Annotated in this window: 62 protein-coding genes (1 of these 62 running past the window's edge); 11 read left to right on the top strand and 51 right to left on the bottom strand. The window is 34.6% G+C overall.

Annotated features, from left to right (window positions below; all coding sequences use genetic code 11):
• Positions 1 to 57 precede the first annotated feature (57 nt).
• The 7 genes from AC3WSO_RS10575 to AC3WSO_RS10545 form a co-directional block, all read right to left on the bottom strand.
• On the bottom strand, positions 58 to 924 hold the full coding sequence (locus AC3WSO_RS10575; RefSeq protein ID WP_492530593.1) for a phosphotransferase: 867 nt from the start codon (positions 922 to 924) through the stop codon (positions 58 to 60).
• A gap of 176 nt (positions 925 to 1100) precedes the next feature.
• Positions 1101 to 1499: a hypothetical protein gene (locus AC3WSO_RS10570; RefSeq protein ID WP_492530591.1), complete on the bottom strand. Its 399-nt coding sequence runs from the start codon at positions 1497 to 1499 to the stop codon at positions 1101 to 1103.
• Positions 1500 to 1787: 288 nt separating this feature from the next.
• A complete protein-coding gene (gene yiaA, locus AC3WSO_RS10565) occupies positions 1788 to 2204 on the bottom strand; it encodes an inner membrane protein YiaA (RefSeq protein ID WP_492534316.1) in 417 nt (138 codons plus the stop codon).
• A 478-nt stretch (positions 2205 to 2682) separates the two neighbouring features.
• Positions 2683 to 3075 carry a DUF5071 domain-containing protein gene (locus tag AC3WSO_RS10560; RefSeq protein ID WP_492530590.1) on the bottom strand — a complete coding sequence of 131 codons (393 nt, stop codon included), beginning with the start codon at positions 3073 to 3075 and terminating at the stop codon, positions 2683 to 2685.
• Positions 3076 to 3369: 294 nt separating this feature from the next.
• Entirely contained in the window at positions 3370 to 5181 is a 1812-nt protein-coding gene (locus AC3WSO_RS10555; RefSeq protein WP_492530588.1) for an ABC transporter ATP-binding protein, read from the bottom strand.
• Positions 5174 to 6937 (bottom strand): ABC transporter ATP-binding protein, encoded by a 1764-nt coding sequence (locus AC3WSO_RS10550; protein WP_492530587.1) that lies wholly within the window; start codon positions 6935 to 6937, stop codon positions 5174 to 5176. The genes AC3WSO_RS10555 and AC3WSO_RS10550 overlap by 8 nt, the downstream gene beginning before the upstream one ends.
• Before the next feature lie 74 nt (positions 6938 to 7011).
• Positions 7012 to 7455, bottom strand: a complete 444-nt coding sequence (locus tag AC3WSO_RS10545) for a MarR family winged helix-turn-helix transcriptional regulator (RefSeq protein ID WP_492530585.1) — start codon at positions 7453 to 7455, stop codon at positions 7012 to 7014.
• A 379-nt stretch (positions 7456 to 7834) separates the two neighbouring features.
• Between AC3WSO_RS10545 and AC3WSO_RS10540 the strand changes: the two genes are divergently transcribed.
• Complete coding sequence (locus tag AC3WSO_RS10540; protein WP_492530583.1) at positions 7835 to 8347, top strand: peroxiredoxin family protein; 513 nt, start codon at positions 7835 to 7837, stop codon at positions 8345 to 8347.
• Positions 8348 to 8539: 192 nt separating this feature from the next.
• On the opposite strand, the gene AC3WSO_RS10535 is transcribed toward AC3WSO_RS10540, so the two are convergent.
• The 3 genes from AC3WSO_RS10535 to AC3WSO_RS10525 all read right to left on the bottom strand — a co-directional run bounded on the left by AC3WSO_RS10535 (position 8540) and on the right by AC3WSO_RS10525 (position 13994).
• A complete protein-coding gene (locus AC3WSO_RS10535) occupies positions 8540 to 9382 on the bottom strand; it encodes a nucleotidyltransferase (RefSeq protein ID WP_492530582.1) in 843 nt (280 codons plus the stop codon).
• 96 nt (positions 9383 to 9478) lie between these two features.
• Positions 9479 to 10714 carry an MFS transporter gene (locus AC3WSO_RS10530; protein WP_492530580.1) on the bottom strand — a complete coding sequence of 412 codons (1236 nt, stop codon included), beginning with the start codon at positions 10712 to 10714 and terminating at the stop codon, positions 9479 to 9481.
• 1150 nt (positions 10715 to 11864) lie between these two features.
• Entirely contained in the window at positions 11865 to 13994 is a 2130-nt protein-coding gene (locus tag AC3WSO_RS10525; protein WP_492530578.1) for a type IA DNA topoisomerase, read from the bottom strand.
• Positions 13995 to 14821: 827 nt separating this feature from the next.
• On the opposite strand from AC3WSO_RS10525, the gene AC3WSO_RS10520 reads away from it, so the two are divergent.
• Positions 14822 to 16033, top strand: a complete 1212-nt coding sequence (locus AC3WSO_RS10520) for an IS110 family RNA-guided transposase (protein ID WP_492529187.1) — start codon at positions 14822 to 14824, stop codon at positions 16031 to 16033.
• A gap of 334 nt (positions 16034 to 16367) precedes the next feature.
• On the opposite strand, the gene AC3WSO_RS10515 is transcribed toward AC3WSO_RS10520, so the two are convergent.
• The 4 genes from AC3WSO_RS10515 to AC3WSO_RS10500 all read right to left on the bottom strand — a co-directional run bounded on the left by AC3WSO_RS10515 (position 16368) and on the right by AC3WSO_RS10500 (position 19483).
• Positions 16368 to 16556, bottom strand: coding sequence for a hypothetical protein (locus AC3WSO_RS10515; RefSeq protein WP_492530576.1), 189 nt, complete (start codon positions 16554 to 16556; stop codon positions 16368 to 16370).
• Positions 16557 to 16703: 147 nt separating this feature from the next.
• On the bottom strand, positions 16704 to 17861 hold the full coding sequence (locus AC3WSO_RS10510) for a class I SAM-dependent methyltransferase (RefSeq protein ID WP_492534314.1): 1158 nt from the start codon (positions 17859 to 17861) through the stop codon (positions 16704 to 16706).
• Between the two features lie 180 nt (positions 17862 to 18041).
• Positions 18042 to 18452: an SRPBCC family protein gene (locus tag AC3WSO_RS10505; RefSeq protein ID WP_492530574.1), complete on the bottom strand. Its 411-nt coding sequence runs from the start codon at positions 18450 to 18452 to the stop codon at positions 18042 to 18044.
• Positions 18453 to 18469: 17 nt separating this feature from the next.
• Positions 18470 to 19483, bottom strand: a complete 1014-nt coding sequence (locus AC3WSO_RS10500; RefSeq protein WP_492530573.1) for an aldo/keto reductase — start codon at positions 19481 to 19483, stop codon at positions 18470 to 18472.
• 418 nt (positions 19484 to 19901) lie between these two features.
• Here AC3WSO_RS10500 and AC3WSO_RS10495 point away from each other — a divergent pair, with 418 nt between their 5' ends.
• Complete coding sequence (locus AC3WSO_RS10495; RefSeq protein WP_492530571.1) at positions 19902 to 20942, top strand: flavin-containing monooxygenase; 1041 nt, start codon at positions 19902 to 19904, stop codon at positions 20940 to 20942.
• A 260-nt stretch (positions 20943 to 21202) separates the two neighbouring features.
• Here the strand turns inward: AC3WSO_RS10495 and AC3WSO_RS10490 are convergent, their stop codons facing one another.
• The 11 genes from AC3WSO_RS10490 to AC3WSO_RS10440 all read right to left on the bottom strand — a co-directional run bounded on the left by AC3WSO_RS10490 (position 21203) and on the right by AC3WSO_RS10440 (position 33741).
• On the bottom strand, positions 21203 to 22021 hold the full coding sequence (locus AC3WSO_RS10490; RefSeq protein WP_492530570.1) for a sugar phosphate isomerase/epimerase family protein: 819 nt from the start codon (positions 22019 to 22021) through the stop codon (positions 21203 to 21205).
• Positions 22018 to 22986 carry a DUF6005 family protein gene (locus AC3WSO_RS10485; RefSeq protein WP_492530568.1) on the bottom strand — a complete coding sequence of 323 codons (969 nt, stop codon included), beginning with the start codon at positions 22984 to 22986 and terminating at the stop codon, positions 22018 to 22020. The genes AC3WSO_RS10490 and AC3WSO_RS10485 overlap by 4 nt, the downstream gene beginning before the upstream one ends.
• 13 nt (positions 22987 to 22999) lie before the next feature.
• Positions 23000 to 23257, bottom strand: coding sequence for a petrobactin biosynthesis protein AsbD (gene asbD / locus AC3WSO_RS10480; protein WP_492530566.1), 258 nt, complete (start codon positions 23255 to 23257; stop codon positions 23000 to 23002).
• Positions 23254 to 24486: an AMP-binding protein gene (locus AC3WSO_RS10475; protein WP_492530565.1), complete on the bottom strand. Its 1233-nt coding sequence runs from the start codon at positions 24484 to 24486 to the stop codon at positions 23254 to 23256. The genes asbD and AC3WSO_RS10475 overlap by 4 nt, the downstream gene beginning before the upstream one ends.
• A 2-nt stretch (positions 24487 to 24488) precedes the next feature.
• Positions 24489 to 26243, bottom strand: a complete 1755-nt coding sequence (locus AC3WSO_RS10470; RefSeq protein ID WP_492530563.1) for an IucA/IucC family protein — start codon at positions 26241 to 26243, stop codon at positions 24489 to 24491.
• Positions 26215 to 28038, bottom strand: coding sequence for an IucA/IucC family protein (locus tag AC3WSO_RS10465; protein WP_492530561.1), 1824 nt, complete (start codon positions 28036 to 28038; stop codon positions 26215 to 26217). The genes AC3WSO_RS10470 and AC3WSO_RS10465 overlap by 29 nt, the downstream gene beginning before the upstream one ends.
• 597 nt (positions 28039 to 28635) lie before the next feature.
• Positions 28636 to 30114, bottom strand: coding sequence for an Lsa family ABC-F type ribosomal protection protein (locus tag AC3WSO_RS10460; protein WP_492530559.1), 1479 nt, complete (start codon positions 30112 to 30114; stop codon positions 28636 to 28638).
• 538 nt (positions 30115 to 30652) lie between these two features.
• The gene (locus tag AC3WSO_RS10455) at positions 30653 to 31708 is read right to left on the bottom strand and encodes a Cfr family 23S rRNA (adenine(2503)-C(8))-methyltransferase (RefSeq protein WP_492530558.1); all 1056 of its coding nucleotides are present in this window, start codon (positions 31706 to 31708) and stop codon (positions 30653 to 30655) included.
• 147 nt (positions 31709 to 31855) lie between these two features.
• The gene (locus AC3WSO_RS10450) at positions 31856 to 32017 is read right to left on the bottom strand and encodes a hypothetical protein (protein ID WP_492530556.1); all 162 of its coding nucleotides are present in this window, start codon (positions 32015 to 32017) and stop codon (positions 31856 to 31858) included.
• Positions 32018 to 32281: 264 nt separating this feature from the next.
• Positions 32282 to 32917, bottom strand: a complete 636-nt coding sequence (locus tag AC3WSO_RS10445) for a hypothetical protein (RefSeq protein ID WP_492530555.1) — start codon at positions 32915 to 32917, stop codon at positions 32282 to 32284.
• 233 nt (positions 32918 to 33150) lie between these two features.
• Positions 33151 to 33741, bottom strand: a complete 591-nt coding sequence (locus AC3WSO_RS10440) for an undecaprenyl-diphosphatase (RefSeq protein WP_492530553.1) — start codon at positions 33739 to 33741, stop codon at positions 33151 to 33153.
• A gap of 306 nt (positions 33742 to 34047) precedes the next feature.
• Between AC3WSO_RS10440 and AC3WSO_RS10435 the strand changes: the two genes are divergently transcribed.
• Positions 34048 to 34446, top strand: coding sequence for a glucosamine 6-phosphate synthetase (locus AC3WSO_RS10435; RefSeq protein WP_492530552.1), 399 nt, complete (start codon positions 34048 to 34050; stop codon positions 34444 to 34446).
• 117 nt (positions 34447 to 34563) lie between these two features.
• Here AC3WSO_RS10435 and AC3WSO_RS10430 read toward each other — a convergent pair whose 3' ends face one another.
• The 4 genes from AC3WSO_RS10430 to AC3WSO_RS10415 all read right to left on the bottom strand — a co-directional run bounded on the left by AC3WSO_RS10430 (position 34564) and on the right by AC3WSO_RS10415 (position 37582).
• Positions 34564 to 35340: a class I SAM-dependent methyltransferase gene (locus AC3WSO_RS10430; protein WP_492530551.1), complete on the bottom strand. Its 777-nt coding sequence runs from the start codon at positions 35338 to 35340 to the stop codon at positions 34564 to 34566.
• A 225-nt stretch (positions 35341 to 35565) separates the two neighbouring features.
• Positions 35566 to 35772 (bottom strand): hypothetical protein, encoded by a 207-nt coding sequence (locus tag AC3WSO_RS10425; protein WP_492530549.1) that lies wholly within the window; start codon positions 35770 to 35772, stop codon positions 35566 to 35568.
• A 309-nt stretch (positions 35773 to 36081) separates the two neighbouring features.
• Positions 36082 to 36612 carry a GNAT family N-acetyltransferase gene (locus AC3WSO_RS10420; RefSeq protein WP_492530547.1) on the bottom strand — a complete coding sequence of 177 codons (531 nt, stop codon included), beginning with the start codon at positions 36610 to 36612 and terminating at the stop codon, positions 36082 to 36084.
• Between the two features lie 106 nt (positions 36613 to 36718).
• Positions 36719 to 37582: a GNAT family N-acetyltransferase gene (locus AC3WSO_RS10415; RefSeq protein ID WP_492530545.1), complete on the bottom strand. Its 864-nt coding sequence runs from the start codon at positions 37580 to 37582 to the stop codon at positions 36719 to 36721.
• 696 nt (positions 37583 to 38278) lie between these two features.
• Between AC3WSO_RS10415 and AC3WSO_RS10410 the strand changes: the two genes are divergently transcribed.
• On the top strand, positions 38279 to 39451 hold the full coding sequence (locus AC3WSO_RS10410) for a multidrug effflux MFS transporter (protein WP_492530543.1): 1173 nt from the start codon (positions 38279 to 38281) through the stop codon (positions 39449 to 39451).
• A 79-nt stretch (positions 39452 to 39530) separates the two neighbouring features.
• Here AC3WSO_RS10410 and AC3WSO_RS10405 read toward each other — a convergent pair whose 3' ends face one another.
• The 6 genes from AC3WSO_RS10405 to AC3WSO_RS10380 form a co-directional block, all read right to left on the bottom strand.
• The gene (locus AC3WSO_RS10405) at positions 39531 to 40037 is read right to left on the bottom strand and encodes a hypothetical protein (RefSeq protein ID WP_492530541.1); all 507 of its coding nucleotides are present in this window, start codon (positions 40035 to 40037) and stop codon (positions 39531 to 39533) included.
• A 227-nt stretch (positions 40038 to 40264) separates the two neighbouring features.
• A complete protein-coding gene (locus tag AC3WSO_RS10400) occupies positions 40265 to 40657 on the bottom strand; it encodes a hypothetical protein (RefSeq protein WP_492530539.1) in 393 nt (130 codons plus the stop codon).
• 140 nt (positions 40658 to 40797) lie between these two features.
• A complete protein-coding gene (locus AC3WSO_RS10395) occupies positions 40798 to 41280 on the bottom strand; it encodes a hypothetical protein (RefSeq protein ID WP_492530538.1) in 483 nt (160 codons plus the stop codon).
• Between the two features lie 245 nt (positions 41281 to 41525).
• Positions 41526 to 42044 (bottom strand): hypothetical protein, encoded by a 519-nt coding sequence (locus tag AC3WSO_RS10390; RefSeq protein WP_492530536.1) that lies wholly within the window; start codon positions 42042 to 42044, stop codon positions 41526 to 41528.
• Between the two features lie 188 nt (positions 42045 to 42232).
• Positions 42233 to 42676 carry a GNAT family N-acetyltransferase gene (locus AC3WSO_RS10385; protein WP_492530535.1) on the bottom strand — a complete coding sequence of 148 codons (444 nt, stop codon included), beginning with the start codon at positions 42674 to 42676 and terminating at the stop codon, positions 42233 to 42235.
• A 25-nt stretch (positions 42677 to 42701) separates the two neighbouring features.
• Complete coding sequence (locus tag AC3WSO_RS10380) at positions 42702 to 43019, bottom strand: MazG nucleotide pyrophosphohydrolase domain-containing protein (RefSeq protein ID WP_492534312.1); 318 nt, start codon at positions 43017 to 43019, stop codon at positions 42702 to 42704.
• Between the two features lie 127 nt (positions 43020 to 43146).
• Here AC3WSO_RS10380 and AC3WSO_RS10375 point away from each other — a divergent pair, with 127 nt between their 5' ends.
• Entirely contained in the window at positions 43147 to 43722 is a 576-nt protein-coding gene (locus tag AC3WSO_RS10375) for an LOG family protein (protein ID WP_492530533.1), read from the top strand.
• A 248-nt stretch (positions 43723 to 43970) separates the two neighbouring features.
• Here the strand turns inward: AC3WSO_RS10375 and AC3WSO_RS10370 are convergent, their stop codons facing one another.
• Positions 43971 to 44165 (bottom strand): transmembrane Fragile-X-F protein, encoded by a 195-nt coding sequence (locus AC3WSO_RS10370; RefSeq protein WP_492530532.1) that lies wholly within the window; start codon positions 44163 to 44165, stop codon positions 43971 to 43973.
• Between the two features lie 207 nt (positions 44166 to 44372).
• Here AC3WSO_RS10370 and AC3WSO_RS10365 point away from each other — a divergent pair, with 207 nt between their 5' ends.
• A complete protein-coding gene (locus AC3WSO_RS10365) occupies positions 44373 to 45521 on the top strand; it encodes a hypothetical protein (RefSeq protein WP_492530531.1) in 1149 nt (382 codons plus the stop codon).
• A gap of 280 nt (positions 45522 to 45801) precedes the next feature.
• Here AC3WSO_RS10365 and AC3WSO_RS10360 read toward each other — a convergent pair whose 3' ends face one another.
• On the bottom strand, positions 45802 to 46245 hold the full coding sequence (locus AC3WSO_RS10360; RefSeq protein ID WP_492530530.1) for a hypothetical protein: 444 nt from the start codon (positions 46243 to 46245) through the stop codon (positions 45802 to 45804).
• Between the two features lie 149 nt (positions 46246 to 46394).
• On the opposite strand from AC3WSO_RS10360, the gene AC3WSO_RS10355 reads away from it, so the two are divergent.
• A complete protein-coding gene (locus AC3WSO_RS10355; protein ID WP_079560313.1) occupies positions 46395 to 46640 on the top strand; it encodes a YkuS family protein in 246 nt (81 codons plus the stop codon).
• A 104-nt stretch (positions 46641 to 46744) separates the two neighbouring features.
• Here AC3WSO_RS10355 and AC3WSO_RS10350 read toward each other — a convergent pair whose 3' ends face one another.
• Both AC3WSO_RS10350 and AC3WSO_RS10345 read right to left on the bottom strand, forming a co-directional pair.
• Entirely contained in the window at positions 46745 to 46912 is a 168-nt protein-coding gene (locus AC3WSO_RS10350) for a CPCC family cysteine-rich protein (protein ID WP_492530528.1), read from the bottom strand.
• On the bottom strand, positions 46872 to 47144 hold the full coding sequence (locus AC3WSO_RS10345; RefSeq protein WP_492530526.1) for a YfzA family protein: 273 nt from the start codon (positions 47142 to 47144) through the stop codon (positions 46872 to 46874). The genes AC3WSO_RS10350 and AC3WSO_RS10345 overlap by 41 nt, the downstream gene beginning before the upstream one ends.
• A gap of 493 nt (positions 47145 to 47637) precedes the next feature.
• Here AC3WSO_RS10345 and AC3WSO_RS10340 point away from each other — a divergent pair, with 493 nt between their 5' ends.
• Positions 47638 to 48561 (top strand): VanZ family protein, encoded by a 924-nt coding sequence (locus AC3WSO_RS10340; protein ID WP_492530524.1) that lies wholly within the window; start codon positions 47638 to 47640, stop codon positions 48559 to 48561.
• 291 nt (positions 48562 to 48852) lie between these two features.
• Here AC3WSO_RS10340 and AC3WSO_RS10335 read toward each other — a convergent pair whose 3' ends face one another.
• Positions 48853 to 49080, bottom strand: a complete 228-nt coding sequence (locus AC3WSO_RS10335) for a hypothetical protein (RefSeq protein ID WP_492530522.1) — start codon at positions 49078 to 49080, stop codon at positions 48853 to 48855.
• A 1397-nt stretch (positions 49081 to 50477) separates the two neighbouring features.
• Between AC3WSO_RS10335 and AC3WSO_RS10330 the strand changes: the two genes are divergently transcribed.
• Positions 50478 to 50603, top strand: coding sequence for a hypothetical protein (locus tag AC3WSO_RS10330; protein WP_492530520.1), 126 nt, complete (start codon positions 50478 to 50480; stop codon positions 50601 to 50603).
• A 251-nt stretch (positions 50604 to 50854) separates the two neighbouring features.
• On the opposite strand, the gene AC3WSO_RS10325 is transcribed toward AC3WSO_RS10330, so the two are convergent.
• Together AC3WSO_RS10325 and AC3WSO_RS10320 are read right to left on the bottom strand one after the other, a co-directional pair.
• Positions 50855 to 51790 (bottom strand): PD-(D/E)XK nuclease family protein, encoded by a 936-nt coding sequence (locus AC3WSO_RS10325; RefSeq protein WP_492530519.1) that lies wholly within the window; start codon positions 51788 to 51790, stop codon positions 50855 to 50857.
• Between the two features lie 116 nt (positions 51791 to 51906).
• Positions 51907 to 52647, bottom strand: coding sequence for a sulfite exporter TauE/SafE family protein (locus AC3WSO_RS10320; protein WP_492530518.1), 741 nt, complete (start codon positions 52645 to 52647; stop codon positions 51907 to 51909).
• Positions 52648 to 52737: 90 nt separating this feature from the next.
• On the opposite strand from AC3WSO_RS10320, the gene AC3WSO_RS10315 reads away from it, so the two are divergent.
• Complete coding sequence (locus AC3WSO_RS10315) at positions 52738 to 53235, top strand: DUF1648 domain-containing protein (protein ID WP_492530517.1); 498 nt, start codon at positions 52738 to 52740, stop codon at positions 53233 to 53235.
• Positions 53236 to 53337: 102 nt separating this feature from the next.
• Here the strand turns inward: AC3WSO_RS10315 and AC3WSO_RS10310 are convergent, their stop codons facing one another.
• The 9 genes from AC3WSO_RS10310 to AC3WSO_RS10270 all read right to left on the bottom strand — a co-directional run.
• Positions 53338 to 54198 carry a hypothetical protein gene (locus tag AC3WSO_RS10310; RefSeq protein ID WP_492530516.1) on the bottom strand — a complete coding sequence of 287 codons (861 nt, stop codon included), beginning with the start codon at positions 54196 to 54198 and terminating at the stop codon, positions 53338 to 53340.
• Entirely contained in the window at positions 54164 to 54682 is a 519-nt protein-coding gene (locus AC3WSO_RS10305; RefSeq protein WP_492530515.1) for an RNA polymerase sigma factor, read from the bottom strand. The genes AC3WSO_RS10310 and AC3WSO_RS10305 overlap by 35 nt, the downstream gene beginning before the upstream one ends.
• Positions 54683 to 54800: 118 nt before the next feature.
• Complete coding sequence (locus tag AC3WSO_RS10300) at positions 54801 to 55424, bottom strand: hypothetical protein (RefSeq protein WP_492530514.1); 624 nt, start codon at positions 55422 to 55424, stop codon at positions 54801 to 54803.
• A gap of 168 nt (positions 55425 to 55592) precedes the next feature.
• Positions 55593 to 55778, bottom strand: a complete 186-nt coding sequence (locus tag AC3WSO_RS10295) for a helix-hairpin-helix domain-containing protein (RefSeq protein ID WP_492530513.1) — start codon at positions 55776 to 55778, stop codon at positions 55593 to 55595.
• Positions 55779 to 55988 carry a hypothetical protein gene (locus tag AC3WSO_RS10290; RefSeq protein ID WP_492530512.1) on the bottom strand — a complete coding sequence of 70 codons (210 nt, stop codon included), beginning with the start codon at positions 55986 to 55988 and terminating at the stop codon, positions 55779 to 55781.
• Between the two features lie 62 nt (positions 55989 to 56050).
• Positions 56051 to 56659 (bottom strand): CPBP family intramembrane glutamic endopeptidase, encoded by a 609-nt coding sequence (locus AC3WSO_RS10285; RefSeq protein ID WP_492530511.1) that lies wholly within the window; start codon positions 56657 to 56659, stop codon positions 56051 to 56053.
• A 249-nt stretch (positions 56660 to 56908) separates the two neighbouring features.
• On the bottom strand, positions 56909 to 57130 hold the full coding sequence (locus AC3WSO_RS10280; RefSeq protein WP_492530510.1) for a hypothetical protein: 222 nt from the start codon (positions 57128 to 57130) through the stop codon (positions 56909 to 56911).
• 47 nt (positions 57131 to 57177) lie between these two features.
• Positions 57178 to 57306, bottom strand: a complete 129-nt coding sequence (locus tag AC3WSO_RS10275; RefSeq protein ID WP_492530509.1) for a hypothetical protein — start codon at positions 57304 to 57306, stop codon at positions 57178 to 57180.
• A gap of 60 nt (positions 57307 to 57366) precedes the next feature.
• Positions 57367 to 57671 carry the 3' portion of a GNAT family N-acetyltransferase gene (locus AC3WSO_RS10270; RefSeq protein WP_492530508.1) on the bottom strand. Its footprint extends 124 nt past the window's final position, so the window shows 305 of its 429 coding nt (coding positions 125-429); its start codon lies off the right edge, out of view — the gene reads right to left on this strand; the stop codon is at positions 57367 to 57369.

The following is a 57671-nucleotide window of genomic DNA, read 5'->3' as shown; positions in this document are numbered from 1 at the left end:
TTTTCTTTCATTTATTAATTTTCCCCACATATTCACAAGCTTTTGTCACGGTACGTGCTATGAAAGATACTTCCTCCATTCCTCCCATGCTTCCATATAACCATTAAGATCATGCGGATGAACTTTAATACACACGCCAATACGTGTATATAATTGAAAAACAACTTCATTCAAAAGTTGTTCCTTTGTCAAGGATGCATTTCCGTTCCACAACGAAAATGAAGAAAAAATCGTATGTACATCTAGACTATCAGGTGAAGAACAAAACGCATAGGTAAAATCGTAAAATTTAGGACCGACTAAAGGTGATGGGTCAATAACGCCTTTTAACTGATTACAAGAATAGACAAAATTATGAACACCTGTATCACCGTGAAGGTAATACTTCTCCTCTTGATAGTGATAAGTATTTAATATATTTACCAATAACTCTTCTCTTTTATGATCCTCGCTTGGTAATAGCTTACCAATATTCATTTTGGAAGACTCAAAACTACTTCGATTAAAGTCTGACCAGGACCTTCTTTGAATCCCGTTTACTCTTCCCCAAGGAATGTCTTTGTCCACCTTTTCATAATGATTAAATAACTCTTTCGTTAAAATGTTCATCCATTCTACTTTCGATCCTCGATTATAGTGAGTTTCTCCGGGTATATAAGAGTACACAATAAATTCTTTTTTATGATCCGTGTAAAGAACATCCGGCAACAATTTCACTTTTTTATAGGCAAGCAGGAATTCCTCAGTGGCAGATATTATCATAGGATGATCAATCTTTATCACATAGATTGGCTTTTTTTTGCACAAGATCGTATATAAAATGCCCTCAGTTGTACCACTTTTTAACCTCTTCACTTCTAAATAATCATTTATGACTAAGCCTTTATTAATGAGTAAATCCATGATTTCATTTATTTTATCCATTTTTCAATCCTCTTCTGACGGTTTAGTTAACTAACTAAATAAGTTCGCTACTTTTTCAACAATCCTGCTTATCAATAAGAAAAGCTGCCTTTGGCTTGGGCAGCTTTTACTCTTGCATCGTTAAGTTGAAATAGAAAAATTCTTTGTTGACCTATACCCACCCGAGATTAACAGTATCAAATTCCGTAATATTTTTTATAAAAATTCAGGACTTCTTCTACATTAAAATCCTCAAAATCTTCTTTACATTTCCGTAAATAGCTAAGTTCTTTCTTTGCCTCTAAAGAATCAATTTCATTGAGATAACCCAGTGTCTTTTCCAATCCTGCACCACATAATAGTTGAGCATCAATATAACAATGTGTATCAAAGTCCTTTTCCTTTGCTCTCCAAATTAACAGAGTATCGTCAACACATCCAAATGCAAATAATTGAATACATAGTGTTTTTAAGTATTCTTTATCTTCCGATGATTCATTCTCTAGCTCTTCTTTTAATAAATCTCTGATTCTATCCACAAAATCTATCTTAGGTACTAAACCAAATGTTTTTAAAAGTTCTTCAGTTTTATCCATAAATCACAGTTCCCCCATGTCCCCATTTAAATAAAGATATTCTCCTAAAATCATTGTACTCCTTCTTGAACTAAACTGCGCTGTTAGATCAAGAAAATAGAGCTGCCTAGGCAACCCAACAACCTTTAATTAAAACCATTCGATAGTTGAAGAAAGAAATGGAAGCCTTTCCGCAAGTGATCCGTTTCTCAAATTTAAATTTAGTTGTCTATGCAAAAACATAAACACTTAGCGAGCAATGAAAACCCCAAGCAGCATAAAGGATTCTGCTCCAATTTAGTACATAACTCAAGCTTTTTCTCTTGCCCTCTGCGTATCTCTTATATTCTTTTGAACTGTTATTGCTGCAAATAAACTAAGAACAAATGCCATCCCAAAAAATCCTTTTTCGCTTAAAACAACACTTCCTGCATTGTATAAACCGATGGCCATTAATGAGATAGATACAATAAGGGCGAACCAACTAAGACCATAATAAATTGTAGTAACTGGTATTCCCTCATCTTTATCTCTTACTGCTTTTTGTAAAGATATCGCAGAATAAAGTCCGAATACTAAAACTGCAAAGTAAAATCCTTTTTCGTTCAATTGCATAGTTGCGTTAAACAAACCTATTAGATATGACGCAACGCCTACTAATAGCGCTGCCCACGAAGCCCCTTTGAAGGCCTGAGTCGGTTCTCCCTCTTTCCGTTCTTCTTTCATTTTTAAATCATTTCGTTTTTCTTTATCTACTAAAACTTCATTATCATCATTCAATTTTCCGCCTCCATATTTTAGTCTAATAAAAATGGAGCACTAGAGACACTTCAGTGCACCTTCTTTGCTAAACTAACTGGCCATAAAGTTGAACAAGCAAAAACGATCTTCGTTATCAAAGTATATGCTCATTAGCATTATAACTTCACAACCTTATGGTCCAGTAAATGAATGTACGAGCCTCTACAGCTTAAACCCCTACTGCGCCCCCAAACAACACTAAACGCTCTTTTACCTATACGGTTAGTAATTTTTTCTTTGCAAAGGTCTTACAAAAATAATTGGCAACTCTTCGCACTAGAGCCTTTAAGTTGTAAAAGATTTAATATTTGTTTTCGCAAATTTTTGAAATGCCAATCCACCATATATATAACGTTCAACCAGAATGTTCTGGCTGAACTATATAATACGAACACCCCGTCAGTTAAATTGTTTCCAAAATCTCTTTTGCGATTTCATCAAGTTCTTCTGCGAGTTCATTAGGTGTAGGTGTTTCAACCACTCTTGTTAAATACTCTCTAAACTGAACTCTTGACTCTACTGGCAATTCAATAACCAAAAAGTTTAAAATAAACCACTTCCAGTTTTCGTCATCTGAAGATAAAACAACTTGCACATGTGGGACAATTTCTTCTGGAAAAGTTAAAAGTAATTCTAATACGTTTGGTGCTACTGGCCAATTCATATCTTGAATCCATTCTAGGAGGTTAGGCAATAAAGGCAATATTTGATCTCTCTCCATTTTTTTAATTATTTCTACTCTATCATTATCATGCTTATGTCTTGGCAAAAGATCTCCTAAGTTTTCCACATGCATCGCTCCCTTAGATTTTTATACATAGCAATCTATTTATTATATCAGTCTATATTAAATTAATTTGAAGAAGCAATTGTTGCACTGTTCATTCGTCTCGGAATGGGTAACGAATCTTTTGTATTAACTCAATGCAGATAGGATAGCCGTCAATTCTCCTGTTATTTTCCACTCCATATAGAAAAAAATCACCTCTAGAAATGAGGTGATTTTTTTCTATCTTCATGATAAACATTTATCTTTTTTACGAAGCTACACACTGTCTAGCAGCCAAAAACGAATAGATACCATTCAATTTTAAGAAGCATCTTCAAACTGACTATTATATAGATCCGCATAGAATCCTTTTTCCGCAATCAGCTCTTCATGATTGCCACTTTCAATAATATCTCCATCTTTCATCACTAAAATCAAATCAGCGTTTTTAATAGTTGAAAGTCGATGTGCAATGACAAATGATGTTCTTCCCACCATCAATTTATCCATCGCTTGTTGGATAAGTGCTTCAGTACGTGTGTCAACGGAACTAGTAGCTTCATCTAATATAAGCAACGGTGCTTTTTTAACCATGGCCCTAGCAATGGTAATAAGCTGTTTTTGCCCAACAGATAAACTAGTTTTATCATTTAAAATCGTGTCATAACCTTTTGGCAGAGTTCTAATAAAGTGATGCAGGCCTACTGCTTTACATGCCGAAATCACTTCTTCATCGGTTACATGCTCTTTGTTATACACGATATTTTCCTTAACGGTACCTTCAAATAGCCAAGTATCTTGTAGCACCATACAAAATAAATCGTGAACATTTTTACGAGAAATCGACTTAGTCGGTACATCTCCAACCATGATTTCACCACTATCAACTTCATAGAAACGCATAAGAAGATTAACAAGCGTTGTTTTCCCTGCCCCAGTAGGTCCGACAATGGCAACTTTTTGACCTGCTTTTATTTGCGCAGAGAAATCTTTAATAATTAGTTTTTCTTTCGTATAGCCAAACTTAACGTTTTTAAATTCTACATTCCCTGTAACATCTTTGGCTTCTAAAGTGGCTTTCTTATCACTTTCGTCTTCAAGTTCCTCTTCTTGTAAGAACTCAAATACACGTTCACTTGCTGCGGCAGTTGACTGCAAGCTTGTAGCTGCCTGTGCTAACTGTGACAATGGCTGCGTAAATAAGCGGATATACACCATAAATGAAACGATCACACCAAAAGTAATGGAACCTTTCACTGTAAGTGCAGCCCCTACGACACAAACAACAACATAACCTAAATTTCCAATAAAGATCATGAGAGGCATCATCATGCCGGACATAAACTGCGCGCGCCAAGCGCTATTAAAAAGACTTTCATTAATTTCATTAAATTCTTTCTTCGCTGCTTTTTCACCGTTATACACCTTCATGACATCATGCCCTGAATAGATTTCTTCAATATGGCCGTTTATTCTACCAAGGTCTTGCTGCTGGCGTATGAAGTATTTTCGCGATTTGGAAATAATAAAGGTCATACATACAAATCCAACGAAAGTTGCAGCAATTGCAGAAAGTGTCATCGTCACATTAATAGAGAACATCATTATCAACGATCCAAAAAACATAACGACCGCTGTCACTAACGAACCAATACTTTGATTTAGAGACTGTCCGATCATATCCACATCATTCGTGACACGACTTAATACATCACCATAGGTTGTAGAATCAAAATATTTCAATGGTAATCTATCAATTTTGTTCGATATATCTGTCCGTAACTTTTTAGAAACTCGCTGCGTAATCGTAGCCATAATAAACGCCTGCAAATAATTTAAAATAAAACTCAATCCATACAATATAGCAAGGAACAGACCTATTTTTCCAATAGCCGTAATATCAATCTCGCCTGTAATGCCTTCCGTTATCAAATCGGTAATATCACTAAGCATATTAGGTCCTATGATCGTGAAAATTGTTCCTACAGTTGCTAATACAAGTGCAAAGATCATCGCTGGTAAATAAGGTTTACAATAGGCAATCAACTTCACCCAAGGCTTTTTAAAATTTTTTGGCTTTTCCCCAGGAGCACCAGGACCTTTTCGGGGCTTATTTGTTTGTTTATTACTCATTGTCCAACTCCTCCTTCGATAGCTGAGAATAAGCGATTTCCTGATAAGTTTTACAAGTTTTCAATAATTCACTATGTTTCCCCATACCAACGATTTTACCTTCATCAAGAACAATGATTTTATCAGCATCTTTAATCGTTCCAATTCGCTGTGCCACAATCAAAGTCGTTACACCTTCTGTTTCTTTTTTCAACGTAGAACGAAGTTGACGGTCTGTTTTATAATCTAGAGCGGAAAATGAATCATCAAAAATAAAGATTTCTGGATTTCGATTCACGGCTCTTGCAATAGAAAGACGTTGTTTCTGTCCTCCTGAAAGATTTGTACCACCTTGAGCGATAGCTGCATCATATTGGTCCTCCATGTTCTCCACAAATTCTTTCCCTTGAGCAATTTCCACAGCTTTTTTGATTTCCTCATCTGTTGATGGGGTCTGGCCATTACCACCGTAGACAACATTAGATTTTACTGTACCTGAAAATAGTACGACTTTTTGAGAAACGTACCCAATCTTATTATGAAGAGCTTCTTGTGAATATTCTTTCACATTAATACCGTCGACTAATACTTCACCCTCAGTCGCATCGTAAAATCTTGGGAGTAAATTAATTAGCGTACTTTTACCGCTACCAGTAGAACCGATAAAAGCGACAGTTTCGCCTTTATGTGCTGTAAAGCTAATATTTTCTAAAACATAGTCCTCTGCATTCGGATATTTAAAGCTTACATTACGCAGTTCAATTTCACCTTCGATTCCCTTTGGTGACGATTGCTTTTCTCCATCGATTATTGTTTGAGGTGTATTTAGCACTTCATTAATACGCGCTGCAGATACCGCTGCTCTCGGCAGCAAAATGAACGTCATGGATAACATCATAAATGCCATAACTACTTGCATTGCATAGGAAGAAAATACGACCATATCACTGAACAAACCGATTCGATCCATACCCCCAGCATTATTTATTAAATGTGCACCAATCCAGTAGATTGAAAGAGTTAAACCTGACATTATCAGACCCATCCCCGGCTGCATAAGGGCCATAAGTCGGTTCACGAAAAGATTTGTATCCGTTAAATCCTTATTTACTTTTTCAAATTTCTCTTCCTGATATTGTTGTGCGTTATAAGCATGAACAACACGAATACCAGTTAAACCTTCTCTTGTTACGCGGTTCAGATGATCTGTCATTTTTTGAACGACTTTAAATTTCGGTAGCACAAAGATGATCAGGTTGCCTATCAAAATAAGTAAAACAATGACAGCTACTCCTGTTGCCACTGACCACTCCCAGCTTTTCCCGGTAATCTTTAAAATAGCCCATACTGCAAGGATTGGCGCTTTAATCATAACTTGAAGACCCATCGCAACCGTTTGCTGTATTTGCGTTATATCATTAGTAGAACGAGTGATTAGACTTGCGATTGAAAAACCATTAATCTCTTCCATAGAGAAAGATAACGTTTTATCAAATACACCTTTTCGTAATTCCTTTGACAAAGATGTTGCTACCTTTGCCGCAAAATAGCCAACAATGACTGCCAATATCATACTGCCAAGAGCACATAAAAGCATTTTCCCTCCAGCTGTCCATATCTCGCTCGTTTTACTGCCATCTGTTTGTACAAGAGTCGTAATTTTAGCCATATAATCCGGCAACTTCAAATCCAAATAAACTTGCCCTACAATGAACACAACACTAGCAACAATAAGGGCCCATTCTTTCGGTTTTAAGTATTTAAATATTTTCAACATATTCGCAGTCCCCCCCTCATTTTAGTTAGCACGCTAACTATATGGTCATATAAAACTTCAAAATAGCATCTTCTTCAAGGTCCGATATTTTCTTTCATGGCATCCATCACTTCAAAAAAAACATCCAGTTTCTCTTCCGGAATACCTGATAGTAATGTTTGTTCAAGGATTTCTCTACGAGTCTTAATATCTTCATGTAGTTTTAACGCATCGTCTGTTAAGACAATTTTTTTGAGCCTTGAATCGTAGGAAACAGATTGCCTTGTAATCAACCCATTACTTTCCATGGATTTAAGTATTCTAGATGCTGTTGATTTACGAATAGAAAATGCACTTTCAAAATCCTTTTGAAACACATCTTTATCTTGGTTTTTGCAAAGATAACTAATTGTCCAACCATGCATGGCAGTCAGGTTATCTTTTTCTGTTAGCGCAGCAGTTGTGATTTGATCCAATTGTCTTCTCATTAAAAGCGACAATGTACGCAATTCTAATCCAACTGATCTCCTTTTGCTCAATACTATTACCCCCAATATATCAACGCTAAACTATCGCATTTATTAGTATTTTTAGTTGAACATCTCCATAATAAAGATTCTTACGTCCTTAAGTACCGATGAATCCTGTTGAGATTTATCTTCGTATTCAGTTTGCCATATTGTCTTTAAATAATCCAACAATAAAGTATGCTTAATAATGTCAAAATAACAATGACATTGTGCTTGGGTGCATAAATAAATTTCAATAAAAATCGAATGACATAAATTGTTAGAGAAGAAGATTTACCTACAATGAACCTCGGAATTTTTGTATATGTTTTTTCATTTCACATATCTAATTTAAAATTGGAAATAATACAAGGTGGTTATAAGATTTTCAATTTTAAGGAGGATAAGTATGCCTACATTTAATTTGCGTGACAAAGTACCTGATTTCACACTTCCAACAGTGAATAAAGAAGAATTCTCTTTTGTATCCCATCAAAGCCAGCATAAAACTTGGCATCTCATTATCTTTTTCAGAGGATCATGGTGTCCTGTTTGTCTTCATGACTTAAAAGAGCTTGAAGAAAACAAAAGTTATTTTGAAAGTAAAAATGTACATTTAATTACAATCTCAACGGATCAGTTGGATAATTTAAAGAAAATGGTTGATGAACATAACCTTACTTTTACCGTCTTGGCTGATGAAGAGTTAAAAACATTACAAGCATACGATGTTTTTTATCATGGAGAAAATGCGCCATATGAGGATCATGGCACGCACGGCGAGCCAGCCTATTTTCTAGTTGATGAAAATGGACAACTACTATATCAACAAAAACAAACAAGTCCATTTGGACGACCATCATCTACTGAACTTCGCAAGATCGTCCAATATATTGGAAAAAATTTAAAGTCAAATCAATAAGGCGCAATAGTAGAGCAACATAAGTAGAAAATGATCCATCTCAAATGGAATTTTAAATACTTAAAGATTAAAGGTAATCACATTAGAGTTGTGATTACCTTTTGCTTTATGTGGAATCAATTCGTCACTAGGCTATAAAAACAATACTAATTCCATTTGTGATCGCTAACGAGAATTTGATTTCGGAAGTACTTATATTTTCATATTTAATTCTCTATTAGGGTTATAGGATTTTAGCCATTTATCAGCTTCAATAACCATCCACGTTCCAAATTCATTTATAAACGATAACAATTGGTTTGTATCTATTATGGGGGTTATGGCATATTCAAGTGCCTTTCTCATATCACTTTCCTTTTCAGGGTAATATTTAGAAAACATTTTATAAGCAGGATATAAATCCCTTGTATATGTGTGTTCTTTGGTAATGACCAGTGCAAGTCCTGCTCTTACTATAATTTTCATAATCCACTTGCAACAATCTTTAATATCCTCTATATCTGAATTATCTTGAAGATCATCACAGGCATTTTTAATTTGAACTTGTAAATGAATTAGATGGTCATTTGCTAAAGCTTCGTTCGCTTTATATTTTGGTAAATGAGGGATCAAGTTTTCTCCAAACACACACATGCCATGGGTTTGGAGTATGAAACTAATGATAGAAAATGATGACGTATTTAAAACATCTTCCATGCAGTGAACACTTAGTTCAATACCATCTACACAATTGTGTTTTTGAGTTAATTCCTGTTCTCCTTCTTTTATCCGCTTTAACTGCAGTTTATTAAGCTTTTGCTTAGTAATCGCTATTGTATCTAAGTCAGCTACACCTTCAATACCTATTCCTTTTGGAATGGATCCCCTTATGTATACACTATGTAAGTTATCTTGAAGAAGGGTGGAATACGTATGAACTACATCGTTTATAACAGGAAGAAAAATAGAATTGATGTTATTCCAATCTGCATGGTTAATAATGTGTCCATCACTATCCGTAACACATAAGCTTCCAATTGTTCTAATAGTAGTCATCACATTACTCCTTTTACGAATTTATGGTTGCTAGCATGCAGAACACTCCTACGCCTCCCTCTGCTAGTCTATTTAATTAAGCTTAATTCGTATTATTTATTGCTCTTTTTTTCTTATAAACATATACGAAAAAATAGCTATAAAACTTGTCACAGTTCCTATTATGATAATTAGTGTAGAAGAAGTGACACGTTCTAAAATTAGTCCTGTAAGGGTAACTCCTATTGGTGTTGAGATTAGTAATACAGAATTTAATAGTCCAAAAAAACGCCCTTGTTTCTCCATAGGTACTATTTTTCTATATAGCACTCCAAAATAAACATTACTAACTCCAAATGCAATTCCCGAGCAAAAATATAGGAAAGAAAATAACCAAGGATTATAAGTTAATCCCATTAATATATTTAAAACACCAACTATGCACACAAAAATAAATGAAGAACTAACAAAATCTTTATTTATTTTTCTCTTTCGAGATAACAAAGAGCCAATTATTACACCTACAGGTGAAGATGCAAATACGATTCCCCACCAAAGGGTAGATAAATCCATCTCTCGTACCACAAATACTTGTAAACATAAAAATAATGCACTTCCTAGAATATTTATTAAGGCAGCTGATAGTAATAATATCTTTAATAAAGTATTATTTAATATTATGAGTATACCGTCTTTCATATCTTCAAAAAATCCCCTTTTTTTCTTTATAGAAATATCTTTTGGGAATTTTAATGAAGCCAAAATCATTATTGATATCAAAAATGTTAAAGCATCTATAAAAAAAATACCTTTATAACTTATAATTCCAACTAGTACACCTCCAAGTAAAGGTGCCATAGTGGTCACAATCTGATTCATAGTTTGTCTTAGAGCAACAGCATCTTCTATATGTTTTTCTTCAACAAATGTAACTATTGCAGCATTAGCTGCTGGAGCTGAAAGTGAAGTGCCAAACGAACGAAGTATTAATAAAACTAACACAATATAAAAAGAGAAGTTATTTTCATTTACTAAAACCACCAGTGCGACCATTACAAAAAATTTTAAAATATCAGCATTTATCATTAGTGCTCTTCTTGAGAAACGATCTGCCATAGTACCAGTAAACGGTGTTAACAAAGCAGTTGTAGCAACGATTACAGCATTTACAATTGAAACTAAAAAAGGAGATTCTGTTACACTCAAAATCCATAAAGGCAAAATAAACACTACTAGTTTATCACCTAAATTAGAGATAAAAGTTGATAAATAGACCTTAATGAATATATGATTTTTCCAAATTGAGCTTTCACTGTTAGACTTATTTCCATTGTTCATCTGATTAGTAGACATATTGGATCATCCTTCTAAAATCTTCAACTCATGAATATTCCATAAGACGCCCCTTGGATCTGGCTTTATTCCTTTTATACGTTTATGTATAACTTGAATATCATATGGACTTACTAACGGAAGTATTGGTAACTAAATTTAGACCATTCCTTATATATAGATTCCCTTCTTTGTTTGTTTTGTTGTCCACTATCAATTAAGTCAAAGTTACTATTATCATGCCAATCAATAGTCGAAACAAAACTACTATTTTTACCAAATATCATTTTTGGATCTGGATCTAAAACTACTTGTTTCTTCCATACTTACCTGAATTTCTTGTAATTCTTCAATGTTTAAATTGAATTCATTCATTAAAACTTCCCTTCCTCCTTTCAAAATATCATTACCAACCAAAATCATTTTGTCATTAATTTTATAAAAATTCAATTATTTTACAAAAACATAAAAAACAAGTGGTTTTTATCTGGAATAGATTTCCTCCTAATCTAATAATATAGCTTAAAAACTATTAAAATGAAATTCACCTGTATTTGCTAACAAGCTGCGAAATTCCACAAAAGTTAATATCCCGTTTCACATTGTGATCGTAAAACGGGATATTCATAAAAACACCGCAACAAAGGACAGCAGTCTATATGATCTACTAACAAACCTTTCACCCCGTTCTTTGACTTTGAACAAAGGATTTTTTTTACTTTGATGATCTTTAGGTACTTTCATTTAGGAAAATAATTATTTAGGATTGTAGAGAATTAATTCAGCAATAATTTTCTTAATTTTAATCCTTATTTTCAAATTCCATCTTTTAACAAAATATTCGTTGCCTGTATTTTTTTCATATTTTAAATGAGCATCGAATTTAGTATCTTCTTTTACTTGTTAGGCATTTACTAAAACAGTTCCATCTGCCAGCAATTTCTTCACTATTGTTTTGGTAGGCTTCTTCTTCATTGTCGCTAAAAATTTATCGTTTTTCCAATTACTGCAGCCGAAGCCTTCTGCTCTTCCATCACGCTATGACCACATATTGGGTATTCTTCTTCGCACATGTTATTTTGCTGAGTTTCACATCTTCACTATTTTTAACCGTCTGAACGGCATTTAAAGTGAAATTAACAATTACATGCAAGAACTATAAATTTCTTTTTTACTTTTCATTAAACTCAAATTCTATTTTTCCTTCTACCAAACGAAGAGACGCATTAAATTGTTTACCATTTTTTGATTTAAACCCTTTAAGTAAAGCTGTTTTACCAATCTTACATAAATCATTAATGTTCTTTTCAGTTAGTTTTTTTCCTAATAGCCTTCCTGGGAACGTTTGCTTACAACCATTTTTATAATTCGAGCAACCGTAAAAGCTTTTACGCAAGCCTATTTTTCCTACTTTACATGTCGGACACGTCACAATATCTTTTACAGCAGTTGGTTTAAACTGCTCTGCGTCTATTGTAAGTAACTCTAGCTGTTTAGGAACCTCGGCTATTAATTGATTAACAAACTTGCCTATGCTTTCAATAAAATGTTTTGCAGAGCCTTCTCCACGACCAATTTTATTTAAGTAAATTTCCCATTTTGCAGTCATGGATGGGCTTGAAAGTAATGTCCCTTCAATTGACCGACATAAAAGCTCCCCTTTAGGCGTAATACTCACTATGTTTTTTCGCACTTCAATAAATCCATGCTTTTTAATCGTCTCTATAATGCCACTCCGAGTTGCTTCTGTGCCAATACCTTCAATCGATTTCAGCACCTCGATTTCCTCTTCATCCTCAACTGATTTACCGCATGTTTTCATCATTGTAATGAGTTGCCCTTCTGTATAAGGCTTAGGAGGTGTTGTCGTGCCTTCTAAAATAGAAATCTTACTTTGTACCTTCTCACCTTGGAGAACGACAGGTAACGACTCTTCACGCTCCTTTACCTCTTTTTCGCTTGAAAACAACTCTTTCCAACCTTTTACAAGTTCTGTTTTCCCTACCGTTTTAAACTCTATATTTTTGACATTCGTTAAAATCGTTTTTTCATCGTATTCATAATCTTGATGGAACATAGCGAGTGTCGTATTGACTATCTCAAAATAAATATTACGTTCATCAGCATTCATTGATTGTAGCGCTTTTTCTGTCGGCACTTTTTTCGTTGGAATAATAGCATAGTGCTCCCCAACGTTTGCACTGTCGACGTAGCGTTTGTTATTCCCTCGATTTAGCGCATTAAATGACTTTCCCACGAGCTGCTGATATTTTGCCAATGATTCATTTAAATAGGCAAACTCATTATGTGTAATGAGTTGTGAATCGGTACGTGGGTAAGAAACGAGCTTTTTCTCATAAAGTGATTGCGTTAGTTTCAACACATGCGACGGACTGTATTTCCAACGTCTATTAGCAGCCGCTTGTAATGTTGATAACGCATGTAGTTTGGGTGGTGCAATACGCTTCGTTTTGTTCGTTACACTCGTAATTAGACCAGTATCCACCGGTTCAACCCCATGTTGTTGTAATAATTGCACAGCCTCTGCACGCTCTTTTGTTTTTAACTTTGCCTTCCCTTTATATACACCATTTTGTGCTTTAAAAACCCCTTCAATTTCATAAAATTTTTCAGGCTTGAAATGTTCGATTTCCTGTTGTCTTTTATAAATTAAATATACGGTTGGCGATTGCACACGACCGATAGAGATACTACCCTTAAAGCCCTTTTTTTGTAATAGTAGTGTATATAGGCGACTACAATTCATGCCTACTAACCAATCGCTAATTTGACGTGTTTTTGCTTCTTGGTACATGAGCAGATCACGCTCATTACTTTGCATATTGTTAAAACCTTTTCGAATTTCCTCAACCTCTAATGAATTGATCCATAATCGTTTAACAGGCTTATTTACTTTCGTCATTTTTAAAAGTGAGTAGAAGATATTTGAACCCTCACGTTCACTATCGCAGCAGTTATAAATCATTGTTACTTGAGGATCACTAAAGATTTTTTTTACGGCATTAAATTGTGTATACATTTTAGAGACAACTTTATCTTCAAATTTTTGAGGAATGATCGGTAATGAACCAAGCGACCATTTCTCCCATTCCTTTTGATATTCTTTTGGTTCCTTTAATTCAACAAGATGACCAACTGCCCAGGTAATTACTGCACCCTCAGGAAAAGTAGAACAAGGTTCCAATTCAATAAATACTTTCTCTTTTTGTTTAATTTTAAATGCGTCTGCATAAGCCCTTGCTTGAGATGGTTTCTCTGCCAAAATGGCGATTTTCCCCATTAATCATCACATCTTCTTTAAAATATTTTAGTAGCTTTTTATATAAAAACATAAATTACTACTATTTTACTTTAAACAATTTAAAATATCACTTACTAAAATATTTGTACCAGAAGCACCCTTCAAATATTTTCAATCGCTAGTCACAAGCCAATCGATTTCGTCTAGCTTCATTAAAATTTGTGCAATTTTTGCGGAATCAGGCTGCTATGATTTAACTAAGTAATTTTCATTTATCACTTTATTACCAACTATCGCTAATGCATTTAAACATGTAATATGTGTCATTCGGGTAAAGCTTATTTTCATCCCCCCGTTAATGGAAGCAAAACTTCAATTCTGTGAGTTTTAGGAGTGGTAGTTTAAAACTTTCTATAATAACTACGACATACGTGACTTTTAATCTAATACTGTTATACCAAGGTTTATATAGCATCTTAGCCAAATTGTTAAGATGCTTTTTTCATCCCTCAAAAAGTCGATGGGTTAAATTAGGGTTAAAATTCTTTTAATGAAAATAAATAAACACAAACGTCGACTGCTCTAATTGAACGATCGTGCCACTTCGTATTAGTTCAATAAAGAAAAACATACTAAGATTAGTAGTGCAGACCAAGGCATTGGTTCGTACTACTATTTTTTTATATAGTAGAGGTGAAGAATAGGTCGGGCAGCTCTTTGGATCTTGAATCCGTAAAAAAAACTGACCTACTTCACAACCTTATTTGAATCAGGTTTAAGTATGTTGGATCCTTTGAGATCGTGTATAAGAAATGGGAATCAATAAGGCTAATGTGAAGACTTCAAAACACATAGGGAGGGAGAACATGAAACATGTCATCGCCTTTGATATTAGTATGGGAAAGAGTTATATGGTTGTCTATAACGCGCTGAAAAAATGTCAGTTGGAAAAGGAAATTGCGCACAATCGACCGGGATTTATGGACCTTAAAAAGTTAATTGATGACTTAATTGAAGGATATGATGAGCAACCTCATATCGTATTTGAATCTACAGGAGTCTATTCAAGAACACTGGAACGTTTCATGCAAGAGAACAACTATAGTTATTGCCTATTAAATCCCTTGGAAGCAAAACTCCAATGTGATTCCTTACGGATTCACAAAACTGACCGAAGTGATGCACATCGATTGGCACTCACACACTTTACGCACGAAAGACGGATTGAAACAGATTCCAATGATGTTTACCGTCAGTTAAAACGATTATCGAGACACTACAGCGAATTGGATGATGAATTGAGCGTCACCCGCAGTCGATTGCATAAGGTCGTCCAGGAAACATTTCCTGAACTCGAGAATATCTTCACGACCAAGTCTGAACTGTTCCTAAACGTAGTACAATTATACCCTCATCCAGATCTAGTCTTGAATCATTCAAAAACAATCATTAAAAATCGAATACTCGCAAACACAAATAAACGAATGGCAGTAAACAAAGCAGAGGAAAAAGCTGTTGAATTAATAGAAGCCGCAAAGCAATCTTACCCCGCCGCGTCTTCAACAGATGTGGTTTGTGATCAAGTTCGTGTATATGCTAAACGGTTTCAAGAGCTTCTCCTTCAGAAAGAACAATGTATCAGTAAAATGGAGTCGATAGCCGAAAGGCTTGAAGAGTATAGCATAATACGTAGTATTCCGGCTATTGGAGCTAACTCAGCTGTCAGAATCATAGCAGAAATTGGGAACATTCAGAGGTTTGACAACAACAGACAGTTGAATGCCTATACAGGTATTGATATTAGGCGGTATCAATCCGGGAAGTTTATAGCTAAAGACAAGATTAATAAACGCGGCAATAAACACCTACGTAAAATAATGTATCTAACCGTTCAGAACATGATTAGACAGCGACGATTTGGTGGAAATCACATCGTTGAGTACTACGATAAATTAAAAACGCAACCCTATAACAAATGTCATAAGGTTGCCTCCGTCGCATGTGTAAACAAGTTATTGAAAACGATCTTCTTTCTTGTCACACATAATCAAAACTACGACTACAGGTTGGCTCCCTAGTACAGTCGTAGCATCAGTTTAACATACTAAAGCCTTATGAAAAATCGAAAAATCACTAGGCTTATTCAGCATGGCCCAATTTATCAAAATAATATCAGAGAGTTAAGAAAGTTATTATAGATACTTGACTAATCGTAAGAAAAGAGCTGCCTATGCAGCTCAATAATCTTTAATTTACGCACCCGATTGTTGAAGAACTATTACTTAAGATTTTTAAAATATAGCTGTTTGATTGCTGAAGACTGAATAGCCTTAACAGGGTAGAATGCCCTTCAAATTTCATCTTAGTTGAAGGGCACTCTCACTATTTAAAACAACTTTTTAGCGTGCTTATTTAGCGGAATCGTTCGGGCATCACGAGATTTAGAAATTCAACAATACCATTCCCAATCATAAGTTCTACTCTATCTTGATCAGCTAAAATTCTTCTGATGGTGTCTTCTTTACCTTCCAACACTTTACTTGTCCAGTGAGGATCGATGATAAGAGATCGTCCTACTGCCACTAATTCAGCATTTTTCAAAGTATTTTCAGCATCTTCTTTCGTACGTACATCACCAACACCAATTAGAGGTAAGCGACCAACATTTCCCTGATTTAGCTTTTAAAACTACATTAATTATAATTTCGTTCATTATTTTCCCTCTCCTTGTTAAGCCATATTCTTCTCTTATTCATACATATAAGAACGCGTCATAGGAATTGAATCATTAATGCCTTTTGTAAATACAAATTGATGTAAATCAATATTCCCCGTAAAGAATGATGCCGCACAGGCATTTAAATATAAGCGCCACATACGAATGAATCTTTCATCTTTAGTCTGACGAATTTCCTCTAATGCATTTTCAAAATTTTGAGCCCAATGTTGTAGGGTTTTACCGTAATGTCTGCGTAAGCTTTCCACATCAACAATATAAAATTGTTGGTTTGTCATATTGGTGATTAATTCGTTGACAGCGGGAACATATCCACCGGGGAATATATATTTATCAATCCAGCCATTGGTAGCACCATTCGTTGGAGAAGTAATACAATGAAGCAGAGATACCCCGCCGTTATTTAATAATTTATTAACTGTTTCGAAGTATTCCGTAATGTGGTCTTTTCCTACATGTTCAATCATGCCTACGCTAACAATTTTATCAAACTTACGATCTTGAATATCACGATAATCAAGTAAAGATACTTCAACTAACTCAGTAAGTCCCTCTTGCTTAATTCGCTCAGAAGTCTTTGTATATTGCTCCTCACTTAATGTTACGCCCATAGCTTTAACGCCATATTGCTTTGCCGCAGCCGTGATCAGTTTACCCCATCCGCAACCAATGTCCAATAAAGTATCACCTTTCTGAAGATTTAACTTCTTTAAAATATGATTTGCTTTATTATGTTGAGCTTTTTTTAGAGAATCATTATCACTTAGAAAATATGCACAAGAATATGTCATTGTTTCATCGAGCCACAGTTTATAGAAATCGTTCCCGATATCATAATGGTGAGCAATATCTTCTTTATTTTTTTGTTTTGAGAAATTCCATTTACTTTTGAAATATTGCAATTTACTATTACCTAAAAAGCTATCCTGCTTTTTATAAATAGATTGAATTGCTTTTTCAAGGTCTCCTTGTATTTCAAGATTTCCATTCATATATGCTTCACCGAATGCTATAGAAGGGTCCTTCGCAATCTCTTTTTTTGATAGAGGCTTATGAAATGTTATATGAAATAGAGGTTTTCCTTCACCATATCGTACGGTCTCTCCATTCCAAAGTGTTATTTGAACAGGGTCTGAAAAGAGATTTTTAAGTATATTTTTATAAAAAATTCTTCAACCATATAAACATCTCCTATAAATAAGTTAAAAGCTACCTTGATAATCAATCCATTTAGAATTAGCTAATTATGATTGAGATGAAGGTAAATAACAGTACGTACTAATATGAACAGCCAAGGCTTTTTTGAAAAAGCTCTTGGCTGCTGTAAATCTTCAGATTTACATAAATACTCAATATATATTTTGTAATGCTTCTAAGCAATCTTTATAGATGCCATGGAATAGATCTATAGCTTCTTGGTCACTAACACCTACAGGCGTAAAACTTCCAGACCACTCTACCAACGTTGATTTACCATCAGTATCCGCTTTAACGTGGATTGTAGATAAATAATCAGTAACCGGAAACGGTGCTTTCATAATTGAATACGTGTAGTAGCGTTCCTTATGATTGAATACTTCTAAACGCTCTACAATCGTATCACCATCAGGATTAGCTAGACTACGTACACGTCCACCCTCGCTTATTTTACTGCTAGGAATATAAGGTAACCAGTCTGGAAGGGAGTCAAAGCCTCCGATTAGCTGCCATACTTGGTCAGGTGAAGCTGGAATTTTAATAGATGTAATAGTATTTGCCATTTTGATTATTCTCCTTTTTATTTAACGTCGATTGGCAGTGGTGCATTCGGTGCAATCAATTTTTGTTTGATCATTTCTTCCCAGAATGCTGCTGGAATGACTGTTTTCAATGCAGCTTGGTCTTCTGCAATTCGCTCTGGTTTAGTCGCACCAGGAACGACAGCAGCAACCGCTGGATTCGCTAGTGAAAATTGTAACCTTGCCGCCTTTACGCTAATTTGATGACGATCTGCAATATTTTTGATTTTCTCCACTTTTGCCATAATTTCTGGTGATGCTTTTTGATATTCGAAGTGAGCTCCTCCCGCAAGAACACCTGAGCTATAAGGACCACCAACGACAATATCCATATTGTGTTTTTTAGCTGCAGGCATTAGACGTTGTAACGCTCGTTCATGGTCTAGTAATGAATAACGACCAGCTAACAAGGATACATCCGGCTTTGCTTCTTCTAAGTCCAGCATAAGTTCAATTGGTTCTACGCGGTTTACTCCGAGTCCCCACCCCTTAATTACTCCTTCTTCACGTAATTGTGTAAGCGTACGGAACGCTCCTGTTCGAGCTATTTCAAATTGTGCCAGCCACTCATCACCATAAAAATCCTGGGCTGGATCATGAACAAAAACAAAATCCAGACAATCCGTTTGTAAACGTTTTAAACTATCCTCGATAGAGCGAAGGGTTGCATCGGCGCTATAGTCAGGGATAATTTTATTTTTACGACCAAACTCGAATATTCCACCCTTTTCTCCAAAATCACGTGCAGACGGATCTTCTAGTTCATCTGAAATAATTCGACCTACTTTTGTACTTAAAAAGTAATCATCACGATTTCTTTTCGATAGGGCTTCACCAAGACGAATCTCTGATAAGCCTGATCCATAAAGTGGAGCTGTGTCAAAATAACGGACTCCACTTTCCCATGCTGCATCTACAGTTGCTAATGCTTCTTCTTCTGGAATATTACGATACATATTACCTAACGGTGCTGTACCAAAACCTAGTTGTTTTCCTTGCAGTAAATCTCGCATTTATAAAACCCTCCTAAGGTTAGTATTAAAAATTGGTGCAAGTGTGTTCAATGACTGGAATCAACAAGTGTCATTTCTCTACCTGGCAAAACTGATTATGCAACACCTAAACATTAAAAAAAGTACGCACTTTAAAGTAATATGGGCACTAATAAGTACCTATAACTACTAAAGAATGCATATGAGTGTCCACAGAACCTCAGTTTTTATACAGTTCCAGGATCAATTAAAAAAGCTCAGGCTCAAAATAAGTTGAGTATCTAAGCTTTGTTACTATATTTTTAAAATATTTAAAAAACTCTGACCATATGATGAACACTACTTGACGTGTGAGAAAGAGTTGTTATAATGACATTAATATATGAGTATATGAACAGATGAACATATATTAATTTAAAATAGAAATCGGGATTAAGAAATGTTAGATATTATTGTGATTGGTGCTGGACAAGCAGGATTGAGTATGGGGTATTATTTGCAACAAGGAGGCTATAATTTTGTCATATTCGATGGAGAAAAAAGAATTGGGGATACATGGAGAAATAGGTATGATTCCTTGATTTTATTTACATCTAAATCATATAGTTCACTGCCAGGGATGAAATTAGAAGGAGATAAAAACGCATTGCCTACAAAAGATGAAATCGCGGATTATCTTGAATCATATGCTAAACGTTTTTTGTTACCGGTGAAAACGGAGACGACTGTACTTAAAGTACAAAAAATAAAAAGTACATTTGAATTCACTACTGATAAGGGAATATTTCATTCTAAACATGTTATCATCGCATCTGGCGCTTTTCAGAAACCGTTCATTCCTTCAATTTCCCAAAGTCTTTCACAAGAGGTGTTTCAAATTCATTCTTCCCAATACCAATCACCTGAGATGATTCCAGATGGTCCAGTTCTTGTCATTGGAGGAGGAAATTCTGGTACGCAAATTGCGACAGAACTTGCTGAAAATCGTAAAGTAACCATCGCCATTAGCCATCCTTTCAAATTTTTACCACTTAATATTTTAGGCAAAAGCATTTTTTATTGGTTAGAAAAGATTGGTCTCTTATTTGCAGGAACGGATACAAGGCGCGGATTATGGTTTCGAAAACAAAGTGACCCAATTTTTGGCCTTGAGTTAAAATATCTTATCCGTAAAGAGAGAATACATATTAAACCGAGAGTAATAAAGACACAAGACAGAGAAATAATATTTAATGATCATAGTAAAACAAACGTACAAAATATTATTTGGTCAACAGGATTTGTTCCTGACTACAAATGGATCGATATAGAGGGAGTTTTAGATACAAATGGTTTTCCTCTTCATAAAAGAGGTTTGAGTCCAATTCAAGGGTTATATTATATTGGACTACCGTGGCAACATCAAAGAGGATCGGCACTTATTTGTGGAGTCGGAAAAGATGCTGAATTTTTGTACTCGGTTCTGAAAAAAATGATTTAAGCTTTTTCAATTTCGCGTAATTGTTAATCGCTTCCCCACTCCAGTTTCATTAATAAGCTCTTCTTAACTGTTGCTCTACGTGCCATTAACGTATACAAAAAACCAAGGAAAAGACAATCACAGCTTTTCCTTGGGATACTCTGTTTACTCAAAACCTATTATTAAACTTTTAGCCCAAATCCCTATTTCAATATTTATCTCAAGGCAAGCTAATGCAGCAATATGGCCCATCGTCAAAGCCGGGTGTAATCAGGCTTTCATTATATTTGCACCAACTGCAAAGACTTCTTAACCCCCTGAACATCTTTTGCTAATACGCTCTTCACATTGGCCCCAAACCATTCCAATGACGCATCTACCTCCATGTCTACTTCTGCTAGGAATTCACCATAATCAACTGCACCTTCAAACAACGGAACCATCCCTTCTCTAGACCCTGCTGCAGCATAAACATTGTTTGGAGCAAAAACATCAAGTTGGGCACGTGAGGCAATATTTTTAAAGTGATAATGTGAGATATAAGGACGAAGTTGCTTCATGGCGACAATAGGGTCCGTCCCTGATTCCCATATATGTAAAACGTCAAAGTTCACTCGTAGGCTTGAGTGATTCGTTTCTTCGAGTAACTGCATTGTTGAAGGTAGATTATCTGTCAACGTATTCGGATGAGTTTCAACAAGCAAATATTGCCCTCTTGACTCAAGATAATCACAAAGCATTCTAAGTCTGAAAATAAGTTCTTCCCTTTCTTTTGTACTCGTGTCTGAGCTGCCCTTCTTTCCTACAAATGTACGAATCTTATTTGTTCCCCAGCGCCTTGCAAGTGAAGATAACCTCTCAGTTTCAGCCATCATCACAGATACTGGTGCTTCTAATGGCAAATAATCACTAAGCATGCTCGTTTCCAAACCGTAGGAGCTTAGCCAATCTGCTCCATAATGAAGTTCATCTGCCAAGTTCTTTGCATGAACACCCCAGAGCTCGATTCCTTGAAAACCTTGCGTTTTTGCAAATTGGGCTAATTGGTCAATCGAGTAGAGATGGTGCCGAAACGAGATTGTACAGATAGATAGTTTCATATTATAACCTCTTTCTTGTGCTGTAATGTTAACCATGCTTCAAAACATTCTTGTAATCCATGCTTTATCTTGAACTCAAGGAGATTTTGTTCTTCTAACTTCACAAAAATATCTTTCGCTAATAATAAATCTTGCGTCATCGCCAGTTTCATCGCTCGATACTGAATCGTTGTATAACCATTCACTAGACGCTCAATATCATCACACCATTTGTCAAAGCCTTCCTCATCGCGGCCTAGTGCTTCCCAAAAAAATGCAAACGCATGCTCATATGCATACTTTCTAATCGCTATAACCGGCAATTGTTTTAAAGCAGTCGGAAGCTTTGACATAATTTCTTGTCCTGCAATATACTCTTTAATAATTTCAGTAATTGCATCTGTCAACGGATTACAATGAAGCTTTATACATGTATTAAAATAGGCTTCAACCGTCTCTGTAGTTGGCGCAATAATCGTCTTTGCATCAAAGTAATAGCCACCTTCGACAGTTGGCTCTTGAATTGCAGCTAAAATCCTCTCCTTCGGTAAAATCCCTTCCCAGCGAAAATCAGGGTCATACATAAACCATTCTTCTTCATTTTCTGTCGATTCTAGCATCACATAATGAGGGAATGGACGTTGATGAAATTTATTCTCTCGCTCGGGAAGCATCGATAAATCCAGCATCACCATCACATGTTGATTTGGAGATTTATTCTCTAATAACATTAGCAGTTTGTTCGTATTTTCTTGTTTTGATTGCTTTTCGTCATACCATTTGTATAACTTGATTCCATAGAGCATTTCATACCATGTTTGAAAGAAGTGATGATCAATTTGATCAGAGTGGTATGTTAGCACTCCGTTTTCGAGCACATCAAAATCTGCGTCCCATACCCCAAAATAGTAGGGCCTATGATCGACGCCTTTCGTTTTCTTAATAACCTCACAAACACAGCTTACAAAACAATGAACTTTTATCATTTTTAGCCTCCGATTATTCTACCTTTTGCTGTTTTTCTAAAAAGCTTGCTAGTGTTCCTACTGTTTTGAAATCTTTCGGAACGAGAACCTCATCGGGAATGGGAATACCAAGATCCAACTCTATATGAAGAATCAGTTGAAGGACCATAATTGAATCCATATACAAATCCTCATTTAATCGGGCATCTTCATTAAAAGAGGACAGTGTCTGCAACTTTAATGAATTTTCCATAATTTCATAGATGCTCTTAATCAATTGTTGACGCGTCATACTGGTATGCCTCCAAGTTTTTTTCTACTTACTTTTCCATTAGGCAGCTTTTCAATTTCATGAACAAATACAAACTCCACCGGAATTTGATGTGGTGCGAGATATTTCCGGCACCATTCTCTAAGTTCCATATTATCGATTGGTTCACTAGACACATATAGTGCGCATACTCGCTCTCCTGATAAGTTGTCTTGTTTCTTATATACGACAGCTTCGACTATTCTTGGCTCACCCATTAATACAGCTTCAACTTCTTGCGGATACACATTCAAGCCTGCTACATTAATCGTGTCATCTATTCTTGCAAGAAAAGATAGAACATTATCTTCTATATAGCCAAGATCTTTCGTATAAATTGTTTGTGTAGACGATTCAATGATAATTTCGCTCGGTGTTTGTTTGTTACCAGCTGTCACCTTCACATGAGGAAGGGGGTAACCCATTTCTTTCGGATCTTCCACATTAGGGTGAATTGCAACACACCCCGATTCAGAGCATCCATACTGCTGTAGTACTTGGCGTGATTTCTCTCTTAATGATGTCAACCAGCTATGCGGCATCACAGTTCCTGACGTCATCACACGATCAAATTGTTGATCAATAGGTAATAATTTACTTAATGTATAAAGTAACGTTGGAGCCCCATAAAGTATGTGCTTAGGATATTCTTTTAGCTTTTTCAACATATATTTAGGATTACTATTCGTAATAATAACCGGCTTTGCTCCCCTTCTTATGCAAGCTAAGACACCACAGATGAATCCATAAGAATGAGTAACCGGACAAGCAACAACAGAATTTGTCAAGGAATCGACAGGTAACGTCTTCACATAACTTTCAATCTCTTCTTCCACTGAACTCCACGTTCGTTCAATACATTTTGGAGCTCCTGTTGTACCTGAGCTCATTTGAACTAATACTCCTTCTTGGTTATTGGAATGATTTGATAGTTCGATGAAAGAATCGATTGATTGAAACAACAAAAGATGACTACCTGCTGAAGAAGCAAGCCGTACAGATCCCTCTTTTGGCGTCGCTGGATGGATTGGGACAACTGATCCACCTTTTCCGCGAATGTATAAACAAAGAGCTATATATTGGAAAGTATCATCCATACAAATAGCTAGTCTGCGATTATTACACTCCCTTAGATGAGGTAAGCTTTCATATAGCTCAAATTGCTTCTCGATATCTTCTACTGTATAAAATTGATCATTGACATAAAACATCATCATTTCCCCTTTTCATCCGCTTGCGCCAACGTATTGTTGACGATATGTCGAAAAATACCTTCTTCTTGATTTTGAACTTTCTTTGTTAGCAAAGATTCAACATAAATATGTGTGTTAGTATGCTGAAGCTGTTCATTTCTTGAGCATAATGATGGGAAGCGTTCAAAGTGCTTCTGAAGTCCGTTCTTAACTTGACTCCAAAAACATGTTTCTGCAAATCCATACTGCTCTTCTAGCAAATAAGATAGTTCACTTAAATGAAACACGAATAGTGTATCCATAGCTAACTCTCGTAAAGCCTCTACAGAAGACATCCAATAATAATGATCGACAGGTGCATCTTGAAAACGTTCGTGTATCGTTTCAAAGTCTGGAATGAGGCTACTGTCTGCAATGAATTCTTCCATATATTCAATACTGTCGTGGAAATCCCTCAGTACAACTCGAGTTGGCCACCCATTTTGATGTAATAAAATCATATTTTGCGCATGTGCCTCAACAGCAATACCGTGAGCGACAAGCAAGTGCCACACCGGAATAACACTCACTTCAATCAAGCGTTTTACCCACTCCTCCGTTCCATATCGGCAAAGCCAATCATCAATATATGGACGCCCATCTAACTCCATCATCATTAGTACCGTAAACGGTACCGCTTCCTCTTCATCCTTCATATACGTGCGCACACTTTCTCGCCATATTGAGCCAAGCTGACCTTCTAGTTTGCTGCTATGTTTTTTGGGATTCGGTTCAAAAATAATCCCTGCATATTCTTCCAATACAATAAGAGACGCTTCCTTTTGTAAATAGTCGTCTAATTGAATCACCCGTTTAAGCCATGCTGAAATTTGAGGAGCGGCACAAACAGCATGAGAATGCAACTTTCGTAATGAAGAGGTATTCACCATATTCATCGAGCATTTTAATTGCGCCTTTTTTGGATTTGAAAAATTCCATAATGTTCGAACTGATTGAGTTGCCCTATAGTAATCTCCTTTCACATTTAGAGGTATTAGATCTTTTTGCTCCATTAATCTAGCTAGTTCATGTTTCATGTTATGCCATTGCCAAGGATGAACAGGTAAAAACGTATATTCTTCAAATGTTCCATCGAATACCGCAAGCGTTGCAAGAAGGTCTCCCCACAGCAAATGCCCTAGCTCTCTTTTCCAAAAGTTCTCTTCCTCTTCAAGAACAGAAATTCGTACGTAGCATCTTCTCACTGCAACCCATTGAAGGGTAAAAGATTGCTTTGCCTCAGGGCCATAGTTTTTATGGTCGTCGATCGTAAAACCGGTTCTTGATTTAAAACAAGGATGATATGGATGTCCTTCAATGATTTCTGATTCTATTTCCTCATAGCTCGAATTTCTTCTCGACATCGGCATTTGGAGATGATGATCATTCCATTCACATAGCTTACTCGTCAAATGAAGTTCTTTCAGTAACCGAACTTTGTCTTTACGAGTCGAAAGTAATTCATCTACTAGATCCTCAAGTGTTGCTTCTAGTAACGTTTCATCTTTTCCTACTAGAAAAATACTATCCCCCTTTATACGGATGCGATCAAATGCCATTCTTCTCCCTTCACAACGATAGGTGCACTTCTGTCCGACAAGAGTAAAAATTGAAGTCCATTTATCTAGAAATGTTTCTTCATACTTGATTAGTCCTTCAAAAATCATTGCCTCTACAAGTTGCCGCCTTACACGTAGTACTCCTTGTTTAGAAGCTAAAGGCTGTAGTTGCTGCATATTCTGCCTCCTCATGCTGAAGAACAAACGGATTTGGAATTTTCGTGTATACCGCTTGTTCAAGTTCGGCTTCTAGTTCATCTACATCATGAAACCTTGTTAATAAATTTGCTTTGAACGCAAGCTCTTCTTGTTTTAAAATGTTACGAACAAATGCCTTCCCGAAACCTGTAAATTCTTTTTCTAATAAGTGCAATTGATCGATAGACCACTTCAAAAGAATTTTTTCATCGATTAGCTGATCTGCTCCAAACCGGGAAATAATGGGAAACAGTTGATTCATAAACAAATAATATGTAAATCTATCATGAATAAGGGCATCTTCGTAAAATAGCTCAGCTGTTTCATGCAAAGAAGGCTCTATTGAAAGAAGTACTTCTTTATATGTTTTTGATAAGTAATAACCTTGGTTATCACGATAATAATAAGTAGTTGGATAACCAGAAGAAATGTTTAACAGACTATTTTGCTGGTGTGCTTCGAGAGCTATCCCATGCTCATCGTATAATCTTAATAATGATTCAATTGAACATTTCCAATAGACTTTAAACCAATCTAAACTTACACTCTCTAAAGAGCGGAATTCTGATTGAGAGATTTTCGTAATGAGTTGACACAGTTTTGATTGTTCATTTGGCAAGGGCTCCTGCACAAGAGTAGCGATCATGCATATTCCTTCATCATGTCCTTTAGGAAATACGTTTGAGCGAAAAATAACCTCAAACCCTGACTCCGCCTGATTTGGGAACTCTACAGTCATATAGGCTGGGTCATCAATCATCCGGAAAGATGGATGGTTCTGTAAGAAATCAATCTTATTCATTAACCGAGCCATAACAATTCCAGCTTTTAGTTCATGCGTTCTATTTACTCTCAATGAATTCGTTATTTTTACAGGAATTGAAAACTTATACATCATTTCTTCATTTGAGCTATATACCGTTCTAATTGAAGAGGTTGCTGTATAAAATGCCCCAAGCGCACCTTCGTATTTTATCAATCCTTCAGCAATCGCTTCATTTACATACTGTTGCTGCAAAAGCCACTGTGCTTGAAGCGGGTGCATCGGAATGAGGCATTGCTTCTCTGACCTAACAAAATCAGGTTGTGATTTTGTTAAAGACTGAGTAATGAGTTCACTTGCACTTTTTTCTAATACAGAAGACTCTTTCACAATTTTACGGTCGACACGAAAATAGTGAAGTTGGAAAGAACCTTGTAACTCTGGAGCAAAACTCGTTTGTTGCCAATCTGCCATCCCTTGTCTGCTTTTTGGTGTCGGATGAAGCCAATGTCCAAGTAAGAGAGACTGCTCAGCTTCAATAAACGTACAGTTACCTCCATTTTGTTTCTTACCTTCCAAACTCTTTTCAATATAATTTGCCATCGTTTGATAGCTCTCTATTATGCGAAGAATGAGTTCATCAAAATGAGAAGAAAGTCCAAGACATCCATCCGCCTTAGCCATAAAATGTAGTTCCTGAATGAGTGTGATGAGTATCGTTAATTTATCTTCAACAAGCCATTGTTTTTGTTTCGCACAATACTTCAACGAAACACCAAATAAATGTCTTCCAACAAGAGATTTGTATTCCATGCCAAATGCAAAACGTGTGTTTTGGATCGGCAACTCAATCTCTAACATATGTGCCTCTGTAATCAAGATAGATAGTCGCTGTTCTTTTATCCACTCCTCCTTTCTGACCCAATGTCCGCTACTCACCTCTCGTATATAACAATTCATAAACGCCTGAAACGTTGCATTTTCTGCAATCTGTTTAGCTATCTGTTGCATGTAATTAATCATCCTTTCACAAAGCCTTCTCCTTACCAAATGATAATGATTATCACTCATTGATAAAAAAATTAGTCTCCCTAATTAGAAAGACTGATGATAAGAAGTGAATAGAAACAAATGTGTTGCCAAAAACAATTGATAATGATTATCACTTTCAATTACTATTACATATTATAGGAAAGACGGAAATGACTCAACTGTCTAAAGACCTATATGGCAATATAAACCATCGAAATAGGTAAAAGTGTATAAGAATATTTCGTATCTTGTATCACACGCGCACGATTATTAATACGATAGACGCGTTGATAACAAAATATTACAAAAAAACTTAAAAAGAATCGTATGATTTGGAAAAGGTCTGTATGTTATTAATATTCATAGTTATTGATGTGATAATTTTATGCCGTTACTTCGTTTTAATCTTTACTTCGATGTCCATAAACTATTACGTGTAATTGCATATATATACACAAACCCTTTCTTATCAATGAAAGGGGTAACCGATAGTTGGCAATAAATAAAAGAATCCATTTTGAAAAGATTGATCAAAATGGATTCTTCTTTAGAAGGTTTTAGCTTTCATATTATCTTTTACAGCGTTATCGTTTTTGTTGCAACTGTTTGTTGAAATGCTTGATCATGCTCAACAAACACCATTGTCGGATTAAATTTTTGAATCAGCTCTTCAATCTGCATGCGTGAATAAATATCAATAAAATTCAACGGTTCATCCCAAATATAGATATGCGCTTTTTCACATAAACTTTTGGCGATAAGCAGCTTTTTCTTTTGTCCACCTGAATAATGAGAAATATCTTTCTCAAATTGAATTCGATCAAAGTCCATCTTACGTAGGATGGATTTAAATAACGTTTCATCAATCCCATGCTCTTCAATAAAGTCCGATAACATTCCCTTCAAATGAGAAGTATCTTGTTGGACATAGGAAATAATGAGGCCAGAACCTGCATACATCGAGCCAGTATGCTGTATCGGATCTCCATGAATAAGTTTGAGGATACTACTTTTTCCGCTTCCATTTTTTCCATCAAGCACAATTCGGTCACCTTGTTCAAGTTTAAAGCTAATGGGCTTATTCACTATTTGGTTATCGTACTGAACAGACACGTCAGCCAAAACAATCAATTCATTTGAATGAAACGCCAATGATTCTAATTTTAATGACTCGGTTTTTTCCACATTTTTTAGCAGTTTTGACTTTTCCTCAATAGCTTTTTGTTGCCTTGATTCAAGGTTTTTTGCTCTCTTCATCATCTTCGCTGCTTTATGCCCTACAAAACCTTTATCTAACTTTGAGCCTGAATTCGTTGTCCCATTTTTGGAAGCTTCCACTTGATTAGACCAACCGGATGTACGCTTTGAAGACTGTTTTAATCGCCCTATGTCTTTTTGTAGACGCTCATTAGTTGCCTCTTCGTGTTCCTGCTGTCGATCAAAGTTCAGCTTCCAAGAAGAATAGTTACCACTTTGAACTTCAATATTTGCCCTATTTATAGATAAAATATGATCAACACAGCCATCTAAAAAGTTTCGGTCATGTGAAATTAAAATAAATCCTTTTTTCTTCCTTAAATATTCAGAAACCATCTTTCGCGCTTCCGTATCTAGATGGTTGGTTGGCTCATCAATTAATAAAAATTGACCCTCCGTTAAAAAAAGTGCAGCAAGCAACACCTTTGTCTGTTCTCCATTTGATAATGTATGAAAAGGTCGATACATGACCTCGGCATCAACGTCTAAATAGGATATTTCACGAAGAATTTCCCAATCCTCTGCTTGGGGGCAAATTTCTTCCATGATCTCATGCGTATACTTGCTTTTATCCGAAACTGGATAAGGGAAATAATTAAATTCGACCGAAGAATTGATTTTCCCACTATACTCATAATTCCCTAATAATAAATTAAAGAATGTTGTTTTTCCTCGTCCATTTCTACCGATAAATCCAAGTTTCCAATCCGTATCTATTTGAAAGCTTACATTTTCAAAAATATTGTCAAAGCTGCTTGGATAAGAAAAAGTTAAATTTTGAACTTGTATCATTGACATGATAATTCCTCCTTTGTATTCAACACTTTTTACTTTTTATACAAAGTCGGCATATCCATCCATTCTAAATTTCTCCGCATAAGTTTGATGGATATTAACGACTTGTACGGAGCATTACATGCGTAACAATTGTATCTGAATCGCTCATTTCCCTCTCCCCTTTTTTAAATCAATTATGCCTCGGCATAATTACGTCCGAGGGCTTTAACTTCTTTCAGCGGATGTTTTACTGAAAGAGGTTAATGTTTATGAGAGCATAAAAAATCCTCCCAATTAGTATTTGGAAGGATTAGTCTTTCACTTATATTAAATAAGTGTTCTTTTTCGTCATTGGAACCATGACAAATAAAACGTAAACTGATTTATAAAAATGGACAGACTAATCCTATATTTTGTAATTTGAAGTTTGAAGTTGTTCATTTCAAATAAAAATATAGTTTAGTTAATCATCGTCCATTCATCAGTCCTCTCATAATTTGTATTTTTATTTTACCAAATTTTTTTATGAAATACAATTCTGTATCATCTTCATTTCAAATTACTGTTTATTGCTCTTTTGATAATTACCATACAATTGACCACAAGCAGCATCAATATCAATGCCAAATTGACTTCTAATGGTCACATTAATACCGGAGGATTTTAATTTTTTATAAAAAGTCTCAACATGACCTTCATCAACTTCTCCAAATCGTAAAGGAGAACTGACGGTTGGGTTATATCTGATTAAATTCACATGATATAAACGTCCCTCTTTATATCGACCTTTTAATAAATTTACTATTTCTTTCGCATGGTTAATCGAATCATTCACACCAGGTAATAAAATATAAGCGATATATACTTTTCTTGATGTTGTTCGAATATGCTCATCTAATGTATCCATTACATCTACTAATGGATATTTATCATTAATCGGCATTAATTTACTCCGTTGTTCATTAAAAGGAGAATGTAACGAAAACGTCAAATTAACTTGCGGATAATTCAGCGTCATTTTTTTTATACTTGGGATAATACCAATTGTTGAAATAGATATTCTACGAGGGCTTAAAGCAAACAGCGTAGGATCAGTAAGTACATCTAAGGCATCAAAAACTTGTACATTGGCTAACGCTTCACCCATCCCCATAAAAGAAATACTATCAATAGATTGACCTTGTAAGTAAAAATGAAGGATTTGGTCCGTTATTTCATCTGAGGTCAAATTCCTTTTTAACCCAATGTCACCTGTTGCGCAAAATTTACACCCAAAATTACATCCGCATTGAGAAGATATACAAAATGATTCCCACCCAGCTTTATATTTCATAGTGACCGTTTCTATTTTTTCATTTCCTGAAATGCCAAATAATATTTTAGTGACTTGCTCAGAATGTTGTTCTTTTAAAGGAACAACATCTAAAATAGACTCGCCAAATTGCTGAACTAAAACTGCTCTTAACGATTTTGGAAGTACATTCATTTCGTTGAATTTATTTATTCTTTCTTTAAAAATGGCCGTCAATAGTTGCTTCATTCTAAAATCAGGATAATTGTGTTTCTTTAAAAAATCTTTCATTCTTTCATACTTATTGTTTAGCTTTAATTGCATCTCTCTCGTCCTTCCATAAGACTCTCTATTTTTATAGGAGTAAGTAGAAAGGAGTTGTCTATCCCTTAAAAACGAACGCAAAAAAGCACCGCTAAAATTTCCGGTGCTAACTTTAAATAAAATATCCTCAAATAAATAACAAGGACTCTAAGTCATTGCTTTGGCATTTATTTGCCATAGAGGGTAAGCGCCGATTACTGTTTTTATATGGATGTATAGCTTAAAAAAGGACAGACTACTCCCTTTGTCCGCTAAACCATCTCCAATTTTTACGTTTTTACCGAATAGAATTCTAAAAACAGTTAACATTGCTTACACCTCCTTTTGTTAAATTCTTATTGAGTAATCTAACATATAAGCAAATTAATGTAAAGTTTAGTTCGACTTTATTAAAAATTGTCAATCTATGAAATTAAATATTTATGAGAGACTAAAAAATCCTCCTAATTTGCAATTGGAAGGATTTGTCTCTCGCTTATATTAAATAAGTATTCTTTTTTGCTATCGGAACCATGACAAATAAAAAGCAAAAACGGTTTAGGAACTTATTGTTCAATTTTGTTTTATAACGAGTTATAGATAATCTATCATCGTCACGTTCAGACGAGCTAAATCTTCCCTATCTGAAATAGTTTTCATCCATTTAAAAAGCATATTACTACCTTGACTAGCAAGTTTTACTTTTCTGTCATGTTCCTCTTGATTGCCCCACTCTTCATCAAAAGAATGAATCTCTTCAAAATCGCTAACAAAAGAATCACACGCTTCCTCTAAATAACTTGCAAAACTTGGGTAATCTTTCTTATATTCATTTGACTTTATTAATTCTAATATTCGATCAGCTAATTCAACCTCACCAAATGGAATTAAATCTGCAGCTGAATAAGTATATACATCACTTGAGATACCAAAACAAACCTCAACAATATCATCATTTTCTTTAAAGATATCTATTATTTTTTCATGACCAGCATTCCGTCTAATATCGTCGATTATACTACCTGTATACCAATATCCATCTTCTTTGATAAATGTTTGTGCATTTTGAAGTACATATCTCCACATTTCTACAGCTAAATCAACATTAAATACTGATACTCCACAAATAATATCCGAAATTTTCCTATTATGTTTTTCCAAATTCACTTTTAATACGTCGAAGCACTCTACTAAGATTGCCTCTTTATCAGCATTATTTTTACGTGCCATAATAAACACTCCTTACATAATATTTCAACACCATTCCCCATAATACACCAAAATACCCAACTGTTATATAAAATATATAGTACATTTGAAGTCCAATAACACTAAATTTAACAATTCCATTTATCCATAAGGTTTTCACATCCATCAAATAAAGTAAAATTTTGGACAAAATAAAGAGCCACATTAAAATGTGACTCTCGAACTTTGATTTATTAAATTTCCTGTCACAAATCTTAATGGCTGAATTTTGCTAAAAAAGGAATTCGTTTCGTTAGTCTATTATAAATATTGAATAGAATTTGTACGACCGGCTCCAATTTTTTAGAAGACTTAATAATGACTAAACTTGCCCCAAATGACAGAAGGGCTCCGCCAATCACGTCCGCTGGGTAATGAACGCCGACATAGATACGGGAAATACCTACTAGGATAGCCCATACCAAAACAGGATACTTCCACGAGTCTTTTCGTAAAAGCAACGTGCATGCTACAGCGAATACTAATACGGAATGATCGCTTACAAACGAAGAATCATTAGCATGCGGTACTAATTGATGAACACTATATGTGATGAATGGTCTTGCATGATAGGAGAACATGTGAATGAGTGCGTTTAGACCCAATCCAAGTAAACATGTAAAGACAATGTATATAGCAGTATATTGTTTTTCTACCCTTTTTTCTTTGTTTGCAGTAAACCATAAAAATAACATAAATACGATTACGACATAAGGAACGCTATCGGTGATGAAAATCATCCCTTTATCCAGTAAAGGATAGCGCCCCGCTATATCATTAATCCATTGAAATAATCCATAATTCATTTAGTAAATCTCCTTGCATTTAATTTCTAGGTGTTCATTTTATCATGTAACAAGTACTGTCTTTTCAGGTGATCAATGCTCAAACACCATAATCCCAGTGGAATACCTACATACGCTCATAAATGACGTCATTATTAGCCTCATAGTTTCCTATAAATATTTTGAAATAAAAAAACCATTTATCAACAAACAACAAACAAAACGACAAATCTACAATAATAATTCTTAGACTAGAAAATATTATTGTAAGCTAGCAAAAATCAGTATAAAAATGATAAAATATTCTCATAAAGGGGGCTTTAAAATATGGGGAAATTAAGCAAAAGGAACATTCTGTGGATTGTGCCAATCGGGATTCTAGGGGTATTCTGGTATTTTTACGGTCCACAAAAGGACATTACAGATAATGAATATATTACATATGTTAAAAACTATTCATTCGAAAATAGTAATAAAACGTTAGAATCTGGCTTTGCCAACACTTGTAAAAATCCATATTGGGTATATTTTAAAACTCAAAAAGGGCAGGACGTTGTAGAATTTAAAGGAGATTGTCCTATCAATAAAAAAGCTGTAAAAGTGAATGTTCAGTTTTTAGTTGATCGAGATATGACAAATGTGAGATACGGTGCAATGCTCGTCGAAAATAAAATGCAGGAGGAAGCGGATCGAGACAAGTTCATGCTCGCATTAGTTGGCGAATAATAAGATAAAAACTCTCGTTTGAAAAACGAACGAGAGCTTCTTTTTATCGAATCGATGGATAGCTGATTGAGCTACTTTAACGTCGGATAGTTCATCAGAAAGAATCCTTTTTTATAATCATTTCATAGCTTTCCATATAGTCCATCTATCCTTTTCCACTATAGAATTCTCAGTTGAAATAGCCTGATCAATGTATTTTACTAAATCATTTAATTCTTCATCGTCTAATTCGTGTAAAATACTTCTACCTGTTCTTTCCCGTAAATCATTTAACAATTGCTCTTTCAGTTCATACACATTTCTTGTTTCCCATAATTTCATTTCGGTGATTTCACTAAAACCAATTTCCTTAAGAGTTTCAATGACTACCTCACTACTATGTCTGCGTTTAATTTCTTGTTCCTTTAATTTTGGGAAACGTTCAAAGAAATAGCCCCTAATATGGCAGTCATCTCCCTTGAGAAGACAATCTTCTGGTGTCCGATCTTGGATAATGTAGACCCCTTCACCCTCTAAAATTCTATATGCCTCTTGAAAACAAACCTTTACATCTTGGATATGATGTATTAAAGCTCGTTCCAGTACTAACTGAAAGTTGTCATCATCTAAGCCTGTCGCCAATGCATTTCCTTGCTTGAAAGTTATATGATGATATTGTTTACAATTTTCTCTTGCCCCTACGATCATAGCCTCTGAAAAATCCACACCGATCACAGAAGTTACTCCCATATCGGCTAATGCTTTAGCGTAAATTCCTCCCCCACAGCCAATATCTGCAGCCTTATTAATACTCGTGATAGGGACAAGTTCTTTCATTGTTTCAATCCATGAATGGTCAGCATGCCGAGTTGTATAAGTAGTTTGATTGTCCTTATTGTGAAAATCAATTCCCATCTTCATCACTCTTTCTGTTTTTAGTACCAATCTTTCTGGATATTCTTGCTAACACAATTTTACATTTCTTAGATACATAAGTAAAATCAATGTTAATTATAAATCATTATAAGTTATCTTTATCAAAACATTACAGAACATCCTTAAAAACACTTCATCCTTGACAAAAAGCTACTATTCCAACAAAAAAACTCATGCAATTCATTACTTTTTGCATGAGTTTTTTTATTTTACGGACTGGATAATGTTTAGCTCAAGTATTCGAATTTCCTTATTTAGCTTAGCAATGGCTGCTTCTATTTGTTCAAAGCGTTCCAAATGACTTTTACTGACATGTGTAGGTAGAGCTTCTTTTAACGCTGCCTGCCCTGCATATAAAATTTCAAGTAAATCCAACTTTTCAAAATAAGCTGTGCTATATTGTATCTCCATTCAAACAAAGCCCCTTACTGTTACTTTTTCACTACTAATAACGATGCCTTTATTAGCACTATAACCGAAAAAAGCAAACACAAAACCACATCTTAGTCATTATTCATTTTCCAATAAAATGCATATCAATAAAGAAAATATATATCCATAAGTTAATAGAATTATTATTAATAAAGCGGGACTTTAATCAGCAAGGTTTTCCTCATTCCCACTTATTATTAATTGAATGAATCAGGCTTTTACGGGACGTTTGTCTCCCTAGTTAACTTCTTCACTTTTGCCGAATTGCGAGGTAGAAGAAGTGATTCCTTAAACACTGTTTAAAATGGAGTAGACAAATGTATCGTGTGCCAGCCCATTTTGGTACATATAATCTCTAAGAATTCCTTCCTTTTGAAAGCCTATTTTAGTTAGCAGCTTATTGGAGGCTTCATTTTCAATAAATACAACAGCACCTATGCGAGTTAGCCCCATATTTTGAAAGCCATACGACACAATTTCGGTAACTGCTTCTTGCGTATATCCTTTTCGCCAATAATCAGGATGAATTTCATAACCGATTTCTGCTCGTCTATGTATAGGCGACCAGGCATGAAAACCAATTGTCCCGATTATACCCTTTTCTCCCTTTCTTTCAATGCCCCATCTTATTCCTCTTTTTGCAGCAAAGTTCTTTGAAAATAAGTCCACTAAATCTTCTGCTTGCTGTAACTCTATAAATGGTTCTTGTCCGTAATAGCGTGTGACTTCTTCATTAGAAAAACAATTGAAAAGGCTTTGCGCATCATCCTGCGTCAGCTCTCTTAAAATAAGTCTTTCGGTCTCTAAAATTGGAAACAAAAACATCTCCCCCTTTAATTACATTTATTCTCCACACTTCCGTTAAAATCCTTTAATTACAAAAAAGCACACCCAATATAACGTGTGCTCACTTAGTTTATATGTTTTATCCAAAAATTTGTGCAGCTATAGCAAATAGTGTATCATTTCTAATCGGCATTTTTTCAGCATGCAGAATCATCACTGGAGGTTTTTTTGCCTCTGTAAAACCACTTTGCTCTAACCATTTTATAAATTCAGCTTGACCGGATGGTACATCAATTCTTAACTTTCCATTATGATCCCTAGCTAAAGTATTAATGATGAGACTAGCTGTTAGAGAATCAGGCGCAATAATAGGGCCTAAAATTAGATTGAGTGGGCCTAAAATGGACAATCCAAAGCCTATAATTTTCCCATGAGAATCTTTCATAACGATACATTGCTTCGATTGTATTATTCTATTCTGTAGAAAATTACTTCTTTTAACTCCAAAGGCCGCTGCATCTAAGGTGACAATATCGGCAAAATTTTGCTCATAGAAATCTTCAATCGTATACTCGTTACAAGCTAGGTTTTTGTCACTAAAATAGTTGTTATTCAGATATTTATGTACATAATCAACAGTGGCAAAGCCCATTTTCTTATATAACGGTTCACCCTCATCCGTTGCGACGAGCATAATTACCGTATGTTCTGAAACACTTTCAATACATTTTTGAATAGCTAATTTCCCAAGGCCAAGCCCTCTGTAATTTTCATGCACAATAACCATGCCTATGGAAGCTATATTTGAATCATATGCGATAATGGCCGCACTTGAAACAATTTCTCCCTCAGCATTTTTATACCCAAATATTTCACCTGACTTCATCACTGTTCTAATTTCAAATTCATCGTAATCCCACCCGACAGAGTCAGATAGGGCAATTAATCCTGGAATATCATTTTCTTCGTATACTACTAACTGTAATTGATTTAATGTAGTCATTTTCCCTCTCCCAATCAAGAACGTTTGTTTCTATTTTATACGAACCCCCTTTTATGCACAAGTTAAAATTTTTTAAAAATTCAGATTCACTACTAAGAGTTAGTGATGACATTTTTAAACATTGTAATTTGGAAAATGCCCAGGAAGCTTTATTCTGTGTAAAAGCGAAGCGGCAGCTACAAATGTTTTAACTGTGCGAAAGTGAAGCGGCAGCTACAAATGTTTTAACTGTGCGAAAGCGAAGCGGCAGCTACAAATGTTTTAACTGTGCGAAAGCGAAGCGGCAGCTACAAATGTTTTAACTGTGCGAAAGCGAAGCGGCAGCTACAAATGTTTTAACTGTGCGAAAGCGAAGCGGCAGCTACAAATGTTTTAACTGTGCGAAAGCGAAGCGGCAGCTACAAATGTTTTAACTGTGCGAAAGCAAAGCGACAGCACAAAGCGCCCAGCCGAAACGGAAATCAACCAAACGGTATGGTGAGGAACCTAAAAATATTGAAATTTTTTCTATATATGCCTTTTAAAATTATCTAATATCTATATAATAGAAGCTAGACTATGCACTCCTACTTTTAGCATATATAGGTGATTGAAAATGACATCTTATGAACGAATACTTATAATGGTCCCGCCGTTTCCCTAGCTACGTCTACTCTTTTCTAAAGAAGTAGATTTTGCTTGTAGGAGGGCAATAAGTTGAAAAAACATGTAGCACCATCTTTATTATTAATGATTGTTCTTGTAGCTTTTCCACAGATTAGCGAGACAATCTATACACCATCTCTACCTGATATTTCAGATGCATTAAATGCTTCAAATCGATCTGTACAGTTAACTTTAAGTATTTATTTTATAGGGTTTGCTATCGGTGTCTTTTGTTGGGGATGGCTTTCTGATTTTATTGGACGAAGACCGGCCATGCTAGGCGGTTTAATTTTTTATGGAATTGGAAGTTTCATGTGTTTTTACGCAGAAACGATCACTTTTCTATTAGTAAGTAGATTTATTCAAGCTTTTGGGGCAGCGACAGGCTCCATTATTACGCAAACCATTTTGCGAGAAAGTGTATCCGGCAGTAAAAGACATGCGATGTTTGCGCAAATTTCTGCAGTCATTGCGTTTACTCCTGCTGTAGGGCCACTGATTGGTGGTTGGGTCGATCAAGCACTTGGTTTTAGAGCTGTTTTTTTTGTGCTCGTTGCGATGAGTATTTTGTTGTTTATCTATGCTTATTTCAGACTTCCTGAAACAACAGATAAATCAACAAGAAAAAGAACGGCTATTTTTCCAGTTGTAAAAAGAATGATTTCATCTCCACGGGTTCTTGTCTTTGGGTTACTAATTGGTGGGATAAATGGCGTGTTATTCAGTTACTATGCTGAAGCTCCTTTTATCTTTATTGACCATTTCAATTTATCCCCTGGACTTTATGGATTTCTTGGTATAATTGTGGCTCTTGCCTCTATTATCGGTGCCATGATTTCTAAACGACTAGTCAACAAATATCAGCCAGAAAAAGTTATTCATCTCGGTTGTTTGGTCATGACTATCGGGGCATTATTACTACTAATCGTTAGTACATTACCATTGCCTACTGTCGTCTTACTAATAGGCATGTTAATGACCATTTTTATTACATTATTAGGATCGGGAATTGCTCTACCTAATTGCTTAAGCCTTGCTCTTGTCAACTTTCAGGACGTTATAGGGACAGCTGGCGCGATTTTCAGCTTAGGCTATTACTTACTCGTAAGTTGCATAACGTCAGGTATGAGTTTCCTGCATACCGGTTCTTTGATAATTATGCCACTATATTTCTTCATCTTAACGATGATCCTGTTCATTTTCGGAAGAAAATTTATTGATTAAACTATTGTAGCGGGAATATATAAATCAATAGAGCTTCCTTTACTGGCCACCCTATATATCTATTAGGGTGGCCTTTTATTTACTGAAAATAATAATTGACTACTTCTTCAGCCGAATGAAAAATAATATTGCTTTGCGTTCTATAAATAAACTTTGGTGAAGTACAAGCTTTTTCAAGACTTTTTGCGTACTTTAATGTATCGGTCATTTGCTCGATAACCTCAGAATAGCCATCAAGATTATTAGAGATCTTTGGCATCATTGTATCGGAGATGTCTAAAACAATAGAAACTTGATCCTCCGCATAACTATTCAAATTAATAAAAAAGCACTCCTCCAAATCTTTTGAGTGCTTGTCAACATTAATAACTGCTTCATTATAATTTGCAATTAGTCCAGTAGATGTCACTGTAATTGTAAAGCCTTGTTCAGTTAATTTTTTATTAACGGCATCTAAAAATGTATTGATTTCCGCATCCATTTTAGGTGTTACAGTTGTCTGCATTAAATTATCACAATTTTGATGAATAGTATCAATTTCTGCCTGCTTATCAACAAGTAATTTAAAGTTTGATATCGAATACACACTAAATCTCCCCTTTATTATAAGGTTGACATTAGCGCGTTTTTTTAGTCATCTTTCAACTATATATTTTTTAGATCAATCATCTGAAAGAAGAGATTACAAATGCCCTTATAGTCTTTAATAATGGGTGTTTTTTCAAAGATTGTTGCTTCTAGTTTGCCTTTAGTTGAATAAGAAAAGGCACTCGTTATTGAGTGCCTTTATTTGTCGAAATTTTTCTTTCACTATTATTTACTGTTCAATTTAATATTTTCCGATTTCCCGTTCCACTCCAACTTGGCTTCAATCTTCTCATTTTCAGTTGTATAAACTTCACAACCTGTACATTCGATATTACCTGAATGTACATTATTTTCTTCGTTAAAAGTATCTTCAGCAATACCAACATCAATCGATGCACTCTTTATTTTATACACGAATACTTCAGGTGCAGGTTCTTTTCCAATATATTTAATTGTATATTCTCCAAATTCCCTTTCTTTAGTAACTTCTGTTTCATACTTAACAACCCAATTGTTACCTTCTCCATAAAAATTATATTTTTTCCCATCACCTGAACAAGCACTTAAAATCAAAACTGAAAAAAGAAATACAGCACCTAAGGTTTTATATAATTTCACTTCACTATTCTCCTCCTATAAAAATCTTCTTTTTCAACGTAAACTTCAACACTTATCCTTTATTTTCCTTCTTGAATAATCCTGCAGCGTTAGCACAAGAAGCGACTGCTTATTTGATGCAATCTCTTCAGTTATTCACCCTATTGATGCCACTCATATTTATATAACTGTTGTGTTTGTGTTTTATATAACAAAACAATCGTATCATAGCCATTATTTCGTTCCTGATAATAGTAATACTCATTAACTTCTGCTTCAACATCATAGGTCTTAAAAACATCAACTACCGTTTTATCATTTTGACGAATTTCAAGTGTTCTTCGCTGAAAATTAGCTATTTTATTATTCGCACTTGCTATTTCTTCTAATGAAAGTTTTACAAAGTTACTTTCTGTTAAATCAATTGGTTTTGAGTATTCAAACAATGTAAACCATTCACCATCTCCGTGAAAACTGTTTTCTGTCGTAAGTAAATCTTTAACTTCTGATACTTGTGGTAATTCAATTCCCCAGTTTGCTTCAAGTACCTCATATTTATTAAGAAGTAGGCTACTTAGCACCCAAATTGCCAAAAAAAAGAATAATCCTATTACTAAACAAAAACCGATTAACCATTTTTTCACATAACCACCTCATATTGTAGACGAAGTTATATTCGAAGTGTTGCACTATCATGCACCGTTAGTTGAATAAGAAAAAGATGAGATTTCTGTGGAATCCCATCTTAAAATGCTTTTAGTGCTAATTGAGCAGTTTGTTTGTTTTCTATTGATACGCTCACTAAAATCCCCTAATTCTTTGTGTATTCTTCCCATTTTATCACATATTCTTATTCAACTTACCTGCACCGTTCGTTGAAAAACACCCCTCAATGGTGTGACCTTTCATAAAAGGTAACAAATAAATCAAAATTACGCATAAATTCTTCGTATAGATTATGAAATTGAATTTTCAGTTCCCGTCTGGACAAGTATTTTTCATTTTTTAATTGAGTAATCCTATCTTCTAATGATAATAGAGTTTTAATATTATTAACTAAATATCCTCTTTCTTCACTTGTATAATCCACTTGAACAATAAGTTCTAGCAAAACCTCTCGAACTTGTTTTACATCTAAAAGCATCTTGTCTAATTTCAATGCATCAAATGGGATAGAATCTTTACTCATTAACCAATCTTGTTCAAAAATAGGCAGTACATATTGTGTTCGGTTTATCGTAAGATTTGGATATTCGTTATCTATATCTGCATTTAAATCTTTTTGATAGGATTCTTTAAACTCAATCAGGATTGCTTCATAGCTTTTACCGCTATATAAAACCCTATCTGGATGGTAGGCATAACTTTTTTTAACACTGAAAGGGGAGTATGGATAAAACCAAGTCATTAATGAAATATAACCAATAATTATTACAACGAATCCTCCTAATACCCAACTGATTCTTTTACCTTTTATACTAATATAAACCCGCTCCCTATTTTTTATAATTTCTATGCTTCGTTAGCTTATAACAACACTTGCAATCTTTATGTATTCAAGGGGGCTCTTTTTTTGACACCCCCATATTAATGAAGTTAAATCAGTGTTTTTACTATGGTAAAATAGCTACTGCCAGGAGGATAATCTTTTATTTCTCCTACTACTTGATAACCCCTTGCTTCATAAAACGTACGTGCTTGAAAATCATAGGTAGTTAACAATGCCTTCGTAGCCCCCATTTGCTTGGCTGTTTCTTCAGCTTTCGCTAGTAGCTGTCCTCCAATGCCTTTTCCACGGAATTCTTGACTAAACCAAAACTTATTGATTTCTACCCAACCCCAATAAACCTCAGCAGTAATACCGCCAATCCATTGCTGTTGAAAATCGGTTACGATTATGTTTAACGGACGAACAGAACCTTTTTTCCTACTTTCCTTATGATACGGTGAATGTTCATCGTTGTAATCTCTAATCTTTGTATTTAAAAACGTAGTAAAGTCATCGTGATTTTCTAATAAAATCTCTACTTGATAATCCATATGTTTCCCCTTTCCATATGTATCTCTATGCTTTATAACGCTCCATTAGCTTTTCCTGATGAGCTGTGAAAATTTCTTCGAGTGAAATATCATATTTATTAGCTATAACAATAATATTCCCTAAAACATCTCCAAGCTCCTCTACTAATTCTTGCTTATTTTCTTCATAGGATTGAATCTTTTCATCTGGTCGATCCCTGCCAATTTCCATTGCTCGTATAGCCCTTGCTACTTCCCCAGTTTCTTCAGCTAGAAAGCCGATACGCGTAAAAATACTTAAATCAGACCAACCACGTGCATCATAGTAATCTTTCACGAATTTTTGAAACTCATTTAATTCCATTTCTATTTCCTCCATTTCTTTCCTCTTAAGATTAAATTATACTATAAAAGTGAATCGGTGATGTTTTTAATCCACATTTCACTAACCGTTATTGCGGAAAAAACTTATCAGATATGGAGGAACCATTATGAATAGTATTGCAGTATTTTGCGGATCAAGCATCGGTGCTTCTGAGGCCTATAAAGAAGGAGCTATTCTTCTAGGAAAAGAACTAGCTAAACGGAATATTACGTTAATATATGGTGGAGCGAGTGTCGGTGTAATGGGGACAGTAGCAGACACGGTTCTGCGTGAAGGTGGCAAAGTCATTGGGGTTATTCCGACGTTATTAGAGGAGCGTGAAATTTCTCATAAAAATTTAACAGAGCTAATTGTCGTCAATTCTATGCATGAACGCAAAAGCAAAATGATGGAATTAGCTGACGGCTTTATTGCTTTACCTGGAGGACCCGGTACGCTAGAAGAATTATTTGAAGTATTCACTTGGAATCAAATTGGCCTTCTGCAAAAGCCATGTGGTATTTTAAATATCAATCATTATTATGATTTACTCATTGAGTTATTTGACCATATGCAAAATGAACAATTTTTACAAGCCCAATCTAGAAATGCACTACTTGTCGATGAAGACGTTGCGGCACTACTAGATAAATGTGCAGCCTATGTTCCTCCTGCAGTCAAAACATATCAAACAAATAAATGAGCTAAGGGGATATTGTATGGATTCTAATAAAATTTCATGACTACCCTACATACCCAAAAAACAGCTGAACATATGCATTCAGCTGTTTTCCATGTTGTTCTTAATTTCATAACTTTCTTGTTATTTCACCTGACTTAATAATAATTGAGACATACTTTGATTCACCACTGTCTATGTGCTTTCCATCTGCGACACATCAATATCAGTCTCTACTATCACTCGTTTACGTTCTTTCCCTTTTAATACCTTTATTTAATTTCTCGACTACGTTTTTTTACTGCGACTACGGCTATTAACACCATTACTAACTTCATCACCAAAATCAATGCGTACATGCTAAAAGATATGATCGCTGGCAAAAGAACTAACCACCAAGACCATGCAATAACACCCGAAAGTTTTAATACTACAAAGACAATTGTTAATACTTCAGCAATTCCCATGTTCGCACCACCTATCAGATTGGAATACAGGATAATAAATACCTAAATTCCGCCATTCAATTTTATTGTTATACAACCATTTAAGCACTTATATGGAACATTTTAAACTTTTTAACTTTTTTCAAAATATAATGAACCTTTTTGCTTGGTAATTCGTCTAAATATTGGAAACATCGAGTTCCAAAGTAAAAAAAGGGAGATACGATTATGAAAAAACCAATTAAAAAATCTTGGATGATTGCTTCAGCACTAACATTAGGAATGGCTGTTCTAACGCCACTACAAGCAGGAGCTACTTCAGTAGAACCAACAAATGGTGTTACTGTTCAAATCGAACAACAAATTACAGGAACGATTAAAAGCGTCAGCGGAGACTGGATTGACTTAAAAGGTAGAGACGGTAAAAACTACTATATCAGTTTCTATAAATTTTCTGAAGAACAACTAGAACAAATGAAATTAGTAGAAGGTCAAGAAATCACAGTTGAAGGCGGTGTAGTAGAGGATTATTCAGACTTCTACACTTTCGACGTTTATAAAAAGAGCTTGCCTAAAGAAGTAACAAAAGAAGAGCTAACAAAATTAGAAAAAATGTTTAACGAAGTGAAAAAGTTGCAAAAAGAATTGTCAGATGACATGACAGAAGAAGAGTTAGACAAGAAATTTGAAGAAATCGGAAAAGTTTATGAAGAGATGTATAAAATTACAAAACCATATATATTAGCTAATTGGCAGCCTCAAACGTTTGAAGAATATATAGAAGACTTTGGATTCAGTGAAAAAAATATAATTATTGCAGAAAATGATAAAAAAGAGCTTAAAGCTATTTATGAAGAGTGGGTAAAACTTGAAAAAGATGGCCAAGAGGAAAAGGCTAATGAGAAAATGGAAAAATTTTATGACATCCTCAACCCATACCTTGAAGAACTTAATCCACCTCAAACATTTGAAGAATATTTGGAAGAGTTCAATTTAGTAGAAATCCCTGCTGAAACATTAGCAAAACTAAAAACGATCTATGAGGATATCCTAAAAGCAGATAAAGGTGAAGATTACGACTTACAAGAAAAACTTTACGAGGAATTTTATGACATCATTGATCAGTTCATAAAACCTCAAACATTTGATGAATACATGGCTGACTATGAATTCAAAGTTAGTGAAGCGGATAGCAAGCAATTAAAACAGCTTTATGAAGAAATCTTAAAGATAGATAAAAAAGCAGAACAAGCAAAAATTGAAGAGAAATGGGAAGCATTCCACACTATTTTAGAGCCATATTTTGAAGCAAATAGAGAAATTTTAATCTCTGCTTCTAAACTAACAATTAACGGCCAAGAATACCTACCACAATAAGGAAAAGAATCGGGGAACCTTAACAATCATTAATCTGATTGTTGAGATTCCCCTTTTTATTGGTTCTACAATAATTTAGCCCCCCTTCCAGGAAAAAAGGTCTTCAACTTATCCATCAATGTACAAAAAGTGAAAAAAAGAGTCGAAATAAAGTTGCTGTTGATTTCATTCAAGAGGATCGAATTATTCAATCGATCATTTAGTTTCATATTTAAAAAAGACGCATTGGAAATAAACTTCAACATGTTTTTCTTTCATAATAAGCCAATGTTTGTCGTATTTATTTTACTTCTATAGCAAAAATATAAGAAGAACTACCATCATCCCATCTTCCGTAAACACTATAAATATAAGTCCCTTTTTCTTTCGGTACAGAGAAAACATTACCTTGTACTTTTACTACCTCTCTTTCATCGTTGCCCAACCATTTATCAACTTCTATTCCCTCAATAGGTGCTTTCTTAAAATTAATACTAATTTCACTTTGCGGTGAAACAGGAAACGGAACAATATTATTATTAGCAATAATTTCAGGTGGTGGAATTTTATCAACACATCTATTATTTATGAAGCCTTGCCAACAATAGGTACCTTGTACTATTGATACTTTCTTACCTTCTGACAATACAACCGGTTTGGGTGGTCCGGCATAAATTAGCGTAATAATCCATACAAATGCAATAATAAATAAAAGACTAAATATTGTTTTCTGTATTCTTCTCATTTAAAAGATCCCTCCTAACACTAAATTTTATTCTTAGATTTTTATTCAATCCATTTTCACGCGTTTTTTATTATGTATAACAAAAAAATGAATGTAGTGAATAATTAGCAATCCTATATGACACATTACATATAGGAGGTGGAAGAATAATGACTAGAATAATTGGTGTAGAACAATCATTAACAAACGTTGAAGACGCTTTAAAAGCAAAAGGTTATGAAGTTATTCAGCTTCGTACTGAAGAGGATGCAAAAAAATGTGATGCTTGTGTAATCACTGGGCAAGATAGAGATATTATGGGAATTAGCGATCCTGTCATGGCGGGACCTGTTATTGACGCTGATGGTCTTTCTGCTGACGAAGTAATTCAACGCGTCGACAAATATTTCCACTAATAAATAACTAGGTGCTGTCGCTATAGCTTTGTTGACTATAGCGCAGCACCTTTTAATATTTATGTCGATTAGAGAATGGACATTAGTAAATTCGCCAATTCGAATCATATTGCTTCCGGAATTGGCTTTGTGAATTGAAGCCCATCATCTTCCCAGAAGCAAATCTTACAAATTCCATATGTATACGGTCGTTCCTCATCTAATGATAAATACCCACAACATTTACAAGTATTACTTTTGTAGACTTGGTGAAAAAACGTTTTTAAGCGCACCAATTATTCCGGGCACTAGAAAGACAATGCCGAATAAGATAGTAAGTAAATTGAAATTTTTTGTTTCATAAAAGGTAAACCACTCTTTGAAAATTGGAGATTCCGTAATTCGTCCAAATAACGTTCCACTAATATCTCGATAATTAGGAATCCACCCTGTTGCTTCTAATGTAATAAAGATTATTTGTGACAATACAAATACACCAATAGAAGTTACCCAAGGTTTTTTCAAAAATGGAGTATGATGTTGTTTATTAGCCAGATAATTTCCCTCCCTCTATTTAATTCTATTTTTAATTATACGTAAAATCAAGGGTTAAATACCAATATTAAACAAATACCCTTAACACCGTTCTCCTTTTCTATTCCATCCAACATGTTTTGTTGTGTGGAACAAAATCCTTGTAATGAACCACCAACAATGGCTTAGATACATACAACCTATTTACACCCTTTCATCATTCCACTTATGATTTTAGCAAGAAAATTCAATGAAAAAAGACGCGCTTGCTAACCCTCATTTCACTTATTTTCTTGTTAAATTACAATACTTCCCCCTACACCAATCCTTTTCGTTGCTTCACAACAAATAAAGAAAATTTACTAATGCAATTTCTTAAGAAATCTTCATAAACATCCTCAATAATTATTAATTCTTTCCATTTACAATAATGATAATGCCACATGATTCTATAAGCGGTAACGTATGAAAAGGAGATATAAATATGAAAAAACGAAATTTAATTATGGTGATTACTTTTCTTTACACAGGTCTGATTTTATACTTCATGTTCTTAGGCTTTAATCGTCTAGACGGTTATGAAGAATACAAAAGCGCCGGCTACGAATTTCTGCTCGTCCCATCAGACGTTCCTTTGAATTTTCCTAGATTTACGTTTTCTTGGTTATACAATTTCGGAAATATAGCAGCATTTATCCCCTTTGGTATCTTATTACCTTTACTCACTCAAATTGATTATAAAAAATTTATTGGATGGTTCATTATTGTGATTCTTGGATTGGAAACGATTCAATCTTTAACGTATCTCGGGACTTTTGATGTAGATGATGTTATTTCAAATAGTATAGGTGCAACAATTGGATATGTTGTATACAAAGTTGGGTTCACTTCAAACCTGACTTTTAAAAAACTCATTGCTTCATCCTTAACTGCCATTATACTGTTAGTTGGTGTGATGATTGTCTCTGAAATTTTAGATAAACGAGTAAGTCCGGTACAACCTTTGCATGCTATTAAAGAAATCACAGGAGCTAAACCACTAACGAACGAAGTACCGACTTTCACTGTAGCTGGTAATAAAATAGAACCTCAATTCAATTTATATAGTAATAAAAGAAATACTACCAAAACCTATACTTATACTATTAAAGATAAAGAGGAGCTAGTAATTTTTCTAAACATTGGCATTCCCGATCAAGAGGAATTCAAAGGTGAAGTGACCATAATTACGGACGGAAATGTAATATTCAAAAAAAATGAAGTGAATTTGAAAGAAGAATCCGAAACAATTGAAATGCCATTAGAAATTCCGTTATATTACGAAGCTAAAAAAATGACCATTGTGATCACAGGTAATATTATGCTATGGGATGTAGGCTTCACCGAACTGAAGCATTGGTGGGAATAGAGTGATTCATTTCGTCATTGGAGTAATTGCATATTTCTAAACAATGCAGAATAATGTTCTTATAAATACCATTCTGGACGTTCTCTTACATTTCATAAACAAAGTGAAGCTTAGGCTCAAAATTATTTGAGACTTGTGCTTCACTTTGTTTATTGCCTATTTTTATTTCAACGTTGTGGAATCTTAAAAATCTTCGTGACAATTAACTTTGAAAGGTACTGAATTACATATATCAATCGAGAATCCCGTCAAACATACAAACCTCTTTGCTCCTAGTTTACATACATTTGATTAATCAAACTCTAAAACGTTTTTTTCTATTACTACTTTGTAAACATCTATTGTACTAATTAAAACCGTTTTATAATGTTCTGTTTCAGTAAATGAATACCAAGGCTTCTCATTGAACCCATTAGAAATTTCTTCTGTAAATGTTTCTTGTTCAATATTATTTTTGATTTTATACTCTTCTTCATGACCTTCGTTATAGTAAACCTTCACTTTATATTCATACTCCATAAGTCAACACCTCCCATCTATCTATATAATGGATTGGAATGACAAGAAATATGAGCATAATAAAAAGCCTATGTATGACAAATTATATTTCTGTGCCTATGCTTTGTTAAATTGATCTTACTGCACAGTATGGTACTCCAAATTTATAGATCCTTAAATGTTATTAAAGATATAGGATTAAGAGCTCAAAATAAAAACACAGCAACAACCGTATTGAACACCAACGCAATTTTATAATGAAACTTAATTTTAAATAAAGACACAAGTAAATCCATACGAACCCATACCATTATCACGATTAATATGAATGTAAATATCTTAGTATTATATCCCAACAACTTTCGATCTAATACTTAATAAACTATAAAAATAGCTCCCCTTATCAAATAAATAAGAGAGCTTTATAAATATCTATTACTTATCTCCAACTGGTTTTAATAAATTCACCGGAAGCCTACCTAGATATCGGACTTCTCCCTCGAATATCACTAATAGATAACCATTAATTTCAATACGATCTGATGAAAAAATGCTTCTAACTCAGTTAATTTCTTAATCGAACGATAAACTGTCTTTGTACTGAAAGAAGACACAAAATGGTTAGTAGTGTGTACCCGTAGTTAAATAAAGTAAATTAAGTTAAAATAATGACTAATATCAGTATTCAAATTCGCTATTTCCCATAAGTATGTTATATTGGTAATTAATTGGATGATGCATAAGGGGGCTTACTGTTTTATGAATGAGGAAAAAGTAAAGAAATTACAAAAACCATCCACTATTATTTTGGTTTTACTGGGCCTTTGTATGGCACTTAGTAACAATATATTATTTTTTCCATTTTTTTAATTTTACTTTCTCTAAGCTTATTTTTGATTAGCTTGCGATTATACTTTAAAAAATATAATCCAATTCTTCCCTCATTTATTATAATCATTTGCATTTTTTTGATTATAATAGCAATCCAAAGTTTTTTTGAATAATTGAAAAAGGATACTATACCATTGAAAACTGCAAAAAAATATTATTTTTATTAACTTTAATTGTATCATTTGCACTTTATTCTGAAAGTACATCCGCTGCAAGTAATCAAGAGGATGAAATTGAAACTATTAGAAACTATATATATGATTCAAAATTCTAATTAGATTTTTGAATTAGTTCGGATTTTTCGTTCACTAAGCTGCTATGATAGGACTTCGATTAGCAGAAGTTGCGGGTTTAAAGGTGTAATCATTTGATTTTAAAAACAACGCTCTATACATTTATAAGACCCTTCAATACGACATTGAAACAAAAAGTTAAAAATTTTACTTCCTAAAAATAAAAAACCTAGATTAGTTAACGTACCTAAAGGGTTAATGGTAGAGCTAAGAACGTTCCTGGAGAAGCATTTGATGTTAAGAAAAGAAATGGGCTGTGCTTGGAATCCATTGAAAGATGATGATGGAAATGACATAAACTTTATTTTTACAAATTCTGATGGCTATCCGTCAAAACCTGCCGCTATAAATACGGCTTGAAGAAGACTTATTGAGAAATACAATCTTCCTAAATTAAATTTTCATGCTTTACGACATTCCTGTGCTTCGTTATGTTTAGTAAAAATGTCAACTTTAAGGTTATTGAAGAAAAATTAGGTCATTCTAAAATAAAAATGACGATTAACAGGTATAGTCATTTAATTAGTAAAGATGAAAATAAAGCTAGTGACTATTTTTTTGATGACTTAATTAAGTTGGTCACTTTTTGGTCACTCGCTCCATTTTCAGACTCATTTCTGCACACATAATTCTTTAAAATTACACCCTTTGCAGTGCCATTTTTCAGTGGTTTGCTCAAATTCCTCAAAGTCCACGGGTTCATTCGAGAAAATATCCGCCTGATATTTTTTCATTTCCAGCACACTTTGCTGAAACGTATGTAAAATATTATCCATATCATATGCTGTAAAGGTGTATTTTTTTCTTTTGCCTGTCAATAAATATTCATTATAGACATCAATCTGGTCTAGAGATACACGATATTTCTGCTGAATATAGTAAGCATAGAGTGCTAACTGTTGGCGATCATCATCAGACTCTCCCCCTGTTTTCCAATCGATAATAATCCACTTATCTGTCATCTCATCAAAATAATGAAAATCCATTACGACAAAAACTTGTACACCCTCGATTTTCATCGAACGAAATTGTTCAGGCTCACCGATTCGTAGCGAACCTTTTTGTGCGGTAATTTGCTGGAATGTTTCACTATTAAGAAAGTTATCAAACACAGCCGTCATACGCTCCTTATAGTTCTGTACAAGTTCAGGATTTAACTTTCCTTCGTAATAAATTTCTTGCATCATATAAAATTTATTTGGCTTATGTCTCCATAAATCTACATGACGTGTAGAATCGATAAAAGCGGCATTAAGCTGGCCACGTGCACGATTTACGAGTTCTGCAACAGTCGGCGCCTTGCCGGTTTGTAAATAATCATTGATCGATTGCTCTATTAAATGATGGACGATTTGCCCAAATAAAATCGGCATCGATTGAAGCTTTTTTAAGCGATAGACATGTTGATGATATGGCTCCACATTGTAACTGAGCCAGCCATTATGAGAAAAATAATATTCATAGCCATATTTCCGTGCGCAGCTTGTTAACGTTTTATGACGTGACAATGACCACGAAAAAGATGGATAAGGTGTGATTTCAAACATGATATCGCCTCCTTAAATCTGTTTTATCAATTTCGCCTTGGCGTAATTACCGCTGACGCTTACTGAAAAGAAATTACATCTCCAATTATCTCATCACCTTCAAAGGTGGATATCTTCTACTGAATAAAGATAAAATCATAGACGAGCTGTACTAGTAGCATAATAGTTACAATCCGCAGCAATAGCTTTACTTGATTTGCCTTAACCTTTCTGGCAAGGAATATGCCTATTTGTGCACCGATTACAGAACCAACCATTAATACGATTGTCAACGGCCAATCAATTTTACCTGTGGCAATATACGTAATCGAAGCTCCTGAGCACATCGCAAAAACACCTACACGCGACAAACCTACTGCTTTCATATAAGAGATTTTCTGATGTGCATATGTATAAAGTGCTAGCGTACTGCTACCAGGGCCGAACATACCATCATAAAAACCAACCCCCAAAAGGATTGGACCGTTTTTACGATTCATTGTAAAGCTTTCTTTTTTTCCAAATTCAGCCCCACCTAAAAAGGACATAACAAGGGCAAAGCCTAATAAAATGATGGCGATAAACGTTAATGTTTGACTGCTCATAAATGATGCAAATAGACCTCCAAGTGTACCACCTATTATGGAAACAAGGAATACTGAGCGCATTTCTGACCATAATATTTCTTTTCTTTTATAAATTGTGTAAAAGCTTGAAAAGGCACTGACCATATTAGAAACCTTATTCGCACCGATCGCTGAATGAACTGGTACCCCTACTAACATCATTGTCGGTAAAGTTATTAGCCCTCCACCTCCAACTAATGTCCCAATGATGTTGCCAATGATTCCAATTAGTAAAAACAACAAGTACTCCATCTAATCCTTCTTTCTATGTCACACATGATGGTATTCTTATGATACAGTATAACAGACTGCACTTTTTTAATTGAACTATGAGGTGAACAAATGCTAGAACAACAAAAAACACCTACACCACGATTTTGTAAATCGCTAACGCTTATTGTTACGACTATTTTTTTAGCTGGCATTACGGCAACACTAATCCAATACAATAAGCTCCCCGCTTCTATACCGGTTTTGCAAAGCTTTAAGAGTGAACATGCGCAATTTGGCCCTAAAATCACCATTTTTTATTTACCATTCATTGCCTTAATGCTATTTTTGCTTTTACAATACTTAGAGATGAAAGCAGCTTATCCTACCCTCCGTAAAAATAAGCCTACCTTATCTCATATTCAGCGACAAAATGGAATCATTACCTTTTGTCTCATCAAAAATAGTATACTCTTATACTTTACATATTCACTATTCAATGATTTAACAGTTGCATTAGGCCACGAACGCATTTTACAGCAGTGGCATGCTTATGTATTTCTGTTTGTACTAAGTACAATATTTATAATGGGGATTGTGCGTGGAATTTTATTGGATAATAAGGAATAAGGTACAACTCGCCTCCATACTGCGTTTATAACTAATTAAAACCACCCTATACCTTTGCAATTATCTCTTTTGTAAAAGTAAAGGTGGTTTTATTTAAATCCGTCAATAAAGGATAATAATTAAAACAAGTGCTGCACTAATAATACTTATTTTTATTGTTTCTACTTTATATATGGAATATGTTCGTATCCCTCTTATTATGAAATACCAAAAAATGAAACCATATAAAAGCGCAAATGTAATCATTAATGGCTTATACAATGGACCGACCCAGGTTGCCCAAGCAAATACGCTAGAAAGCATCGAAAGCACAAGTACTAACAGCCACCATACATGCTTAGATGGTGTAGATCCTTGTAGATTATGACGTTTATAATAGTTCGTAGAGAATATATTTACAGCTATCACGATAAGTGGAAGAATAAAAATCCAAGGCTTTGTTGTTACAGTGTATAATCTCTGAAATACTATATCATACGTTACAGAATTCCCAGCAAAAAACTGGCCAGAATCAACATTTAGCATGCCTGTATCTGAAATCTGATAGTGCTCTTCTTCGCGATCTCTAACAACGATTACATCTGTAATATAGTTACCTAACTTTCCATCAGCCTCTTCAACATACTGTGTTAAATCTTCAAAAAAGTTATAAACTATTGTATCTTCAACCTTCTCCGTAGATGTATATAAACTCGAGCTTCTCGCAAAAAACTTCCCTTCTTTTCCTCCGAAATGCTTATATATTGCTTGGATGGATTGGCCAACAGTTTGGGGTGGTGAAGAATTTTGTGGAGTCATAATAAAAAATAGAGCAATCATGGCAATCGTTAATAGTAGAACACTCTCTTTCCATAGCGGTAAGTCTTTTTTCCTCTTATGTTGTATGCGTTCATAAATAAGGTTTTTCACAGCATGATCCTCCGGTAATTTATTGAGTTTCTTCAGTCGATTGTTTAAATCCAAATTCATCACCTCCAAGTACTTTCTCCAAAGCTTTCATAGCATTTCGCTGAGTATTCGCTATTTTCACTGTAGACCATCCTAAAATTTCACTAGTTTCGGCTAAACTTAACTCCTCAATTTTTCTATAAATAAGAACCTCTCGATATTCAGGTTTTAATATTTGAATTGCTTCATATAATAGTCGTCGATCCTCAGACTGCATAATCCAATTATGTGGGACATATTGCGTCTCCCGTTTTTCATGTTCTTTTTGAAATGGTAACCATTTAATAAGTTTCTTTTTTCTATAGGTGTCATAGACTAGGTTTCGTGCAATTCTCCTTATGTATGTGCCTATAGCAGCTTCGTTTCTAAAATGTCCTTTATAAACCCGGATAAATGTTTCCTGCGTTAAATCCTCCGCTAAGTTTGGATCCGAGACCATATAATAAATAAATTGATAAATGCGCTGAAAATATTGTTCATACAGCTCATCAAACTCCATCTTCTCACCTCTCTTACTTTATTAGACGAATGAGTAAACAAAATTTGTATGTTTAATGTGAATTTTCTATGCTAAAAAATAAGCTACTTGACACCAAATAGCATCAAGTAGCCTTTTTTTACAGATCCATTTTCATCTGTTCATAGGTATGTATTAACACATATTTTTGTACGCCGCGCGCAAAGGCAATGCTTTCTTTCTGATACTGATTAAACGCGGCTTCATTTTTCACCTTGTGCGCATAAACCGCTTCAATTGCTGGCTGCATCCACGGCTTTGTGAGCTGATCGCTTCGCATGTCTGTTGTTCGTTCTTCAAGTGCAGCAATATAACATTTTGCATAGCTAGTTAATGGCTCTTTATTTATTTTATTAGCCGCATCCTTTGCTTCCTCTAAATTATCTTCCAAGATCGCTTTAATAAATTTACAGTTATACTTCATTGCTGGCTGTTTATACTTTACAATTGCTGCTTCTAATGAGTGTAACTGGTCTTCCTTTGTACCATAAGCAACTGTATATAGATAGGAAAAAAAAGGATGCTTCTTGCGATCTTTTACTAAGTTATCTACCAATTTCATATTATTAGTCCACAATACTATATGTATATGTCTATAAATCATTGCAATCGCAATAACTATAAAAACGCCAAGTGGAATGGATGGGCGAACCCCAGCTAGTGATAGTAATAGTGCCAACATAAATATGACCAAATAAAATATGGCTAGTTTTGTAATTTTCATAATTCCTCCTAGTGTAATTTCTTTCGCATTTTTCGAGAAAAAATAAAGCCTGCTCCAAGGAAGAATATAAGCGCCATAAATTTCATGAGAGGAATAATAAATAACTTGCTAACTACAAGAACAACAAGAATATAATAAACCACCATTGCCAGTAATAATAGTGTTAGTTTATTCACTGTTTTCCCTACTTTCATTCAGTGCTACTTCAATGGCCGCTAACGCTTTCGGTCCCATCCCGTGTAATTTTTTTAGCGTCGATAAATCAACCTTTTCCAATTGCTCTAATCGTGTATATCCTGCCGCATTTAATGCACGTATAGCAGGCTTCGCTACACCCTTTGGCCATTTCGTCATTTATGCTCGTCCTTTCCTTTTTCGTCTATTAAGGATCTCTGTTCCTATAATACCTATTATTAGTATAGCGATTGAGGCGACATGATAATCAACGAAAAAGGTCGTAAAAGCTATATTATAATAATGGCAAATGGCAGTGATAATACGCCCTCCCATTAATATTAAACCGATAATCAAGCATCCTTTTACTACTTGCTCGATGAATTGCATTTCTATCACTCCTCTGCTTTATTATGCAATCGAACATGATGAAATGCAAATGGGCAAGGTATTTAGAGTAGATTAAACATGGCCATTAAGGAGGCCAACAGATTGCCAATGCCATGTATGCACCAGCTTGTTATGATGGAGCCATTGGATTTTCTTTCATTGATCCACCCCATTAAATATCCTGCAAAACCGGTTGCTAAAACAACTAACACTACAACACCGAATGGAATAATAGAGTATAAGATCCATCCATGTAAAGTACCAAATATTAAACTTTGCATGATATTTCCTATTTGAAAACCAAACTTATGCATGAATCTTTTCAGTAAAAAGCCTCGGAAAAACAACTCCTCTGACAAACCTGTTTGTACAATAGCATAGAAAAGTGCTGATAAGAGTGCTGAAAAACCAAGCCCTGTAAATCGATTTGACGCTAAAATTGAACTATCTAGGTAGAAATAGGTAATTGTAAAAATTGGTCCTAAAAATAAAACAATAATGACTAAAAGCCATACCGAATAATTTCCTTTGTTTTCAATGACAGGCTTTTGAAGTCCGAGCCATGCAAAAAATGATTGCTCCTTTTTGGCTGAGATCAACCACCAAATGAACGGTATAACTGAAAATAAAATGACCTGAAAAACTGCATCTATTACACTTTGCAAAACCATATTTTTTCCCCCCTGTTCATAATGTTTTATATGGAGAATGACAAACGATAGTGAAAGGTTCCTCTCGGATGGAGAAATCCGCCGTTATTCTAGCTCCCTTCTTCAATGTTAAGCATATTAAATAGCGGAGTTAAAATCAAGATTAATTTAATGATAATCATTAAATAATTAACTTTTATAACTAAATATTAAATGCTAATCAGTACTTACCCATAAAAAATACGACTAGAATAACACTAGTCGTTTTCATTAATTATTCGGATTTCGCTCAATAAAATCTGTAATTTCATCTTTTAATTCATAAACTAAATCAAAATAATGATGTTCGTTCAGCGCCCCCTTCTTTCTCCATTTTTGCATTTCTTGATAGTGAAATGTCACAAAATAATTTATTATTTCACGTTGGTCAATACCTTCCCTTTTTGCCATATCGACAATCGAAAGTCCTTCTTTCCAATATTGATCATACACTTCTTGCGTAATCCCAAGAACTTTACAAATAGCAGCATAATCGTACTTTACATGGAAACAACCTGTCCTTCCTCACCATTTGCATGTTGTTGAATTACGTTATTTGCATAACCAATTGGTGTAAAACTCATCATAACTATGCTTATTAGAAAAAGCTTTTTGAACGTTACTTTCATATAAACCTCCTTAATGTTTCCATTAGTGTGTGAGGTTTAAAAAATCATATTCCTTGTGAATCACAATGCTTTTCGAAATGAATAGCACCATTTTTCATATCCTAATCGATCCTCATAAAAGCGATGTGCATTACTCCTTTGGATACCTGACTCTAAGACAATATAGTGCCCCCCATTATCTTTGCCCCATAGATGAAGATAATGTAAAAGTTTCTCACCATAGCCCCCTGAACGATATTGCTCATCCGTTACTAAATCATAGACAAAAATATGGCGTTCGCTGTAAAAATTGACTCTCCAACTTAATCCGGTGACAACAATCATTTTCTTATTTTCAAATAATGCAAATAACATATAGCCATCTT

The organism is Lysinibacillus sp. EB106-09-02-XG168 (assembly GCF_058791475.1).
The sequence above is the reverse complement of the archived record's forward strand: the minus strand, read 5'-3'. Positions and strand labels throughout refer to the sequence as shown.

What these genes read in the sequence shown, in the direction of transcription:
- AC3WSO_RS10575 (WP_492530593.1), bottom strand. Translation starts at nt 924, where the DNA reads ATGGATAAAATAAATGAAATCATGGATTTACTCATTAATAAAGGCTTA.
- AC3WSO_RS10570 (WP_492530591.1), bottom strand. Translation starts at nt 1,499, where the DNA reads ATGGATAAAACTGAAGAACTTTTAAAAACATTTGGTTTAGTACCTAAG.
- yiaA (WP_492534316.1), bottom strand. Translation starts at nt 2,204, where the DNA reads ATGAAAGAAGAACGGAAAGAGGGAGAACCGACTCAGGCCTTCAAAGGG.
- AC3WSO_RS10560 (WP_492530590.1), bottom strand. Translation starts at nt 3,075, where the DNA reads ATGCATGTGGAAAACTTAGGAGATCTTTTGCCAAGACATAAGCATGAT.
- AC3WSO_RS10555 (WP_492530588.1), bottom strand. Translation starts at nt 5,181, where the DNA reads ATGAGTAATAAACAAACAAATAAGCCCCGAAAAGGTCCTGGTGCTCCT.
- AC3WSO_RS10550 (WP_492530587.1), bottom strand. Translation starts at nt 6,937, where the DNA reads ATGTTGAAAATATTTAAATACTTAAAACCGAAAGAATGGGCCCTTATT.
- AC3WSO_RS10540 (WP_492530583.1), top strand. Translation starts at nt 7,835, where the DNA reads ATGCCTACATTTAATTTGCGTGACAAAGTACCTGATTTCACACTTCCA.
- AC3WSO_RS10535 (WP_492530582.1), bottom strand. Translation starts at nt 9,382, where the DNA reads ATGACTACTATTAGAACAATTGGAAGCTTATGTGTTACGGATAGTGAT.
- AC3WSO_RS10530 (WP_492530580.1), bottom strand. Translation starts at nt 10,714, where the DNA reads ATGTCTACTAATCAGATGAACAATGGAAATAAGTCTAACAGTGAAAGC.
- AC3WSO_RS10525 (WP_492530578.1), bottom strand. Translation starts at nt 13,994, where the DNA reads ATGGGGAAAATCGCCATTTTGGCAGAGAAACCATCTCAAGCAAGGGCT.
- AC3WSO_RS10520 (WP_492529187.1), top strand. Translation starts at nt 14,822, where the DNA reads ATGAAACATGTCATCGCCTTTGATATTAGTATGGGAAAGAGTTATATG.
- AC3WSO_RS10505 (WP_492530574.1), bottom strand. Translation starts at nt 18,452, where the DNA reads ATGGCAAATACTATTACATCTATTAAAATTCCAGCTTCACCTGACCAA.
- AC3WSO_RS10500 (WP_492530573.1), bottom strand. Translation starts at nt 19,483, where the DNA reads ATGCGAGATTTACTGCAAGGAAAACAACTAGGTTTTGGTACAGCACCG.
- AC3WSO_RS10495 (WP_492530571.1), top strand. Translation starts at nt 19,902, where the DNA reads ATGTTAGATATTATTGTGATTGGTGCTGGACAAGCAGGATTGAGTATG.
- AC3WSO_RS10490 (WP_492530570.1), bottom strand. Translation starts at nt 22,021, where the DNA reads ATGAAACTATCTATCTGTACAATCTCGTTTCGGCACCATCTCTACTCG.
- AC3WSO_RS10485 (WP_492530568.1), bottom strand. Translation starts at nt 22,986, where the DNA reads ATGATAAAAGTTCATTGTTTTGTAAGCTGTGTTTGTGAGGTTATTAAG.
- asbD (WP_492530566.1), bottom strand. Translation starts at nt 23,257, where the DNA reads ATGACGCGTCAACAATTGATTAAGAGCATCTATGAAATTATGGAAAAT.
- AC3WSO_RS10475 (WP_492530565.1), bottom strand. Translation starts at nt 24,486, where the DNA reads ATGTTTTATGTCAATGATCAATTTTATACAGTAGAAGATATCGAGAAG.
- AC3WSO_RS10470 (WP_492530563.1), bottom strand. Translation starts at nt 26,243, where the DNA reads ATGCAGCAACTACAGCCTTTAGCTTCTAAACAAGGAGTACTACGTGTA.
- AC3WSO_RS10465 (WP_492530561.1), bottom strand. Translation starts at nt 28,038, where the DNA reads ATGCAACAGATAGCTAAACAGATTGCAGAAAATGCAACGTTTCAGGCG.
- AC3WSO_RS10460 (WP_492530559.1), bottom strand. Translation starts at nt 30,114, where the DNA reads ATGTCAATGATACAAGTTCAAAATTTAACTTTTTCTTATCCAAGCAGC.
- AC3WSO_RS10455 (WP_492530558.1), bottom strand. Translation starts at nt 31,708, where the DNA reads ATGCAATTAAAGCTAAACAATAAGTATGAAAGAATGAAAGATTTTTTA.
- AC3WSO_RS10450 (WP_492530556.1), bottom strand. Translation starts at nt 32,017, where the DNA reads ATGTTAACTGTTTTTAGAATTCTATTCGGTAAAAACGTAAAAATTGGA.
- AC3WSO_RS10445 (WP_492530555.1), bottom strand. Translation starts at nt 32,917, where the DNA reads ATGGCACGTAAAAATAATGCTGATAAAGAGGCAATCTTAGTAGAGTGC.
- AC3WSO_RS10440 (WP_492530553.1), bottom strand. Translation starts at nt 33,741, where the DNA reads ATGAATTATGGATTATTTCAATGGATTAATGATATAGCGGGGCGCTAT.
- AC3WSO_RS10435 (WP_492530552.1), top strand. Translation starts at nt 34,048, where the DNA reads ATGGGGAAATTAAGCAAAAGGAACATTCTGTGGATTGTGCCAATCGGG.
- AC3WSO_RS10430 (WP_492530551.1), bottom strand. Translation starts at nt 35,340, where the DNA reads ATGGGAATTGATTTTCACAATAAGGACAATCAAACTACTTATACAACT.
- AC3WSO_RS10425 (WP_492530549.1), bottom strand. Translation starts at nt 35,772, where the DNA reads ATGGAGATACAATATAGCACAGCTTATTTTGAAAAGTTGGATTTACTT.
- AC3WSO_RS10415 (WP_492530545.1), bottom strand. Translation starts at nt 37,582, where the DNA reads ATGACTACATTAAATCAATTACAGTTAGTAGTATACGAAGAAAATGAT.
- AC3WSO_RS10390 (WP_492530536.1), bottom strand. Translation starts at nt 42,044, where the DNA reads ATGACTTGGTTTTATCCATACTCCCCTTTCAGTGTTAAAAAAAGTTAT.
- AC3WSO_RS10385 (WP_492530535.1), bottom strand. Translation starts at nt 42,676, where the DNA reads ATGGATTATCAAGTAGAGATTTTATTAGAAAATCACGATGACTTTACT.
- AC3WSO_RS10380 (WP_492534312.1), bottom strand. Translation starts at nt 43,019, where the DNA reads ATGGAATTAAATGAGTTTCAAAAATTCGTGAAAGATTACTATGATGCA.
- AC3WSO_RS10375 (WP_492530533.1), top strand. Translation starts at nt 43,147, where the DNA reads ATGAATAGTATTGCAGTATTTTGCGGATCAAGCATCGGTGCTTCTGAG.
- AC3WSO_RS10370 (WP_492530532.1), bottom strand. Translation starts at nt 44,165, where the DNA reads ATGGGAATTGCTGAAGTATTAACAATTGTCTTTGTAGTATTAAAACTT.
- AC3WSO_RS10365 (WP_492530531.1), top strand. Translation starts at nt 44,373, where the DNA reads ATGAAAAAACCAATTAAAAAATCTTGGATGATTGCTTCAGCACTAACA.
- AC3WSO_RS10360 (WP_492530530.1), bottom strand. Translation starts at nt 46,245, where the DNA reads ATGAGAAGAATACAGAAAACAATATTTAGTCTTTTATTTATTATTGCA.
- AC3WSO_RS10355 (WP_079560313.1), top strand. Translation starts at nt 46,395, where the DNA reads ATGACTAGAATAATTGGTGTAGAACAATCATTAACAAACGTTGAAGAC.
- AC3WSO_RS10340 (WP_492530524.1), top strand. Translation starts at nt 47,638, where the DNA reads ATGAAAAAACGAAATTTAATTATGGTGATTACTTTTCTTTACACAGGT.
- AC3WSO_RS10335 (WP_492530522.1), bottom strand. Translation starts at nt 49,080, where the DNA reads ATGGAGTATGAATATAAAGTGAAGGTTTACTATAACGAAGGTCATGAA.
- AC3WSO_RS10330 (WP_492530520.1), top strand. Translation starts at nt 50,478, where the DNA reads ATGTTAAGAAAAGAAATGGGCTGTGCTTGGAATCCATTGAAAGATGAT.
- AC3WSO_RS10325 (WP_492530519.1), bottom strand. Translation starts at nt 51,790, where the DNA reads ATGTTTGAAATCACACCTTATCCATCTTTTTCGTGGTCATTGTCACGT.
- AC3WSO_RS10320 (WP_492530518.1), bottom strand. Translation starts at nt 52,647, where the DNA reads ATGGAGTACTTGTTGTTTTTACTAATTGGAATCATTGGCAACATCATT.
- AC3WSO_RS10315 (WP_492530517.1), top strand. Translation starts at nt 52,738, where the DNA reads ATGCTAGAACAACAAAAAACACCTACACCACGATTTTGTAAATCGCTA.
- AC3WSO_RS10305 (WP_492530515.1), bottom strand. Translation starts at nt 54,682, where the DNA reads ATGGAGTTTGATGAGCTGTATGAACAATATTTTCAGCGCATTTATCAA.
- AC3WSO_RS10300 (WP_492530514.1), bottom strand. Translation starts at nt 55,424, where the DNA reads ATGAAAATTACAAAACTAGCCATATTTTATTTGGTCATATTTATGTTG.
- AC3WSO_RS10295 (WP_492530513.1), bottom strand. Translation starts at nt 55,778, where the DNA reads ATGACGAAATGGCCAAAGGGTGTAGCGAAGCCTGCTATACGTGCATTA.
- AC3WSO_RS10290 (WP_492530512.1), bottom strand. Translation starts at nt 55,988, where the DNA reads ATGCAATTCATCGAGCAAGTAGTAAAAGGATGCTTGATTATCGGTTTA.
- AC3WSO_RS10285 (WP_492530511.1), bottom strand. Translation starts at nt 56,659, where the DNA reads ATGGTTTTGCAAAGTGTAATAGATGCAGTTTTTCAGGTCATTTTATTT.
- AC3WSO_RS10275 (WP_492530509.1), bottom strand. Translation starts at nt 57,306, where the DNA reads ATGAAAGTAACGTTCAAAAAGCTTTTTCTAATAAGCATAGTTATGATG.